This is a genomic window from Lysinibacillus sp. GbtcB16 (genome assembly GCF_019091145.1).
GTDB classification, from domain to species: domain Bacteria; phylum Bacillota; class Bacilli; order Bacillales_A; family Planococcaceae; genus Lysinibacillus; species Lysinibacillus fusiformis.
Window position 1 is genome coordinate 1,207,473 of sequence record NZ_JAGXJV010000001.1, and the last position, 57,671, is coordinate 1,265,143.

Below are 57,671 nucleotides of genomic sequence, written 5' to 3' on the forward strand. Positions count from 1 at the left end.
TTTAGGTGGTGTGATGAAAGCAATGGGCTATGATGTTTTTGAGCCTGTTGCTGACAGTACCACTGCGAGCAATAAGGTCAATTTCTACGGCAGTCATCAGTCAGGTATTGTAACACCTGTACAAACGAATATTTATTTTGCTTCTTTGGATGTATTAGTGACATCGAAGAAGGAACTGCAAGAGTTGTTCCAGCAATGGACACCTCTTGTTGTACGTTTAATGAATGGTGAATTAATGGCTGATGTTTCGTCGAATACGAGAGTGCCGACTGGTGATACAGGTGAGGCAGAGGGCTTAGATGCTGCCAATTTATCAATTACTATTGGTGTTGGAGCTTCCTTATTTGATAAGCTTGGTATGCAGCATTTAAAGCCAGCGGAATTAAAGGATTTACCACATTTCCCAAAGGATCAGCTACTGAAAGAATATACAGGTGGTGATCTATGTATTCAAGCCTGTGCAGATGATCCGCAGGTGGCATTCCATGCAGTCCGCAATTTAGTACGTGCAGCGTCAGGGAAAGTGGAGATTAAATGGTCACAGTCTGGCTTTAACTCGTTTCCAGCAGGTGGTGGTACCCCCCGAAACCTCTTTGCATTCAAGGACGGTACGGTGAATCCATCCATTACAGATGAGAAGGATTTAAAGAAGGTTGTTTGGGTGGATAAAGGCTGGCTACAAGGTGGCTCTTATTTAGTTGCGCGTAAAGTTCAAATGCATCTTGAGACATGGGATCGTACATCTTTAAAAGATCAAGAAGCTACATTTGGTCGTTACCGTGATAGTGGAGCACCGATGGGTAAGACAAAGGAATTTGATGATTTTGATGTAGAGGCGAAGGATGATAAAGGGAATTATATTATGCCTGATACATCACATGTTCACTTAGCTCGTAAATCAGGAGCTCGTATTTTGCGTAGATCCTATTCCTATGCATCAGGTGTGATGTCGAATACAGGCACTCATGATGCGGGGCTTATCTTTATTTCATTTCAAAAAGACCCAGCCCAATTTACAACGATTCAAAATAGCTTAGGGCGTATGGATAAAATGAATGAGTATATTACCCATCGAGGCAGTGCAGTGTTTGCTTGCTTCCCTGGTGTACAAAAGGGGAGTTATTTAGGTGAAGCACTTTTTAACGCGCTGTAGTATTGTGATTGCTTTAGTTCTGACTTTAGCTTTACCAGTGCAAGCTGCGCAATCGTATAGTCCTTTATATATTGCGATTAGTGATGCATTGATGAATACGAAGCAGGATAAAGAGGCAGAGGCGAAACAGGCGCTTGAACAGTTTGCCACAGACTGGGCTATGGTTTCTTCAGAACAAAAAGAGGCGAAAGCAAAGGTTGATGAGATCCTTGCGCAAGCAACAGAGGCCAAGTCAAAGGATGACCGTTTAGAGGCGTTGTCAGCATTGTCGAATGCATTACGGGCGCTAGAAAAACTGGAAAATCCAGTAGATGAGGCTGCACAGCGAGCAGAGTTTGGACAAAAGATGAAGCCAATTTTGGCAGACTTTGAAAATGCTTTAGCTAGTGGTGATGTTCAGGCTATTGATGAAGCCTACAAGGATTTTAATCTCAAGTGGAATAAAAGTGAGCGACCTGTACGTGAGCAAAGTATTGCCATGTATGGGCAAATCGAAACACAGATGGCATTTCTACGAATCTCTATTTCTGCGGAAGAACCAGATATCGCTTTAATGAAAACTCAATTTGCAGATTTACAACAAACAATTGTAGATTTTGTAGCGGGTAAAGAAACGGCTGAAGCGGTAGAAGGAGACTATTCGCTAGCTACATTAATTGCTTATATTGATGAGGCGTTGGACTATGTAGATAATGGTGATTATAAGGCAGCCTCTAATAAGGTTCGTGAATTTATCACGATTTGGCCACGAGTTGAAATAGAAATCTCAACTCGTAATGGTAGTCTATATACAAAAATTGAAAGTGATATGCCCATAATCGCCAGTGATTTATTAAAATCCTCTGTCGATCAAGGGGCTATTACGAAAAAATTAAATACATTCCGTACGGAAATCGAGTTAATTCAAGGTGATTCAGATTATACAGTTTGGGATGCCGCGTTAATATTACTTCGAGAAGGGCTAGAGGCTTTACTCATTATATTAGCTCTTGTGTCATTTCTTAATAAATCAGGGCAGAAGAAAATGCGTAAATGGATTTATATCGGAGCGTTTGTGGGCGTTCTGTTATCAGCAGTTGCCGCAGTTCTTATGTCAACGATTTTAAATTCGGCTACAATTGATACGAATCGTGAATTAATGGAAGGCTATGTAGGCTTACTGGCTGCAGCAATGATGATTGGTGTAGGTATTTGGCTGCATAGTAAATCGAGTGTGGTCAGTTGGAATCGCTATATTTCGAAGCAAATGGGCAATGCCATTTCCAGTGGCTCTATTTTTGCGATGGCAGCGATTAGCTTCTTATCCGTTTTCCGAGAAGGGGCAGAAACGCTTGTCTTTTATGCGGGTATTGCACCGAAAATGGCGACTTCTCAATTTATTCTTGGGATTGTCGTGGCACTCATTATCCTTGCCGTGCTTGCCGTTGTGTTGTTTAAGGCAAGTGGCAAAATTCCTATTCATAAATTCTTTGCCGTAGCGACCTGGCTTATTTATATATTAGCCTTTAAAATTATCGGTGTCAGTCTGCATACATTGCAGCTAACTAATAAGATTTCTACAACGATTGTTGATGGCTTACCTGTCGTAAGCATGATTGGTTTCTATCCAACCGTAGAAACGATGATTGGCCAAGCGATATTACTAGCATTGATCGGGGCAACGATCATTTATAAAAAGAAGCAAGCCTAAGCGTCTTTAGTAAAACGCTTATGGCGGAAAGGGATGTCTCTATTGGAGGCATCCTTTTTTATTGCCAATGAGCGGGACGTTTAATATACGAAGGTAGTTTCGTAGTGCTGTCACCTTGTGCGGCATTGATTTGCATTTGTGTTAAAAATAAACTTGTCGATAGATCTGCGCCGCGTAAATTGGTATCACGCATATCAGCCCCAATGAAATCTACCCCTTGTAAATTGGCTCCTTGTAAATTGGCAGCAATTAAATAGCTACCTCTTAAATCAGTAGCTCGTAAATCTTTCCCCTTGAAATTTTTCCCCATCCAATCAGCACCACGCTGATTTAATTTAGGAGAAGTTTTCCCCTTTACTAGCTGTTGCCGCATTTGTTCGCTTGTTTTTAAAAGAAGTGCGTTTACTGGCATACGAATAGCAATCATGTCCAGTGCCAATAAGCCATTAGCGTCAAGCTCTGTTGCCTGCTGTAGCTGCTCTAATTGAACGAGGAGCTGTTCATGGAGCGTATCGTCAACTGGATAGGAAAGAGCTTCAGCTACATACGCAATCATTTCATATAGCTGCTCCATAATTGGAAACACTTGAAACATCTTCTCAGCATGCTCTCGTGATTGGCGCCAATCTTGCCCTTTAAATGTCACTTGGGAAACTTGCTGACCTGCCCCTAAGCAATCAAAAACAGTACAGCCTTTATAGCCACTTTTTCTTAGCTTGCTATGAATTTGACAGCTATAATCCTCCTTTAAATTGGAGCATGGCTTGCCTGCTGGTTTATCCATGGCAAAATCACTAGAAGCTACTATATTTAATGCGGTACAACATAAGCCAAAACAGCTTTGGCAATCTGCCTGTAAGCTTTCTCGGATTGTCGTGCCAAACGATGTGTCTCTATTTGTTAGTCTAGACATTCTCTTTTTTCCTCTCTTACCTCATAAACTTAGCTATTATTTTAGCACGTACATGCGAGGTTATGAAATATGAATACACCCATATTTTGAAAGACAGGTGCGATTATGGTATTCTTCTTCACAAGACATTGTATAGAAAATTTAGAAAAAGTAGTGGTGGTTGAACATGGGGGTAACGGTGAAAGATTTACTGCATTTGCCTTCCTTTCGCGGGGCAGAGGTTTTAACAGGGCGAGATAATCTGCATCGTACGGTTTCTTCTTTATCCGTTTTAGAAGTATCGAATGTTGATTTTTATTCGAAAATTATTAATCGTGTGCAAGAGGAATGGTATGCAGAAGAGCTCGTCATTAGCTCCTTCTATTCCATTCGAGATAGTGTAGAACAGCAATGTGAAACCATACAGCATTTACACGATTTAGGAGAGCTGGGCCTTATCTTATATTATGTTGGTATCGTGTTGCCACATATACCAGAGGAAGTGCTCGCCTTAGCGGAATCTCAAGGGTTTATTATCATCTGTATGCCAAAGAATGATTATTCCCTTCGTTATAATGAGGTTATTTATGAAGTTATGGAAGCGATTGTTAGTAATCAGGGTGTCAATGACCATTTCGTCAAGGAAACATTAGAGAAGGTATCCTTATTGCCAGAGCATTTAAGAAGTGTCGAAATTACATTGAAAATGCTATCAGATCGCTTGAAAGCCAATATTCTATTAACCAATAGTCATTTAGATATTATCAATCAAGTCATGTGGCCAAGAAATTCATCATTAGATGTGGTCCACGCTATCCATGAATGCTCACAATCACAAGTTTATCGTGAAACAGGTAAAGGTGAATTCAAACGAAGTGACATCTCATGTGTGATTGAATATAAAAGAGTACATCAAAAAAATGGGGAGCCTCTTTTTTTATTCCTTATAAAAGAAAATACCAAGTTACCTGCCAAGACAATTGAAAAGGTAAGTGAGGTTGTCCAAGTGGCGATTAATTTATGGGGAGACAAGCATGATGAGGTCAGCGAGTATGCCTTAGTCAAAGCAATCATTAATGATGAAAGTGAAAAAATGAGAAGATTAGCCAATCTCCTTCATATAGATGTTTCTGCTATTCAAATGATGTGGTTAGTATATATGCATGATTTAGCGGATGAAAAAAAGATTCGAGATGAGTTAGAAGAGCAGCTGTCTAAATACTATCAAACAAGAGTTATTCAATGTATGGACCATTGTATGATTGTTCTACTTGGTAATTGCATGTACAAGCACCATGAGTTTGAAATTACTGCCGAATACAATGAAACTACCAATTATGCTGGACAAATCGCAGAAATCGTCTATGCACCAAAAATGAAAAACACGAAGGCCGTTCGTCAGATGTATCAGTTGGTCAATCAGGTAGGTGATAAAGCCCACACGATATACCCCATGCGAAAATTATTTACAGCAGCTGAGGTTCGTTCCATGAAAAGAGCTATGGATGTAAGTAAGCAGGGGGAAGAAATGATTGAGGAATACTTATCGGTCATTGACCCCATTTTACATGATCATGATACATTACAGACATTGATTACCTTTTTATTAGATGCACATGCGAGTGTGGAGCGCTGTGCAGAGCTACTTTATATTCATAAAAATACGGTGAAATACCGTATCAAAAAAATTAGTGAACTGATTGGGATAGATGTGACCATTTACGCCGAATTTTATGATGTGTATATGGCTTGCATGCTCTATCGATTAATCAATGACTAGAATAATCTGAAATTTTGTCATTTTGAACAAAATTTCAGATTATTTTTTTTATTTACGCAAAAGACTCTCTTCCATACTTTCTTTATAATTAAAAACATTCATCCATCACCCAAGTATAAGGAGGGAGTCACTTGAGAAATGACAACAATGTTCAATCGTGGTATAGCTTAGGGATTATTTGGGCGGGTGCCATGATATGTATTCCTAGTTTATTGGTAGGGAATGCACTCATTACAAGTATGAGTTTATCGAAGGCACTGGCTGTAGCATTTGTAGGCTACGCGATCGTCGTATTTATTATGATATTACAAGGAATGCAAAGCAGTGATTTAGGTAAGCCAACTGTCCATGTCGCTGGTCAAGTGTTCGGTAAAAAAGGCTCTCGAACTATTTTGTCTATTATCCTAGCTATCGCTTGCTTAGGGTGGTTTGGTATTCAGGCTAATGTTTGTGGGGTTGCCTTAGCAAATTTGCTAGCAATCTATCACTTAAATATACCAGTTCCTTTAGCTTCGTTCATAAGTGGTATGGTGATGGTTGTATCTGCTATCTATGGCATGAAAGTATTACGTACATTAAGCTATATTGCTGTCCCATTATTAGTCATTATTTGCGTATACGGTTTAGTCCAAACGTTAACAGGGGATCAGTTGGAGTTTATACGTGCTTACCAACCACAAGGAAATATGAGCTTTATGGATGGTTTAGCAGTGACAATTGGTTCATTCGCATTAGGGGCAGTTATAGCGGGGGATTATTCGCAATTTTCCAAAAAACGTTCAGATGTTTTCAAGGCTGCTACGTTAGGAATTATTCCTGCTGGAGTGCTAATGATTGGCGTAGGGGCCATTTTAACAATTGCTTATCAAACAAGCGATATTACCGCAGTCTTTTTGCATATTGCTACACCATTTATTGGCGGGGTTGGCTTGATTTTAGCTACTTGGAAAACCAATTTGGTCAATGCGATTTCAGGCGGTATTGCCTTAATTAATGTATTTGACGTAGCAAAAAACAAAGAGAGAATGGCAATTTTTGTTGCTGGGACAATTGGTACGATTTTAGCAGTCATAGGGATTTTAAATTATTTCACACCAATTATGTCGATTCTATCCGCGATGATTCCACCTGTTGCAGGTGTCATGATTGCTTCCTATTGGGTCATCCATAAAGGTCGTAAAGATAGCTGGGTTGAGGTGGAAGGCGTTAATCGCTTAGGGGTGCTTTCTTGGCTAGTTGGGGCAGTGATTGCCTGTATGCCCGTCGTATTCTCTTTATTTCCTGAATTGCCGACATTACCTAATCAACCGATGATCGGCATTATTATTTCATTTGCTATTTATTATATTGGATATCGTGTATCCGTACAAAAAACTGTCATATTGGAGGAACATAGATGAGATATTTAGATCAAGCGGCTATTGAACATATAGCTATAGGTGCAGCATTTCTAGGGACAGGTGGTGGCGGAGATCCGTATATCGGGAAATTAATGGCACTTTCTGCTATTGAAAAAAATGGCCCTGTTCGGTTGTATTCCGTGGATGAAATTGAGGATGAGGATTTTTTCATTCCCGCAGCTATGATGGGAGCACCATCGGTTTTAGTTGAAAAATTTCCTCGTGGCGACGAGTTCGTAAAAGTTTTCCAAAAGCTTGCACAATATTTAGGGAAGGATAAAATTGCTGGTACATACCCGATGGAAGCGGGTGGGGTCAATTCGATGATTCCGATTGTGGTGGCTGCTCAGCTAGGTTTACCTTTGATTGATTGCGATGGTATGGGGCGCGCATTCCCAGAGTTGCAAATGGTGACGTTTAATCTAGATGGTATTTCGGCAACACCTATGGCCATCACAGATGAAAAGGGTAATATCGGCATTTTTGAAACGATTGATAATAAATGGACAGAGCGTATCGCCCGCTCGGCAACTGTTGAGATGGGAGCTAGCTCATTAGTGAGCTTGTATCCAACAACTGGTGCTCAAATTAAAAAAAGTGGTGTGCATCATATTGTGACACTTTCTGAAAAAATCGGTGAAATTATTGCTTCTAAAGATCAAGAGGTGATCGATAAGCTAGCAAGCCTTTTAAAGCTTATTGCAGGGTACGAGCTATTTCAAGGGAAAATTGTTGATGTGATTCGTGAAACGAAGGGCGGCTTTAACTTAGGGAAAATGCTTCTTGAAGGAATTGATGGCTATAAAGAGGATCAGATGAAGGTGCATTTCCAAAATGAAAATTTACTGGCAGAGAAGAACGATCAAGTTGTGGCGATGACACCTGACCTGATTTGTTTAGTCGATTATGAGACATTATTGCCTGTGACGACAGAGAGTTTAAAATACGGTAAACGTGTGCGTGTCATTGGTTTACCATCACATGAAAAATGGCGCACAGCAAAAGGGATAGAAACAGCAGGACCAAAATACTTTGGGTATGATTATAATTTCGTGCCAATTGAAGAATTGGTGAAAAAGGGGGTAGCTGAACATGTATAAAATCGGAATTGACGTAGGCGGAACAAATACAGATGCCATACTTTTAGATCATAATAGTCAGCTTGTTTATAGTGTGAAGTCACCGACAAGTTTAGATATTAAATCAGGTATCGAACAATCGTTACAGCAATTATTACAGGGTGCAAACATTGATAAAACGAAAATTACACATGCGATGCTAGGGACTACTCAATGTACAAATGCCATCGTTGAACGTAAGAAGCTAGCAAGGGTTGGTGTGATTCGACTGGGCTATCCAGCTACAGCATCAGTGCTACCTTATACAGCTTGGCCATCCGATATGATTGAAAAATTATCAGGAAATTATGCAATCGCACATGGAGGCTATGAATACGATGGCCAGCTATTGAGTGCGCTTGATCAGGAAGAGATTACAAAGCTCTTAGAAGAATGGCGTGACCAAGTAGAATCAATTGCCATTGTAGGTGTCTTTTCATCTATTAAAAATGATCAAGAATTGCAGGTTCGTGATTGGATTCAAGCGATCTATGGTGAAGATTTCCCAGTTTCTTGCTCATCGTTAATTGGCTCTGTAGGCTTAATTGAGCGTGAAAATGCAACGATTCTAAACGCAGCTCTATGCAAGGTCATTGAGACGACAACACAGGGTTTTATTCAAGCCCTTCAAGCGGAAGGCATTTTTAATGTAGAAGTGTACCTCTGTCAAAATGACGGTACATTAATGTCCATCGACTATGCGAAGCAATTCCCAATCTTAACGATAGCTTGTGGACCTACAAATAGTATTCGAGGTGCTTCGTATTTATCACAAATTCAAAATACAATGGTATTAGATGTAGGTGGTACTACTTCGGATATTGGTGTGTTACAAGATGGATTCCCCCGAGAATCTTCAGTCGCGGTGGAGGTAGGGGATATCCGCACTAACTTTAGAATGCCTGACATTATTTCAGTCGGACTAGGTGGTGGTAGTATTGTTCGAGTGAAGGATAATAAAATTACCGTTGGACCAGATAGTGTCGGCTATAAAATTAGTGAAGAGGCATTAGTATTTGGTGGGTCGACGATGACAACAACAGATATTGCCGTCCGTTTAGGTCTTGCAGAAGTAGGAAATCCAAATTTAGTGGCACATATTGATGAAGCATTTGCTAAAGCCGTTCAAGAAGAAATTTCCTCGTTACTAGAACAGGCCATTGATAAAATGAAAACATCGTCAGAGGATGTATCGCTTGTTTTAGTAGGCGGGGGTAGTATTATTGTGCCAGAAACAATTCAAGGTGTTTCAACAATTGCCAAATCGGAATATGGCGGTGTGGCAAATGCCATTGGAGCATCCATTGCACAAATTAGTGGACAATACGAGCAAATTTATATTTATTCCAAAGAACCTCGTGATGAATCTTTAAAGGATGCACAAAATAAAGCAGTGAAACAAGCTGTATTAGCAGGTGCCCTTGCGGATACCATTGAATTGGTTGAAGTGGAAGAAACGCCATTAGCCTATCATCCAGAAAACGCAACAAGATTAAAAGTAAAAGTAGTAGGGAAAATGGTATAGAGAAGAAGAGTCCTAAAGAGGGCTCTTCTTTTTTAATGCATTAAGAGGTCTAAGTTGGACTAATCTTGTCGTTTATGTTTTTCATTAATAATTCTCTTGTTAAGAATGCTTACTTTGCCCACCATTAGTAACCTCATATCTTCTACAATATATTGAGCTAACTCTTCGTCAGAGATGTCATCTCCTTCAATATCAAGGCGAAATTTTTGCCCTTGAATGCCCCCTCCATTTGTAAATTCAATGTCAAAATCAAATAACACCCTTTTTTCCATTCCACTATCACCTTTCCTTCGTCTTTGTGTGCTCTCAATGTATTCTGATTTTACTAAATTGATGCGTGAAGTCCTTAGGCTATACAGGTTAAAGGTTTCATTCTAATCAAATGAGGCTCTATCTTCCTTTTTCTTGTATTTGGCACTTGAAAATAAGGAAGTCATAGTGTAATATCTGACTAGTACACTATGACACGAGGTGCTGAGCATGAAAAGTTTTGTAGGACTTTTAAAAAAAGAATGGGTACTTTATCGCTCATGGTTTTTGATGGGGATATTTTCAGGCATTATGCTTTCCTGGATCGTTCCCTATGTATTGCATCAATTTGTTGATCTCTTTGCTCAAGAAAATCAGCTTGCATTTGCCTTTACACTTCTCGTCCTTTTTGTAGGTGGATTTTATTCCGTCTTACAATTTTTAGCGAGTATGCGATTGGATATTAAAGCTAAGGAAAGTTGGCTCCATTCCACTAGTTCCATCACAAAGCTAATTGGAGCAAAGATAGCCTGTTCACTAATAGGGTATGTGCTTTTTAATACGCTCTTTGTAAGTTTTGCCATCTTTCATCTAAAAGAAGAGTTTATTGCAAATATTGGACAAATCATTTTTGTTTTAGTAATAATCGTTATTGCATTAACTATTTTCCAATTTATGTTATTTGTTTTGCTGTTGTTCTTTTTAGCTTTTTACTTGCAATTGAAGCATGTAATTGGGCGTTTTTCCATTGTGTTGACGATGGTTGCTTTTGGCTTTACAACATCTGCTTGGGTACGAATAACGGAGAGTCCGTTTTATGAAACGGTTTTCCAACGTGGCGCCATTTCGTTAAGCAAATTAGAACCGTTTTTACCCAAAGTAAGAGCGGCGACAACGATGGAATGGAGGCTAGGCTCTATTTATGTTGTGGAAGAAGTTGCTTCTATAGTACTCATCGTGCTGCTCTTTTTAGCGGCATCCAAGTGGCTTGAAAAGGTGGTATTACGATGACGATGGATTTTTCACGTGATAAACCGATTTATAGTCAGCTTGTCGATCGGATATGCGGAGACATTTTGAAGGGGCACATATTGCTTGGGGATCGACTGCCCTCTGTTCGAGAATATGCAGTCGAAACAGGTGTCAATGTTAATACAGTGCAACGAGTCTATAAGGAGTTAGAGGCAATGAATATAACGGAAACTAAACGAGGACAGGGCACATTTATTACGACCAATGAGGAACGCATTGAAGTATTACGGGATGATATGAAAAATAAGTTAGCCGAAAGTTTTTTAACTTCCATCGAGGCATTGGGATTTTCTAAGGAAGAAATGCTCATTGTTTTAAAAAATAAAGCGTGAGGTGAAGGAATGTTACAGCTATCGAATGTCTCTTTTCAGTATAAGAATAAGCCCATTTTACAGGATATATCCTTTTCCTTTCCTATAGGACAGATAATTGGGCTAGTTGGGGAAAATGGTAGTGGTAAATCTACACTTCTCAAAGTTTTAGCGGGCTTACTACGATCATCAGCTGGTGAAGTAGTATTGAATGGTCAACCCATTTCCCGACGTAGTGCGGACCAAATTGCTTACTTACCAGATACAGATTTGTTTTTTGATTATTATACGGGTGAACAGCTTTTTCAGCACTACGCCTCTCAATTTGAAGACTTTTCCTATGATAAGGCTTGTATAGTAGCAGAATTTTTACAGGTGGATAAAAATACGAAGCTACGTCAATTATCAAAAGGGAATCGTGGTCGTATGAAAATGGCTGCTACACTGGGCCGAGAAGTTCCTTATTATTTAATGGATGAACCATTTGCTGGGCTAGATCCGATTGTGCGAGAGCAGCTCATTAAAGGTTTAATTCAATTTACGGACATCGAAAATCAAACGATTTTGCTGTCTACACATGAATTATATGAGGTTGAACCTATTTTAGATCAAATTATTTTATTAAAAGCGGGCTCTATCACAGCTTATGAAGATGTAGAGACATTGCGTGATGTGACCAATAAAGATGCGGTTGAGTGGATGAAAGGTTTTTATCGTTCTTCTACCAATGACACAGACCGCAATAGCTTTTAACGATTAGGCCTAACAATAAAGAAAGGGTGAATAAATATGACAGAACCAATTGTTCAATTGCAAAATCTATCGAAGACCATTGGTGGAAAGCAATTAATACAACAATTAAACATTGATTTATATCCAGGACAAATTACAGGTTTTTTAGGACCCAATGGGGCAGGGAAAACAACGACGATTCGTATGATGACAGGTCTCATGCATCCAACAGAGGGCAAGGTTATCATTGATGGGCTTTCACTACAGGAGCATTATGAGGAAGCGATTAGCAAGGTTGGCGTGATTGTCGAAAATCCAGAAATGTATAAATTTATGTCGGGCTATAAAAATTTATTGCATTTTGCACGTATGCATAAAAATGTTACAAAAGAACGAATCATGGAAGTCGTTAAACAGGTGGGTCTAGAAAATCGTATCCATGAGAAGGTTGCAACGTATTCTCTTGGTATGCGTCAACGACTAGGGCTTGCTCAGGCGTTATTACATCGACCAAAATTTCTAATATTAGATGAACCAACGAATGGCTTAGACCCTGCTGGTATTCGGGAATTCCGTATGTACCTTCGCAAAATTGCGGCAGAAGATAATGTTTCTGTTTTTGTATCCAGTCACTTATTATCTGAAATTGAATTAATGTGTGATCGAGTAGCCGTCATACAAAATGGGAAACTGATCGACATTCGTGAAATTCACAATGAAAGTACGTCGTTCTACTATGTGGAAGCACAGCCAAAAGAGCAGGTTTCTGCCCATCTGGCACAACATGATTACAAGTTTGAGGCAGTGAATCAAGGCTATGTAATTGAATTGAAGAAAGAAGATGTTCCTGCATTGACGTTAGGGCTTGTGCAAGCAGGTATGCAGCTATTTGCCGTACAGCCACATCAGAAAACATTAGAAGATCAATTCTTAGAAATGACTGGAGGCGGACAAATTGCTGAAGCTAATTCAAAATGAATGGATGAAATTATGGCATAAAAAAGGGACGTGGGCGATGGTCGCTATGCTTGTCCTTGTCATTTTAGTTCCTGGTGGCATCATGAAATATTATGAGGGTAAATCATCAGATGAGGGATCATGGCAGGAGATAGAGCAGCAGTCTATCCAAAATAATAAGGCAATGCTAGCAGAGGAGGATTTATCCGAGGAAGACAAAGCATTTTTTGAAGAACGAATTGCTATTTCGGAGTACCGTTTAGCCCATGATGCGCCGAGTCAAAAAGATAACAGCCTTGCAAGCTTTATGTCCTTTACAAGCAATATGCTAACACTTGTCACATTATTTACGGTGATTACAGCCGCAAGTATTGTCTCCAGTGAATTTTCAACAGGTACCATAAAAATGCTGTTGACTCGCCCAATGTCCCGTGCGAAAGTGTTAACGTCTAAACTATTAACGACTTTCTTATTCGGCTTGTTTTTAGTGGCCGTAAACGTAGTGGTGAGTGCAATTGTAGGTTTAGTATTATTTGGTGTAGGCTCAGGTGTGGAATTAGAAGTTGTCAATGGGCAGGTGGCTGAAAAGGCAGTATGGAATGATTTAGCCTATCATTACCTACTCTCTGGCGGTGATTTTGTCATGTCGACATTATTTGCCTTTTTAGTTGGTTCAGTGTTCCGTTCTAGCTCATTAGCAATCGGCTTAACAATGTTCCTTTCATTTACAGGTGGCATGATCGTCATGTTCTTAAGTAGATACGACGTTGTAAAATACATTTGGCTAACACATTCAGATTTAACTCAATATGAAAAAGGTATTTTAATGGTTCCAGATATGACAATGCCATTCTCGCTAACTGTATTAGCTATTTACGCCGTAATTTTCCTAGTGATTAGTTATACATCCTTTATGAAACGAGACGTTACTGCATAATTTAAATAAGAACTGTGCCCTAATGCTTTATTGGGGTACGGTTTTTTTTACATCAAGAATTATTAAAAAAGTATTTATTTTTTTTCAAATTGCGCCTATAATAATAGCAACTTAATGAAAACGCTTTTTTTTCATAAAAGTGGTCTAGACAACTATACCAAAGGGGGATGAAGAATGTTTGCTTTCTTACAAAAAATCGGTAAGTCACTTATGTTTCCAATCGCGACATTACCGGCAGCAGCTTTGCTTTTGCGTTTAGGTTCTGGGGATATGCTTGGTGCAGTACCGAATGAAGCCATTCAGTACATTGCTAGTATTATGGCCGCTTCTGGGAATGCTATACTAGGCAATTTACCTATTATTTTTGCGATTGGTATTGCGATGGGGTTAGCACATGATAGCAGTGGGGGAGCCGCTCTTGCGGGTGCGATTGCTCACCTCGTATTAATAGCCGTTTTAGGGACGGTTAATGAAGAATTAAATATGGGTGTGTTTGGCGGTATTATTGCCGGTATTACGGCAGGGTTACTGTATAACAAATATTATAATGTGAAATTTCCAGAATGGTTATCATTCTTTGGTGGACGACGGTTTGTACCAATTATCACGTCCATCACCATGGCGATTTTAGCGAGTATTTTAGCGATCGTTTGGGGACCAATTCAGGGCGGTATTGATGCTGTCGGAAATTGGATGATCGGTGCAGGATCACTTGGTGTTGGGATGTATGGTTTCTTCAACCGTCTATTAATACCAGTTGGTCTTCACCATGTAATTAATACGGTTATTTGGTTCGACTTCGGTGAATTTACGAATGCCGCGGGAGAAATTGTGAAAGGGGATATTAATCGTTTCTTAGCAGGAGATCCAACAGCTGGACATTTCCAAGCTGGATTCTTCCCAATTATGATGTTTGGTTTACCAGCGGCTTGTCTTGCGATGTATTTTACAGCGAAAAAAGAAAAACGTCCGATCGTTGGTGGGATGTTCGTATCTATTGCTTTAACTGCCTTTTTAACAGGTGTTACGGAGCCGATTGAATTTTCATTCATGTTCTTATCACCAGTACTTTATGGTATCCATGCAGTATTAACAGGTATTTCGCTTGCGGTTGCCTATATTGTTGGGTTCCGTGATGGCTTTGGATTCTCAGCCGGGTTAATTGACTACTTGCTTAACTTAGGTTTGGCTGACAGTCCATTACTGCTTCTACCATTAGGTTTAGGTTTTGGGGCGATATATTTTGTGGTCTTCTACTTCTTAATTAAAAAATTGGACTTAAAAACACCAGGACGTGAAGATGATGACGAAGAAGATGGTGAATCACATTCAGCTATTTCCGATGATATCGATTTACGTGCCTACTACACAATTGAAGCATTAGGTGGTAAAGATAATATTCAGCAAGTGGATTACTGCACGACTCGCTTACGTATGTCCGTACAGGATGCCAGTGTCGTGGATGAAAAAACATTGAAACAAACTGGTGCGCGAGGTGTTATGCGTATTAGTAAAACCAATGTACAAGTAATTATTGGAACATCTGTTGAGTTTTTAGCGGAGGCTATGAAAGAACGTCTGCAAAAAGGCAACCCAGCACCTGCTAATGCCCAATTGCCGACGGAACAGCCTGTAGCGACAGTAGAAGTAAAAAGTGACGCAACAACAACTTTCCATGATTTTGAAATGCCGATGACGGGAGATTTATTACCGTTATCTGAAGTACCGGATGAAGCCTTCTCTGCTGGCCTGATGGGTCCTGGTTTTGGGATTCGTCCGACAGATGGAACTGTTTATGCACCGTTTGACGGTCAAGTGGTGATGATTTTCCCTACGAAGCATGCGATCGGTTTAAAATCTGATACAGGATTAGAATTATTAATTCATGTCGGATTGGATACTGTAACGCTTAATGGTGAAGGCTTTGACATGCTTGTGTCAGATGGTCAAACAATTAAACGTGGGGATGCATTATTAAAAGCAGACATCACAAAAATTAAGGATCAAGTGCCTTCCATTATTACGCCTGTCGTTTTCACTAGCCTAATGGGGCAAGAGATTACGCTAGGAAAATCAGGTTACCAAAGAGCAGGCTCTACCAATATTATTTCAATGAAAAAGTAACAATTCATGGGGCTGTTTGCGGAGGAATACATGGGCAATCATATTGCAAATGGATACCTTTTCAACAGCCCTTGTTCAAGAAGAGGAGATGTTTTTCTTGAGTTTAATAATTCGGAACATCACAGTGGTCAATGCGAGTGGTCGAGATGAACAGATGGATGTGTGGATGAAGGACGGTAAAATTGCTCAGGTTGCCCATCATATTGAGGCGCAGGGCTTTGAACAATTAGATGGTTCAGGCAAGTTTTTATTGCCAGGATTTATTGATATGCATATTCACGGGTCTGCCCAAATGGATACAATGGATGCATCCGATGAAGGGTTACATATCATGGCCAAATCACTATTAAAAGAAGGTACAACCAGCTTTTTAGCAACTACGATGACACAAAGCTTTGACAATATCGAACGGGCCATCGCCAATGTGGCACAATTCCAGCCAAAGTCAGATGAAGCGGAATTACTTGGTCTTCATATTGAAGGACCTTTTGTATCGAAGCAGCGGGCAGGAGCTCAGCCACTTGATTATATTGTCCAGCCAGATATAGAAGTGATGACAAAATGGCAAGCATTAAGTGGTCAAAAAATTAAACAAATTACGCTAGCACCTGAAGAACCTAATGGAATGACAGCAGTCCAAAGCCTCTCAGAAAACGGAATTATTGTATCAATTGGTCATTCCGATGCTACATTTGAGCAAATGCAAGAAGCAGTACAATTAGGTGCATCACAGGGGACTCATTTATACAATCAAATGCGTCCATTCCATCATCGTGATCCTGGTGTGGTCGGTGGTGTTTTGCTAGTGGATGCCATAAAGGCTGAACTGATTGTTGATTTTATTCATATGCATGAAGGAGCTGTGGAAATGGCTTATCGCTTGAAGGGGGCAGACGGAATTATTTTAATAACGGATGCGATGCGAGCGAAGGGTATGCCATACGGTGAATATGATTTAGGTGGTCAATTGGTGCATGTGACAGAATCAGGAGCCCATTTATCGAATGGTTCACTAGCGGGTAGTATTTTAACAATGGATCAAGCTGTACGAAATATGCGTCAGATTACCAATTGTACATTGGAGGAGCTTGTGAAAATGTCCAGCTATAATGCTGCCCAGCAATTAAAATTAACGAACAAAGGACAGCTTATAGAAGGATATGATGCGGATGCAGTGATTGTGGATGAACATTTACTGCTACATCAAACGATTAAAGCTGGGCAAATCAGTATGCATGCAAACAATTTGTAAGAAACGTTTGAAATGAAAAGGTGATAGATCATGAATACCTATTTTCAACAAGTCAATCGCTATTTAACAATGGTGGCACAACAAGAAAATGAACAAATAAACCATGTAGCTCAGTTAATCGTCAAACGACTCTTACAGGGAGGCATTATCCAGTTATTTGGTTCAGGCCATTCCATGTTATTGGCACAAGAATGTTATTTCAGGGCTGGTGGATTAGTCCCTGTCAAACCAATACACATTGAATCCTTAATGCTACATCAGGGAGCACGGCAATCTTCACAAAATGAAAAGAAGCAAGCATTTTTAGCCTCCTATAAGGATCAGCTACAGTTTGATGCCAAGGATGTTTGTATCATTATTTCAACATCTGCCAACAATCCAGTCCCTATTGATATGGCGATCTACGCCAAAGAAGCAGGTGCGCATACAATCTCACTGCAATCATTGGCCTATCAACATCAGCCATCACGCCATCCTTCAGGCAAACGTTTAGAGGATATCGTAGATGACGTTCTAAATACACATGTCCCATTAGGGGATGGGGTTTTAACAGTTGATGAGTTGCAATATGGACCTGTATCTACAGTGTTAGGTGCAGCACTATTAAATGCTCTATTCGCCCAAATCATTGAAGTTCTACATGAACAAGGCGCCAGCTTACCAGTGTTTGCTAGCAGTAACTTAGGTAACACCAATAATGATGAGCTTATTGATCAATATGGTCGGCGCATTCATTTTTAAGGCTTTAGGAAAAGGAGGATATGTGGTGAACATAGAAAGATTTGATTCAAAAGAAGATTTATATGCACGAGCAGTAGCCATCATAGCAGATGCTAAAAATAATGGGTCCACTACGTTCGGGCTAGCTACTGGTGGAACGATGGAACCGTTGTATGCTAAAATCTGTAAAACGGATATTGATTTTTCGAATTGCATCAGCTTTAATTTGGATGAATATGTAGGGCTTGAGGCCAATCATGAGCAAAGCTATGCCTATTATATGCATCAGCATTTATTTCACGAAAAACCATTCCAGGCATCCTATTTACCAAATGGCTTAGCAGCTGATCCTATAGAGGAAGCAGCTCGCTATGAAGCCCTACTACAACAACATTCCTTAGACTTTCAATTGCTTGGTATCGGACAAAATGGCCATATTGGTTTTAATGAACCCGGTACACCATTTGAATCCATGACACATCTTGTGACATTGGAGGAATCGACTCGTCAAGCCAATGCTCGCTTCTTTTCTTCGATTGATGAAGTGCCCACGCAAGCGTTCACTATGGGGATTCAATCTATTATGGGCGCAAAACGCATTTTGTTACTAGCAGTGGGAGAAACTAAGCGTGAGGTGTTAGAACGTGTGCTGGCCTCTGATTATACAGAGGAGATTCCAGCAAGTGTTTTATCCAAACATCCAAATGTCATCATCTTAACAGACTTACAAGTAGAGGAGAATAAATAATGAAAACACAACAATTTACAGTAATCGATCCTTTAGGAATTCATGCACGTCCAGCGAGCCAGCTTGTGGCAAAGGCTACGCCATTCACTTCCGCTATCGAAGTGTGTACGGAAGAAAAAGCAGCAAATTTAAAATCTATTCTTGGCGTAATGGGATTAGCATTAAAGCAAGGTTCTCAATTTACACTTTATGTAGAGGGGGAAGATGAAGAGCAAGCATTTGAGGCATTGGCAACATTAATGACAGAAATGGGGCTTGCACAATGACACATTTCACTGGTATTGCCGCTTCAGACGGCATTGCCATTGCTAAAGCGTATCGTTTTGTACAACCGGATTTAACATTTAGCCAAACAAAGGTTCAAGATGTTCAGGCGGAGCAGCAACGTTTAGCCGCTGCCCTTGCCCAAACAGAGCAAGAGTTAGTGGCGATTAAACAGCAAACATTAAAAAAATTCAGTGCCGAGGAAGCAGCCATTTTTGATGCGCATTTATTAGTGGTAAATGACCCAGAATTAATTGGGCCTATTCATCAAAAAATAGCTGACGAAGGGGTCAATGCAGAGTTTGCCTTACATGAAGTTTCATCAATGTTTGTGGCATTGTTTGAAAGTATGGATGATGAATACATGAGTGCACGTGCATCCGATATTAAAGATGTGACAAACCGCATGTTAGCACATTTACTCGGTGTACATATTCCAAACCCAAGTAATATTAGTGAACAGGTGATTATTGTAGCCAATGATTTGACTCCTTCAGAGACGGCTCAATTGGATCGTAATTTTGTTCTTGGTTTTATTACTGATATTGGGGGTCGTACCTCTCATTCAGCGATTATGGCCCGTTCGTTAGAGATTCCTGCAGTAGTCGGAACTGGAGCAGCAACGACGACTATTCAAGATGGAGATTTATTAATCGTGGATGGTTTATCAGGTCAAGTACTGATCAATCCGACGGAAGATGTGATTGCCAGCTATCAAGAAAAAGCACAAAGCTATCATACTCAACAAGCGGAATGGTCAACGTTAGTAAACGAACAAACGGTATCTCAAGACGGTGTCCATGTAGAGCTAGCCGCTAATATCGGCTCTCCAGGCGATTTGGAGGGCGTTTTGCGTCATGGGGCTGAAGGAATTGGCTTATATCGAACAGAGTTTTTATATATGGGCCGTGAAAACCTGCCATCTGAGGAAGAGCAATTTACAGCGTATAAGACGGTTTTAGAAGGAATGCAAGGTAAGCCTGTGGTCATTCGTACACTAGATATTGGTGGAGACAAACACTTACCGTATTTACCACTACAGGAAGAAATGAATCCATTCCTAGGACATCGCGCCATTCGTCTATGCTTAGAGCAACAGGAATTGTTCCGTACACAATTACGCGCTTTACTGCGAGCATCTGTTTATGGCAACCTAAAAATTATGTTCCCAATGATTGCGACTATTCAAGAGTTCCGTGAGGCTAAAGCGATTTTATTAGAAGAGCAAGAACAGCTAGTAGCAGCAGGGAAGGACGTAAGTGCTGACATTGAAATAGGCATGATGGTGGAAATTCCTGCTACAGCAGTGATGGCTGATGTTTTTGCCAAGGAAGTGGACTTTTTCTCCATTGGAACAAATGATTTAATTCAATATACAATGGCTGCAGATCGTATGAATGAAAAAGTATCTTATTTATATCAGCCGTACAATCCAGCTATTTTACGCTTGGTTCAAATGGTCATTCATGCCGCCCATCAAGAACAAAAATGGGTAGGGATGTGCGGAGAGATGGCAGGCGACGAGCTAGCAGTTCCTTTATTGCTTGGCTTAGGCTTAGATGAGTTTTCAATGAGCGCAACATCCATTTTGAAAACACGTTCTTTATTGAAGCGCCTGTCAGTAAAGGACATGCAAGCTTTAGCCGCTGAGGCATTACAGTGTGCAACAGCTGAAGAAGTAATGGAAAAAGTAAAGCAAGCAGTAAAATAACTTTATGCTCAAAACCATCTAGAGGGTGGCTCAGGCTGTAGATGAACTCAAAAATGTTGAGTTGTCTACAGCCTTTTTTGGTGTTAATGAAATAAAACGAAGAACGAAAATAGCAATAGCCAACGAGAGTCTATTGATCGTTGGTCATTGTCTACGGTTTTATTGTTTGTTGTTTAAATAGTCGATGATGGAAGGTAATTCTGACAAATCATCAAGGATGGCATCTGCCTCAACATGGTCCCATTGAGCATCCTTTTTCCAAATACCTTTCATGCCAACAGCTTGAGCACCCTTCACATCAGTTTCAGGATGGTCTCCTAAAAAAATGCTGTCATGAGGAGAAACCTGTAGCTTGTCTAAAGCTCTCAAAAATAGTTGGGGATTAGGTTTTTTCATATTTTCCCATTCAGAAACTAAAATCACATCAAAATACTTCTCTATGGCTAAAGCTTTAATATTGTCCATTTGAAAATGACCATAACCATTCGTAATGATTCCTAGAAGATATTTATCCGTTTTCAATTGTTCTAGTAGGCTAATTACATTTGGGAAGGCGACACAATAATTTTTGAATTCATTGATGTAATCTTGAAGAAGCTCCTCCCAAGTGAGAGATACAATATTAAATTCCTGCACTAATTGCTGATAGACTTTATCCTTCCAAACATATCCTCGCTTATCTAGTTGAATAAAACGAGATACATAGCTTTCTTTTGGAATATGATCCAATGTCATACCGAGTCGCTCATATTGCGACTCTATAAAAAAATTTACTGATTCATCTCTATTTAACAAAGTTCCGTCTAAATCAAATAGTACCGCTTTTATGCCCATGCATTAAAACCTCGCCTTCATAAAAGGAGCTAGGAGAAAAAGTAAAGTAGTTGAAGTGCTCTTCAACTACTTGTTAGTGAAATTATAGTTGCTTTGAAATAAGTTGTTGGAATTTGTCTGGAAGCGTCGGTAAATCGTGCAGCGTAATTGTTGTTCGAACGTAGCTTTCATCCATCTCTAGAGCTTCAGCGAAGAAGCTTCCAATGCCTTTTACTTTGCGGTCAATTTGTAAAAGAATTTCAGCTGAATGATTGGACTGGGACAGAAAGACCATTTCAAGTTCATCTAGATGGCCTCTAAAGGAACCTGTTGGTACAAATTCAAACTCCTGTACAAATGGATAATACCCACGTAAGCGGGCTGGGGCTTGCTCACATTCTGCTTCTCGTAAACGAAAACCTAATTGACCTATAGCATCAAGTATTTGCGCTGCGAGGCTTGTTGGCTCGACACGAATATAATCTTTGTCACTTGGGTCAACTGCGTTTTTAATATCGAGTCCAGTATGAATCCAGACTTGCGTTTTGCCTGCACTAATCGGTGTTTCAAATGGCAGTGTCAACGAAATGGGAATGACCTTCTCTTCACTAGCAGCTAGTGTAAAAGGCTCTGTCACTTTGACTTTTTGTAGAGTGGCTACCTCTGTATGTTTATGATCATTTGACTCTCGTACATATGTCGTATTAATGGACAGATAGATGGAATCTACTTGTTGTTCTATTTGACCGCCACGCACGATGATTTCCCCTCGCATGACTTCTCCAGCTCGATAAGTATCCTTTTCCAACCTTGTATCAACTGTTGCTGAACCTATCCCAAAACTTGCTAGTGCTTTATGAAAAAAAGACATTCTTACATTCCTCCTACGGACATTGTTAGCTATACATACGCACAGGTTGAAAAAAGGTTTCAAGACTCGTAAATTTTTCACCATACTAATTGAAAATCCAAAAGGGGATGCAGTACCCCAAACGGAATGAACTGCTCACTATGTGTAGATTCGTATAAGTGCCTTTACCAACAAAAAGACAAACTTTGATCACATCATCGTCTTCTAAAAGCAGGTGAGTCGATTTCTGCACCATTTATTCATATTTACCCTTTATACTAGTTTTGGCTAGTTTGTAAAGCTGAAATGATGAACAGATGGAAGGTGTTTAAATTGTATAGTTTTTTGTCAGCTATTAGTCAGTTTCTAAGTGAGCCGATCAATCAATTTTTAAATGCCTATGAACATTCAGCATGGGCTATGGCGCTGCTATTAGGTCTCATAGGGGCACTAGCTCCATGCCAAATAAACGGCAATATGAGTGCTATTACATTTTATGGGAATAAAACGCTGCAAATGAAAAATAATTGGCAGGAGATACTGTTTTTTATTCTTGGTAAAATAGTTGTTTTTAGTGGACTTGGGCTTTTTGCATGGTTATTTGGACAATCGTTTGAAACTAAAATGACATTGTATTTTCCCATTTTCCGTCAGGCCATTGGACCAATTATGATGATGACAGGACTCGTTTTATTAGGTTTATGGAAGCTGAAATTTTTAAATCGTCTGTCGACGCTTATTCCTCCTGTTATGAAAGGGGGCAAACTAGGCTCCTTTTTAATGGGCGCTAGCTTCTCTATTGCCTTTTGTCCGACCATGTTTGTTCTGTTTTTTGTATGGCTAATGCCTATCGTAACTGGCACATCCTATGGGTTTATCTTACCTAGTATTTTTGGGGTGGCCACTTCTCTACCATTACTCATCATGCTTCTTTTCATTTATCTGTTCGATGCGAAGCGACTCATTTTACGAACAAGCATGAAGATGGGGAGAGTTATTCAAAAAGTGGCAGGCATATTATTACTATTATTAGGGATAGTGGATACCATTACATATTGGGGAATCACTTAACATGAAAGATGTAAGGAGTGCTTAAAATGAATCCAGATATGAATCTTTTATTAGCCTTTGGTGCAGGGTTTTTAAACTTTATTTCGCCATGCACCTTACCGCTCTATCCTGCTTTTATTTCTTATATTACAGGGATGTCACTGGATGAGCTTCAGGGTGACAATAAAAAATTAAGAACAATGGGTATGTTGCATACGCTGTTCTTTTTAATTGGATTTTCGGTGATTTTTATTTTCTTAGGATATAGCTCATCTGTTGTCGGGTGGTTTTTCTTCCAGTACCAAGATGTATTGCGACAGGTTGGGGCTATTTTAATTGTGCTCTTTGGTTTAATGATTATAGGGGCCTTTTCCCCGAAGTTTTTAATGCAAGAAAAACGTCCTTCCTTTAAAAATCGTCCTACAGGCTATTTAGGCTCCTTTTTCATTGGGCTTGCCTTTGCAGCGGGGTGGACCCCTTGCACAGGTCCGATTACTGGGGCAGTTTTTATGATGGCTTCTCAACATCCAGGGATGGGCATGGTTTATATGGTAGCCTATGTTTTAGGGTTTGCCATACCGTTTTTCCTGCTATCACAATTTGTCACGAAACTCGCATGGATACGAAAATATAGTCAAACGATCACAAAAGTGGGTGGCTATTTCATGATTGTGCTAGGAATTGTATTATTTTTCGACGGTTTAACAGTAATCATCATTTGGCTAAGTCCATTGTTCGATGGTTTTTCAGGATTTTAACGATCTTCATTATTTCTCCATACTTCTTTGTTACAGTATTTTTGTCGTAACAAAAGGAGGAAAATAGATGAAATTTAAAATGCAGTTTTCATTACTGACAGTATTGATTGTACTTATAGGCGGGTGTAGTGCTAGTAAAACAGAAGACGATGTTTCGACTAAACCAATGAACAACGCTCATGAAGGAATGGATATGACAAATGGTCATATGAGTCATACAAATCCTTTACAGCTTGCTCCCTCTACAGGAGAAAATGAGTTGGCTATACCTCCATTACTAGAACCAGATGGAAAAAATCCAGCTCACTATTCCATTGTGGCACAAGAAGGGACAACAGAGTTTTATCAAGGTGTCCAAACAGAGACCTATGGCTATAATGGGGCCTTTTTAGGGCCGGTGATACGAATACAATCGGGACAAACCGTACAATTTACAACTACGAATGAAATGAGCAAAGAGACAACATTCCATTGGCATGGTTTAGAAATACCTGGTGAGGGGGATGGGGGCCCACATGAACAAATAGAGCCTGGTCAATCGAAGAAGCTGACTTTTACTATCCGTCAGCAAGCAGCTACTTTGTGGTTTCACCCTCATCCAGAAGGACAAACGGCTGAGCAGGTATATAAAGGACTAGCCGGGCTCATTTATGTGGAGGATGAAAATTCACAGCGTTTAGGATTACCTGAAGAATATGGTGTAAATGATATTCCGTTAATTTTTCAGGACCGCAAATTTGATGATCAACAACAATTAAATTATCAACAGTTCAAAAATAATGATGGGACAATTGGTGATACATTGCTTATTAATGGTACGCTTAATCCGAAGCTCCATGTACGCCGAGAGCCTGTTCGCCTTCGATTGGTGAACGGCTCCAATGCCCGGAATTTCACCTTCAAGCTAAGTACCAATGAGGAATTTCAACAAATCGCCACAGATGGAGGATTTCTAAATAGCGCTGTTCCACTAAATAAACTGACCTTAACACCAGGTGAACGTGCTGAAATCATCATCGATTTTTCCAAGCTAAGTAGTTCTACTGATTTATCATTGATAAATGAAGAAGGTGTAGTCCTGTTACCGTTTACGATCACAAATGAACGCACTACACCACAGAAGATGCAGGATGTATTTAATCAATTCTCTACAACTCGTGAAGAACAACAATTACCTGTATCTAAACGTATAGAGCTATTTGGTATGGGGAAGATGGTAACGATTAATGGCAAGCAATTTGATCGTACTAGAATTGATTTTGTACAACAACAGGGAGTGACAGAAATTTGGGAAATTTACAATAAACCCGATATGATGGGCGGCATGACTCATCCGTTTCATTTACACGGTACGCAATTTAAAATTGTATCCATTAATGGTCAGGCGCCACCGCTTAATGAACAGGGCTGGAAAGATACGGTGTCCATTGAACCAGATGAAACAGTTAAATTGGCAGTGAAGTTTCAAGATAAGGGTGTCTATATGTTCCATTGTCATTTATTAGAGCATGAAGATAATGGCATGATGGGGCAAGTGAAGGTAGAATAGAAACTTTTAGAAAAATAGAAAAGGTAGCTGATCAATCATCAGCTACCTTTTATTATTGCTCAAGCTTTGTTAATGTTTTACCGCTCCAACCAAAAAGTACGGTTAGAATTGGCCCAAGTAAACAGAAGAAGGTGAATGGTAGGTAATCCAGTGTGGATATACCAAGAACACTTGTGATGAAAATACCACAGACACTCCAAGGTACAAGTGGATTGACAACTGTTCCAGCATCCTCCATGACACGAGATAAGTTTTTAGGTGCTAGGCCAACCTTTGCAAATTGAGCTTTAAATGCTTCACCTGTTAACAGGATAGATAAATACTGCTCACCGATTAATGTATTGACTCCAATGCCGGTAAGTGCGGCGCCTGTAATAACAGCACCAGCACTTTTAAATAAGCTTTCAACCTTAGCTAAAATACTTTGTATAATACCAAGTGTGAACAAAAGCCCACCCATTGTTAAGGCCAGTAAGACAAGAGCAATTGTAAATAGCATACTATTCATGCCTCCACGTGTTAATAGGGCATCTACTTCCTTATTACCAGAGTGAGAGACATAGCCATCAAATAAAACTTTGAAGACGTCTGAAGCTGGTAGGGGATCTAGTGTATAAGATAAGCCTACACCGAGAATAGAAACAACGGCTAATGTAATAACGGCAGGAGCTTTATAAAAAGTCATCATAACGAGGACGACAATTGGTAATAATGTATACCAATGAATAAGTCCTGTAGTCAATAATCCTTCTTTAAATTGCTCCACCGTGTCAAAAGATGTTGCTTCGCCTGTTGGCGATAAAATAGCGTATAGGACGAATGAAATCAGAAAAGCAGGGATTGTTGTCCAGCCCATATTTTTAATATGTTCAAATAAATCTACACCGACTGTTCCTGAGGCAAGATTGGTTGTATCGGATAATGGTGACATTTTATCACCAAAAAAAGCACCAGAAACAATTGCACCAGCTGTTATGGTTAATGAAATGTCCATGGCACCTGCGATACCCATAAATGCCACTCCGACAGTTGCGACTGTTGTTAACGAACTACCAACAGAAATACCAACGATGCTACAAATTAAAAAAACAATGGCAAAGAAAAAGTTTGGTGAAACAGTTAAAAAACCATAATAGATGAGCGTAGGGATTGTTCCACCCATAATCCAGCTCGAAATTAAAATACCAATAAAGAAAAAGATGAAAACAGCGCCCAATCCAGCACTAGCACCTGCAATCATTCCACCCTCTAAATCGCGAAAGGGAACTTTTTTTAGTAATCCATAGGCTAGTAAAAGAGAAATAACTAAAAAAATCGGAATATGGGGTGTTGCTTTTAAATACCCAATACTAAAAGACATTGTGGCAATAATTAAAAGTATAACGAAGCTTGCCTCCATAAATCGAGGGTTGCTTTTAGCTTCTATTCGAAACATATGAAACCTCCTAATAAATACTTCTTCGCTTCAATGCGGTGAAGCCCAAAAGTATTATAGCACGCTAATATTTTTTGTCAATTGACAGAAAATTGCAGGATTCCTTCAAGTCAATGCTCTCAAGTTGTTGTCCTTACTTTTATGTATAAGCAGCAACAAGGACGAGCATAACAAATAGGAAAGGTGACATGTTTCGACATCTGTAGGTAATAAATAACAGAGGAAATACTTATTGCGAATGTAAATATCGTTTACAATTCCTTAACATTTCATGTGGTAAATAAATAAGGGGAAAAAAGATTATTTCAAGTATTTTTATAAAAATAACAGAAAAAACGGTCATATTTAAAGAAAAAATAGTGATTTTTATTATTTGATTTCCAACGTTTTCAACTTGGAAACCAGCCTGAAAATAAATGTGGCAAATTTTATATTACAGTTTTGTAAAATCAACATAGAAGTGTTTAAAATTTTGTAGAATTGTGTAAATGTTTTGTTATGATGATTCAGAAATTGATAATTTTTATTTTACAGGAGGAACAAGATGTTCAACTCAAACAAGCAAGATCCATTTTTTCAGTCATTATTGAAAATCGCTAAAAATGTGAATGAGGGAATTTATTATGCACATAATGCCCATATTCAAGATATAGATGCGTTAAAAGAAATTGCCGATACCATGAAAGATTATGAAACAAGCGGTGATAAATTAATTCATGAGCTTATCGTCATGCTGAATAAATCATTTATGACACCAATCGAGCGAGAAGATATTTTGGCTTTAGCCAATAAATTGGACGATGTAATTGATGGAATGGAAGGCTGTATTGCTCACTTCAATATGTACAATTTAACGGAAGTAACGGAGCCAATGCGTCAATTCCTAACATATATTGCGAAGAGCACTGATGAGATGGTACAAGCCATGGAGCTATTAAATAATAAAAAGCTTGTAGAGATGCGTAAACATGCGATTCAAATTAAAGATAATGAACGCGAATGTGATGAAATCTTCCGTTCCTCTATGAAACAGTTATTTATTCAAGAAAAAGATCCAATGCGCCTCATTGTTTTCAAGGATATTTATGAGCAATTCGAGGATATTGCTGATAGCTGCCAAACAGTGGCAAACACAATTGAAACAATAATTATGCGTAATGCATAAGATGGAGTGTAACAAATGGATACAATCTTACTAATTACCATATTAGTCGTTATATTCGCATTAGTGTTCGACTTTATAAACGGCTTTCATGATACAGCGAATGCTATTGCAACGTCTGTATCAACCCGTGCATTAAAACCACGTACAGCGGTTTACATGGCTGCGGTTATGAACTTCGTCGGAGCTATTACATTTGTTGGGGTAGCCAAAGCCTTAACAAAAGATATTGTGGACCCGTTTACCTTAAATGCCTATGATGGCGACATCACAGGTTCTGTTGTTATATTAGCAGCTCTATTATCTGCCATTACATGGAATTTACTTACGTGGTATTTTGGGATTCCATCAAGTTCTTCCCATACATTAATTGGGTCTGTAGCAGGTGCCGCGATTGCAGCAGCTGGATTCAGTATTCTAAACTATGCTGGATTTATAAAAATCTTACAAGCACTGATTTTCTCACCACTACTAGCGTTTGCCGCTGGTTTCCTAATGATGACCATATTAAAGGTCATCTTTAAAGATATGAATTTATACCGTACCAATAAAGGCTTCCGTACCATGCAAATCGGAACAGCGGCCTTACAATCATTTACACACGGAACGAACGATGCCCAAAAAGCGATGGGTATTATCACACTCGCTTTAATCGCAGGTGGATTACACACAGGCGACGATATTCCTTTCTGGGTACGTTTTGCAGCTGCAACCGCAATGGGTCTTGGTACCTCTGTAGGTGGTTATAAAATCATCAAAACAGTGGGTGGCAAAATCATGAAAATTCGCCCAGTGAATGGAGTAGCAGCTGACTTAGCTTCGGCTTCTATTATCTTTGGTGCGACATTAATTCACTTACCAGTATCCACAACACATGTTATTTCTTCATCTATCATGGGTGTTGGAACAGCACACCGTGTCAAAGGCGTTAAATGGGGGATGGCCCGTAAAATCGTCACAACATGGGTCATCACTATGCCAATCTCTGCCGTAATGGCCGCATTAATTTACTATTTTTTAAGTTTATTTTTCTAGCTTGATCAGAAGAATGCACAATCACTGTGCATTCTTTTTTGTTTGGGATGAAGTGGGGCTGAGTTGGAAGGCAAAAGTGAGGATAGCCCCGCGCAGAAGAAATGGAAAACCCCGATCATTTGTGCAAGATTCAGATTCGTTCTATGTTAAATATAAAGAAAGTGTAAAGTTCGGAGAAAATCGTTTTTTCCGTAGTAAGGTTAGTGCAGGAGGAGAATGAATGAAGGTAAAGTTATTACTGATTGAGGATGATGCAGCTATTGGTCGCATTGTCAAAGATACAATGGAGCAAGAGGGCTATCTTGTAACATGGGCCACTACGGGTCTTGAAGGGCTGGCAGATTTTCAGGAGCAACCATTTGATTTAGTGTTGGTGGATTGGATGCTACCAGAAATGGATGGTCTTACGGTTTGTCAAAATATACGTTGGGAAAGTGATGTGCCCATCCTTATGATGAGTGCTCGTAAGGAAGAAGCGGATAAGGTGGAGGGCTTGCAGGGAGCGGACGATTATATTGCAAAGCCGTTTAGTTTGGAGGAATTAAAGGCTCGGGTGGCATCTCATCTTAGACGCTGGAGACGCTATAACAAGCAAGACGATGTAGAAAAGCAGACTGCCTATGCCAATGGATTAATCATTGATTGGCAACGAGAAATAGTGAGCGTTAATCAGCAAGAAATAGCGTTAACTCAAAAGGAATTTGCTCTTGTCAATCTATTAGCAAAAAATCCGAATCAAACCTTTACGAAAGAGGAACTATATCAGCATATTTGGCAGCAAACGACTTTAGAGGACACACATACTGTCACAGTACATATTAAGGCACTGCGAGAAAAGCTTAAGGATTCGGTTAAACATCCATATTTTATTCAAACTGTGTGGGGCAAGGGTTACCGTTTTATTGGTGAACCATTATGAAAATTAAATCTTGGTTACTTATCACTTTTTTTATTGTCATGGTGTTGCCCATATCTGGTGCTTATAGTCTATATGTGTGGATAAATGCTTATTATCAAGATAAAAATGTTGCCGAATACTTTGATAAATGGACAGAGCTAAATCAGGTAAAAGCAGTCGTTGACAATCCAGCACTATATCAAAAAAATGCAAATTTAGAAGAGATAGAAGAGCTGACCAATGGGCAGCTAGCGATTACACTTTACACGAAATCAGGTTTTGTCTTATATTCCTCTAACCCTTTACAATCGGGCTATGTATGGAAAGAGCGGATGTTTAAAGGTTTATATGATTTACAACAATCGTACAACGCCTTTACCTACAAGGAGCCTGTATATCACAATGGGGACTTGTTGGGCATCTATGAAATTCAATTAATAAGAACGGATTGGGTAAAAGGTGTAGAGAAGCGTTCGTGGCTTGTTATTATAGGCACTATCTTGCTGTTTCTAGTAATTTATATAGGGGTCATTTTGTTGCTTAATGGGAAACTTAATCGACCATTAAGCGAACTGATGCATCAAATGCGAAGTTTTGCCAAAGGGGAGCATATAGAATCCAATTTAAGTTCAAGAAAAGATGAGATTGGTTCACTTTCCCAAACATTTATGGCGATGCAACATGAAATTGAAATGGCCCGGGCTTCCTTAAAAGTAGAACAACAGCAAAAAGAGATGATGATTGCAAGTATCTCCCACGATTTAAAAACGCCTCTTACCGCTATTCAAGCCTATGCGGAATCCTTACTAAACAATGGTTTATCACAACAGCAGCAAGAAGAATATCAGCAGGTCATCATCACGAAGGCTGATCGTATGAAGCATATGCTAGAAGATTTATTGATGTTTACATTACTCCAATCAACAAGCTATGAATTAGAGCTGGTAGCAGTTGATGGGGAAGAATTTTTTGAGATGGCTTTGTCAGACTATGAACCGTTATGTGAGGAACAAGGTTTTACATTAGAAGTGTTCTGTGATGTAGCTGGGCTGTATGCTGTGCACCCTAAACAACTTCAGCGCGTGATTGATAATTTATTGAGCAATGCATGGCGTTATGGTGAGATCGGTACATCTATTGGTTTAGCGGCAATTAAAGCTGGAAGTTTTCCGGAATGGGGGTTTGATTTCCTTAAGCCAGCTTTAACGAAGCAAGAGGGTATGTATATGATTGTGCAGAATGTTGGGCAGGGCTTGCCACAAAAGGACATTGTAAAGTTATTCGAGCCCATGTATCAAGCGGATCATGCAAGATCAAAGGCTGGAGAACGAGGAACAGGTCTTGGCTTAAATATTACGAAACAAATAATTGAAAAACATGGTGGCACTGTAGAGCTGCTTTCTAGGGAGAATATTGGAACAGCTGTTGTCTGCTGGCTACCACCTATAAAGGAGTAGATGAACTATGAATTGGAAAAAATCTTGCCGAGCAGCGGGCTTAATCGCTGCCATGACATTTAGTTTAGTAGGCTGTAATACAGAGGCATCGTATTCACCGCAAGAAATTATTGAGCAAGCACTTCAGGAATCGAGGGAACCACTTACCTATTATGGCGAATATACGCTAGATATGGGGGAGCTAGGTGGCAAAGCTCAAGTGAAAGAATGGGTCAAGAATAGCAATAGACGTATAGAGATGAAAGGGGACAATGATGAACATGTCATCACAGTCAAAACTGATTCTGAACTGATAAGTTATGATGTCACTCAACATACAGCCTATAAAATGGCTTATCCACAAGGTGAATTAGACGGACTGCAATCGCCTAGGGAAGAGGTACAGCTTGTTTTTAATTTGGTTAAAGATACACATGATATTAAAATATCCGGTGAAGAGAAGGTTGCTGGGAGAGACACATATAAAATTGTAGCAAAAGCTAAAAAAACTGATTCATTATTTGGGGATATAGAAGCATGGATTGACAAAAAAACTTGGCTGACGTTAAAAATGAAATCAGATAATGCAGGTAATCAAATGATCACTGAATACTCAAAAATAAATGTTGGTGAAAAAATTGATGATCAACAATTTATGCTTGATCTACCAAAAGATGTAACAATCCAAGAAATTAGCGGTGAAGATACTTCAGAATTAATTTCATTGGACGAAGCGAAACAACAACTAGAAAAGTTTTTAATGGTTCCGCAAACAAATGGTCTTACTATAGATAAAATTTCAATGGTTAAAGGATTAGAGGATCGACTAGAATATTCTTTTGACATTGGGTTAGATGGAGAGCTTGCTTTTTTCGTTACTATTTTTAAAGCAGATGATAGTATCGCTGAAATTGGCCCCATCTTAAATGAAAAAGAGATAGATATTCGAGGACAAAAAGGAACGGTTATGGATGATAAAAATTTCCGTTCGATTGCTTGGCAAGAAAACGGCTACCAATATAGTATGGTTGGCGAAAATCCTGAATTAACGATAGAGGATCTTGTAAGCTATGCAAAACAAATGGAACTTGTTCAATGAGGTGATGCTATGAAGCGAGCACAAGGGTTGAAATGCCTTGCACTGTTTTTATTTACTACTATTTTTTTATACGGGGTAGGCGATACCTATCAAGTGTCTTGGCTACAATTTCATTTAACAGGCCAATATGATGAAGTAGGCTTTTATTTCAGCTTTACGTCACTTATTCCGATATTTATTGGATTATTGATGGTAGGGCTTTATGAATCACTGTTAAAACGATTAATATAAAAAGTTAGAAGCAGGATCTCGGATGAGAATCCTGCTTCTTCTAGTAAAAATTTGCTATTTTACGTTAACGTATTTACATCATTTAAAAGAGGAGACATTCAAGTAAATGATCGTTCATTGATCCCTTAAGGAGCATGGATACCCAAGCTCCTATTTTTAATGCTTCATCTTGCTCATTATGCAATCTGCTGTAAATGTGTTTTTGTAAAGGCTTCATCATATTTTAAGCCATAACCGAGTGCTCGATCTAAGAAAATATGTGACAGCCAAATCAAGGCAACCATCAGTAGTGTTGGGATGGAAAGCGTAAAGCCAATTACGAGTAGGATAGTCGGTATGACGAAGCTATGCCCCGTATTATAGCAAAGGGCACCCATTTTTGAATTAATCATATAACCGGCCATAGTGATATCAGGCAGCAATAAAAATAAAATAAATGATAGCCATGAAAAATCTAAGTGCCCATAGAAAAAGACCGTCAAGATAAAGGCAATGACATATTCTAGCGAGATAATTTTACGTAGTTTCATTGTAACCACGACCTTCCTGTAAATTTTGGTACATATCTTCAATAAGTGAATTAATTTTTTCTTGATTGTTTTTAAATTGTCCATCAGCCATTAATGTTTTAGTTAGCTGTAGTGATTGTCGTGCATGCTGATAAAAGTGCATGAGCTGTTCAATATGGGCAATCTTTGCAGTAAATAACTGTACCGTTTCTTCATTACACTCTGTGGATATAGGTTTTTTTTCGAGTGTCAGTAAATAGTTGATTTCTTGTAAGGTAAAGCCAAGCTGGCGTAGGACGAGAATAAATTTCATGGTCTGTTCACATGTGCCATCATACACACGGTAGCCATTGTTTAACTTCTGTGGATGTAGTAGTCCTTCTTTTTCGTAATAACGGACTGTATCGGTGGATAATTGAAACTTCTCGGCAAATTGTTTAATTTTCATATGAGCACCTCCTACAATTATCCTAACATTGGAGTATGCTCCAAGGTCAATACGCGTTTAGAAAAAATTTGAAACGGTGATACATTGGGAATCGTTTATTGTGTAAGAGGGGGAGGTGGGTGGCATACTTGAACAAATCATTGATGAACATGGAGAGCATTTATTGCGTCTCGCTTATTTTTACGTAAAGAACCGACAAACAGCGGAGGATATTGTACAGGAGGTTTTTATTAAATTTTCTCAGTGTAATTATGAGGAACGTGGGCAGCTACGCGCTTTTTTATCCGCTTTAACGATTAATCGTAGCAAGGATTATTTAAAAAGCTGGCATTATAAAAAACTACTTGTACAAGAAAAAGTGTTTCCTATGAAGTGGAATAAACAGCGTGATGAGCTAGTCGTGGCGGAGGAACGTTCCTCTGTGGGAGCGGCAATATTAAAGTTATCACTTCTGTATCGAGAGCCGATTGTTCTTTATTATTTTGAAGAAATGAAAATACATGACATTGCCCGATTATTAAGGATTTCAGAAAATACGGTGAAAACAAGGCTGAAACGGGCAAGGGAGGCATTAAAGTCCTATCTAAAGCAGGAGGAATGGGAGGTGCTAAAGGATGAATAAAGTACACAAAGAATTGGTGAAAGTAACGGGGGATATGACGAGTAGCAAAGAACGTGTTAAACAACATGTGCTACATCCTAGGAATTCTAACAAGAAGCCTTATCGATTCACACTTTTATCGGTCGTGCTCACCCTATGTGTGGCAGGGTTTATACTGGTACAGCTGTTAGAGAAGGAAAAGACACAGACGACTACATGGTTTCATGAAACACAGCTCGATCATTTTGAGCGTATAACCCAAATGATGTGGCCCAATCAAAACAAGGAATTTTATAAAGAAGAGGCTTATCGTTCGTATGAGAGGCTTGTTGCCGCATACTATTTTGCAGAGTCATTAGGAATTACCTATACGAAGGATGAACTCGAGACGGAGAGGAAAAACTTCGTTGAGCAAATGGAAATGCTACAGCAATCACCTAAAAATAAAACGTTTTTTCGAGGAGTAGAACCGAGTAAATATGTGGATGTTTATATGGAACCTCTCCTGCCGATGTATCTAGCTAGAACGAAGCTCTACGCGATGTATAAGGAAAAATATCCAACTTTTTATGCCTATAAAGGCGTAGCAGATATTGAGGCTATTCGGTATTTCCAAATGAATTTTGCTGAACAGGCGATGGCCTTTCAAAAGGAAAATAACATCGTAGATCGTTCTAGTACATCTGGCACCTCTTTAGTGGGAACCGTTGCAAAGGTTGAGTCAAATATCTTTTTATTTATCGAAGGCATTATTCCAAAAGATCTCGATCATATGACAGAAAAACAGTTGGAGGAAAAGTATGAGCAAGCTGATTGGTACCCTGTATTAGCTGATTTTCCTGTAGAACAAGGGGACTATATTACCCTCCATTCGACTGAAACGGGTAGCATCGAGGAAAATGGGATTGTCCGAAAATATGGCTTATTAAACGATGTGGAGGTATTAGAGCCTGATGTCACTGTGGAGCTAAATTTGCAAAATGAACAAGAAGTAGCTGAATTCTTGCAGGATATGCCCTGGCAGACGGCAGACTATATGAGAAGGCCCCCTGATTACTCCCTTCAGGTGGAAGGGGTGCGTATTGAAATATGGAAAGGCTATGGAGGTTCGCTTTATCTACAAAAGATAGGGAGTGGAGAAATTAAATTAAGCTCCGAAAAGGCCAAGAAATTAAAAGAATTACTAAGTATAGAAGAATCTTAACAAGTCTCCGTGAAAGAGGCTTGTTTTTTGTTAGCGAGAAAATTATAGTGAAAGTACTATGTTAAATTTACCATAAAAATATAAAATTAGTAACGTAGGATAATATACACAATAATTTATTTGTCTAGTATTAATTGCTTAATTTTGTAAAAATAAATGAGTCCAAAGAATTGTAATATTTTATTCGTGCAGGTAGTATTAAAGAAGTAAGGTTGAAGATAAGGGGGAGCGGTATGAACGTACAAGAATTTGAAGAATTATGGATTACGCTCAATGAATTATATAACGCGGATCGTTTTTTAGAATATATAGAAATAAGTAGTGCCGCAATCGAAAGTGCCATTAAGCTTGGAATGTATGATAAGGCAATCCTTTTATTACGCTATAGCTGTGCCAGTTATTTTCAAACAGGTGATTTACAGCTATCAATTAGTGTACTTGAACAATATCGTGAGCTAACTTTTCAACATGGCAATGATATTGACCTCATTCAGTATTATAATATAGCCGCGATTTATTGGGGGACATTTGGTCACTTAAAGAAATCTGAAGAGCTGATGCTAAAGGGCTTAAAAATTGCTGAATCTATTCAACATGTGGAGAGCTTGGGGAAAATTTATAATAATCTAAGCGATTTGGAAATATCGATGGGCAATTATCGTACAGCCAAGGAATTCGCCTTAAAAAGTCTTTATTACTCGAATGCGTTTGAAGTGCAGCATAAAGAGCCTTATACAGGAATTATGTATCCGAAAACAAACCTAGCCGTATCACTTATATGGCTGGATGAGTTTGATGAGGCCAATGTACTATTACAAGAACTACTAGCCACGATTCATAACCCGCCCTATTCAAAAGTACAATTAGAGGTTTTCAATGCCTATGCCATTCTCTGTGAACGACAGGGACGCGTAAGTGAAGCTATTGATTTATATCAAAAGACTAAACATTATGCTTTGCAAAACAATGATCTGTCTTTGCTTCAAATCATCTATAATTCATTAGTGAAGCTTATAGAGGATCAGGGCAATAAAATTGTTTTATGTGCAGTTCAGAAAGAATATATTAATATTTTGTTAGAAATTCAACGTGAAAATTACTCTCATGTATTATTTGAAATGGAGTATAACGATCATAAGAAGCAATTTGAAAAAAATGCTTATTTCGATCCGCTGACGAATATTTACAATCGACGTTATTTTGATGAAAATGCAAAGAGGATGCTCGAAAAAGCAGCTGAAGATAATCAGCAATTAGCGTTAATGATGGTGGATTTAGACCATTTTAAAGAAATTAATGATATGAATGGTCATCTATTTGGAGACGATGCATTAACGAATACCGCTAAAACATTGCAAGATTATTTTCAACCCTTTGAATCGATTGTCGCACGTTTTGGTGGAGATGAGTTTATAATCCTCAGTCAAGTAAAAGAGGGGGAAACGGTGCAAACATTGGCCGACAACCTTTATCAAACCTTAACGGCTTTGTCACTTACGGTGAATGGTGAAACAGTACAATTGGAATTTAGTATTGGTGTTAGTACTAATGATTTTGGCAAGATAAAGATAGTGGAAGAGCTTATCCAACATGCGGATGAAGCGCTTTACAAGTCGAAGCGTAATGGACGCAACCAAATTACACACTATAACCATTATTGTGATGTGGGAAATGGTATTTAAAGAGAAAGAGGCATGACTTTATCCGAGGTGCCTCTTTCATGTACGTTTACAAGCTACAGTAAGGGTTAATAATGCCGTAAAATACGATATCTTCAAAAGTACCGTTTTTAAAAACATGATCCTTTAACGTTCCCTCATACTGCATGCCACACTTCTCCATGATTTTGCCAGAGGCGGGATTGGAAAGAAAATACTGCGCATAAACACGATGATACTGTTTTTCCTTAAAAGCAAATTCAATGATGGCACTGGCAGCTTCTGTTCCATAGCCATTTCCCCAATATGGCTCACCAATCCAATAAGCTATTTCTCCATTTTTGTGTTGCTGACGATTTGACAGTCCAATGGCCCCATATAATTGCCCACTTTGTTTGTCCGTTATGGCAAATTCATAGAGCTGCTCTTGCTCAAAATTTTGTTGGTGAGTGGAAATCCATGACAATGCACAGTCTAACGTATAGGGATAAGGTAAATTTAACGTGCTTTTATATAGGGCAAAATTATTACACAATGCACTTACTTCAGGTGCATCCGCTTCTGTAAATAGCCGGAGCATGAGACGCTCTGTTTCTATTGTTTTTTCTGCAGCTTGGTCATTCATTGAAATACCCCCTTCAACCATGGTAAAAATGATTATAGCACAATAAAAAGAAAAATAAACCAAATAATGGATATTATTAATATCATGAAATTAGATAAAAATTTATTGAAAAACGATAAATTGTATGGTAAATTGAACAGGATATTAAATAAAAGAGGTGCGTAATATGAAACGGGAAACGCTCTTTTTAAAGATCGCTGTTTTTCTAATGGGGTTGCCGGTTTTTGCCTTATGTATATGGGTGGTGCCACGTGTTGCTTTAGACACAGCTCAGCATTCACCGGTCTTAACCATTGCTGCATTACTTGGCGTCTATGCAACGGCAATCGCTTATTTTGTTGCTCTATATACGACGATTAAGCTGCTAAGCTATATTGATCAAAACATTGCATTTTCAGAGCTATCAGTGAAGGCTTTAATTAAAATTAAATATTGTGCAATTGTCATTAGTAGTGTTTACGTGGTTGGCATGCCACTGATATACTATGCTGCGGAAGTAGACGATGCCCCAGGTCTTATACTTATTGGAATGGTCATTATTGGTGCTTCTTTTGTAGTTGCAGTTTTTGCTGCTGTTCTTCAAAAGCTTCTAAAAAATGCCATCGATATCAAATCAGAAAATGATTTAACGGTTTGAGGTGAATACTATGGCGATGATTATCAATATTGATGTCATGTTGGCAAAACGGAAAATGAGTGTAACAGAACTTTCAGAGAAGGTTGGCATAACGATGGCGAATCTTTCTATATTGAAAAATGGTAAGGCGAAAGCGATTCGCTTTTCAACGTTAGAGGCGATTTGTGAGGCATTAGAATGTCAGCCAGGGGATATTTTAGAATATAAAAGGAACGAAGAATAAAGACTGTAGGTAAAAGCCGTCGAGCTCTCTCGATGGCTTTTGTCGTTTTTTCTTGGTGGGTATGGGAACGAGGTAGCTTTTTTATTGAAAAAAGGCTGTAGAAAATATTGCCAAATGGAATATAGTTGTGCTACGATAAAGCTAAAATAATTCGACAGTCAGTCGGTCTATTGTGGGGGTTGTTAAGATGAGGGAAATGAAAAAGGCAGAAGAACGTAGAAATGAAATTTTAGATGCAGCAGATGAACTGTTTACGCAGAAGGGATTTGATGGCACTAGCACAAATAATATTCTTGAAAAAGTAGGGATTGCACGCGGTACTCTTTATTATCATTTTAAATCCAAGGAAGATATTATGGATGCCCTCATCGAACGTTATACGGAAACGATGTTAACGAAGGCAAGGGCAGTGGCAGGGGATAGTAGCATTGCGGTGAATGAGCGCATATTGAGGGTTGTGATGGCATTAAATATGCAGAATGAAAATGGTCAGGAAATTATGGACCATATTCATAAGCCACAAAATGCATTAATGCATCGAAAAATACAGCAGGTGGTTATGAATCAAGTACCGCCATTATTGACGAGTATTATCCGTGAGGGTATTGAACAAGGAATTTATCATACACCGTACCCATACGAATGCATGGAGATGATTGTTGCCTATACAAATACCGTTTTCGATGATGATTTGGTGTTGTTGTCAGATGAAGAACGGGCTGCTCGTGTCCCAGCATTTATCTTCAATGTGGAGAGAATGCTTGGCGTGGAAAGTGGTAGTTTGTTGTACATGATGAAAATGTTTGGTCATGAAGGGGAAGACGGGACGAAATAATTGTACTTAGGGTCTTAAAACTGACAAAGGGGTGACCTATGTATTTCAAAATTGTGCGGAATGATATAGCGAATAGTAAGCTAATTACATGTTTGATAACACTGTTTGTCGCAGGAGCTGCTATGCTTGTTACGCTTTCGGCCGTTCTGATTGTTCATTTATCAACTTCTATTGATACATTATTAAAGCAAGCGGAAACATCCCATTTTCTACAGATGCATTCGGGTACTATCGATCAAGCGCGTCTCATTGACTTTGCCGAGCGAAATGAGCTGGTGGATAAATATCAGATCAACGAATTTCTCAATGTAGATGGTGCCAAGATCAACATTGCAGGCAACACACTTGCACAAAATGTTCAGGACAATGGGTTGACTACGCAAAGTGAGAAATTTGATTTTTTACTAGACCTTGATGGCCATGTGATTGAAGCGGATAACGGAGACATTTATGTACCTGTAGGCTATATGAAGGACGGCACAGCCAAGCTAGGTGATACAGTGATGGTCCATAATAAGCCATTTACGGTTGCAGGTTTTTTACGGGATTCGCAAATGAATTCCATGTTAGCATCGTCCAAGCGATTCCTCGTGAGTGAAGAGGATTATGCAGCGATTCAGGCAGCCGGCACTATTGAATATTTAATAGAGTTTCGTTTGAAAGATTTGGCTGATTTAAGAAGCTTTGAAGAGGACTATCATCGAGCACAATTAGAAGCGAACGGACCAACGATTACATGGCCGCTTTTCAAAATGCTAAATGCCATATCGGATGGTTTGATGATCGCTGTTATTTTATTAATCAGCGTCCTCGTGGTGGTCATTGCATTTATGTGTATCCGTTTTACATTGCTAACTAAAATGGAAGAGGATTATCGTGAAATTGGTGTAATGAAGGCTATTGGTATACGTGTTTCAGATATTCAGAAAATGTATTTTGCTAAATATGGTGTAATAGCGGCATTTGGCTGTATGCTTGGCTTTATTCTTTCCTTTATGGTGAGGGATATTCTTTTAGCCAATATCCGTCTATATATGGGAGATACAGCGAATACATCATTGGTCTGGCTATTCACTATTATCGGTCTGGCGCTAGTATTTGCTTCTATACTAATTTACGTACAATTTTTATTGAAACAGTTTCGTAAGCTTTCGGCTGTTCAGGCTATCCGATTTAGCGCGATACAAAGTAAAGGAAAACATGCGAAGTGGCTAAATATTAGCTCCAATAAAAGGCTCCCAATCAATCTCTTTTTAGGCGTGAAGGATGTACTTTCCCGTAAAGGTTTATATGCCACAATGCTCACTGTCTTCATAGTAGCAACTTTTATTATTATTGTGCCTCAAAATTTATACCATACCATTTCATCCAAAAATTTTATTACGTATATGGGGATTGGCAATAGCGATATCCGCATAGATATCCCGCAAGGCAACCTACATGCTCAGCATGTAACAGCTGTGGTCAAAACACTAGAGCGTGATGAAGATATTACGGATTATACGGCTCTGACGACGAAAAAGTTTACAACCATTACAAATGATGGCGTGGAAGAAAGTCTAAAAATTGAGTTGGGCGACCATACCGTTTTCCCAGTAGAATATGCGCAAGGGAGTGCGCCGGTAGCTCAGGATGAAATAGCACTTTCTGTTCTTAATGCGGAGGAGCTTCAAAAAAAAGTGGGCGATACGATTTTACTGATCATCCAAGGTGAAACGAAAAGCTTAACTGTGAGTGGCATCTATTCGGATATTACAAATGGTGGGAAAACAGCGAAGGCAGCATTCTCTGATGAATCCTCAGAAAGTATGTGGGATGTCTTCTATGGTTCGCTATCAAAACAATCGGAAGTCGAAAAAAAGGTTGTGGAGTATGCAGATAGCTTCCTTTTTGCCAAGGTTTCAGGCATTGATGAATATATTTATCAAACATTTGGAACGACCATCAGCTCCATGAAGCAAGTAGCGAGTGCAGCACTTATAGTAGCTCTCTTTATGTGTGTGCTGGTGACACTGTTATTTATGAAAATGCTGATTGCAAAGGATCGATCTCCCATCGCTATCTTGAAAACGATTGGCTTTACAAACGTCGATATTTCCATACAATATGCAGCACGATCAGTTGTTGTCTTAATGCTGGCTATTTTTGCGGGGACATTTCTCGCCAACACATTAGGGGAATTTCTGACGACCACGGTCATTGCATCCTTTGGTGCAGCTTCATTTAATTTTATCATTAATCCACTAGCTGCCTATGTTTTTTGCCCATTAGCCCTCCTATGCGTCGTACTTCTAGCAACGCTTATTGGGACTGTTAAGGCGGGACAATTAAAAATAATGGATTATATAAAGGAGTAGAACATGAAAAAACTTGTGACTGGTGAACAAATAGTCAAGTCATTTCAGGTCGGAACAGAAAGATATGAGGTTTTAAAGGCTGTATCCATCGATTTATATGAAGGCGAGTTCGTTTCTATTATGGGTCCCTCGGGTTGCGGCAAATCAACCTTACTGTATGCTCTTAGTGGTATGGATAGCATTGATCAGGGTCGGGTTTCTTTTGATGGAGTGGATGTAGCAACACTTCATGACAAGGAGCTAGCTGAGCTCCGCCGAACGCGGATGGGCTTTGTGTTTCAACAGCCAACCTTTCTTAAAAGCTTAAATATCCTTGATAATATAGTATTACCCGCAGTACGTGATCAGCGAAAAAATGTGGAGGCATTAACGGAAAAAGCACAGAGCATCATGAAAAAAGTAGGGATTGCAGACTTAGCAAAGCGTAATATTACGCAGGTTTCAGGTGGCCAGCTTCAGCGGGCAGGCATTTGCCGTGCTTTAATTAGTAGTCCATCGATGATTTTTGGTGATGAACCAACAGGCGCTTTGAATTCAATGTCTGCCCAGGAAATTATGGATATTCTAGCCTCTATCAATCAAGAAGGTACAACGGTAATGCTTGTGACACATGATCCGAAAATAGCTGCACGAACGGAGCGTATTCTCTTTATGAGTGATGGTTCTATAATCAGTGAATTGCGTTTACCACCATTCAACGGTAAAGATTTGGATGATCGAATGGCAAAAGTTGCAACAACGATGCGAGAAATTGGTATTTAATAGATGAATTCAAAAAATCCGCAATGACTTGGCAGTAGCCGTTGCGGATTTTTTATTTTTTTTAGAAAAAATGAATCGCATTGGCAATGGCGTCCGTCAGTAGTATAAGAAAGTAGGTGAGAGCCATGATGGATATTGAACAAGTGATCGAGGAGCATGGGGATTACTTACTAAAGGTCGCCTATTTATATGTGAAGAATAAAGCGACAGCGGAAGATATTGTGCAGGATGTGTTCATAGCTTTTTATCAAAAGCAGGAGCAGTTTCGCCAGCAAGCATCATTGCGTACATATTTAGTAAAAATGACAGTCAATCGGAGCCATGATTATTTACGGAGCTGGAAAAGTAAACGCCTGACATTATTTGAAAAGATTGCGGGCCGCACAACGGCGATTACACCAGAGAAGAAAGTGCTCGAGAAGTCGGTCAAACAAGAGCTGACAGAGGCGTTATTTACATTATCGGTAGCTTATCGTGAGGTTCTAATTTTGTATTATTTTGAGGAGATGACAACTGTAGAGATTGCACAGCTTGTCCGATGCCCAGAAGCGACAATTCGTACAAGGCTACAACGAGCGCGTAAACAGCTGGCAACAGCCATTGGTGACTTTGATTGGGAGGTGCTACGTCATGAATCAATTTAAAGAAGAGCTATTAAAGGAACTACAAGATATAAAATTTTCGGGGGAGCGTAAACAACTAATCGCAGAAAAGGCTAGACGGAAAGAAAAGCATAAAGTAGGTAAACAATGGACGTACCGCGTCGTACTCGCGACCTTTACTGTATTGGTCATTAGTTTTAGTTATCTTTTAACAGAGCAGAAGGGACAGCGCACCACAGGTCACCAAGCAGCAACTATACAGTCCGATGCCTGGAGCTGGTGGACAATTTTCAATTCTGATTATGTTCGAGGAATTTTGTTGTTGGGCTTTTTTATCGGTGCTGCTTTTATTGTCAAGCGTGTATTACTAAAAAAAGGATATGGTCTTCCTATTTGTATAGAATGCGGGGAGAGCTGGTCTGAAAAGGAAGCACGCAAATTGTATCGCAAAAATGGAGAAATTGTGTGCCCTCATTGTGGCCAAAAACAGTATCGTACGAAAAAATCCATGCAATTAGGGGGCATGCTTTCAATGCCGATACCACTATTCATTATGTTGCAACATGTATTTCATAATTACTTCATCGGTTTTATTTTCTTTCTAGTAGGGGTGCTGATTTTTCTTTATCAAGTCGTGCCATATGTCTTTAAGCTACAAAACAAGGATTCTATGAATGAACCTTTATGGTAATAATAATACCGAAGAGAAATTGCGATAGTTATCTAGCAATTTCTTTTTTTTACACCAAAATACATTGACAAGCGTTTTCATTTGCTTTATCTTTGTGTTAACTTATTTTTATTATTAGTTAACGTATAGCAAAGGGAGGCTTTTTACATTGAAAAAAGGAAGTACATATCAATATGTGTTAGCAGCATTTGGGGCAGCGATTATTGCTGTTCTGGCACAGGTGACTATTCCACTACCTCTAATTCCAATTACAGGACAAACTTTAGCAGTCGGCATTGTCGTGACTATTTTAGGGACAAGACTAGGAACATTATCTGTTCTATTATATATTTTACTAGGAGCAGCTGGTTTACCAGTGTTTAGTGGAATGTCTGGAGGTCTAGGAATTTTAGTCGGTCCAACAGGGGGATATATTGTAGGATTCCTTGCCACAGCGATTATTATGGGCTTATACTTAGATAAATTTGGTATTACATTTACCCAAGCAATTATTGCGAATATCATCGGTATGATTATTACGTTATCATTTGGGACGGTATGGTTAAAAATCGTAGCAGATTATACATGGACAGCAGCCTTCTTGGGTGGTACTGCACCATTTATAGTAGTAGGGATTGTCAAAGCGGTAATGGCAGCATGGATTGGTGTGATTGTCCGTCGCCGCTTAGAAAGAGCACATTTAATTGAAGCAATAGCATAGGACATAGGGGGAATTGTTTTGGCAACATTATGGACAGGTGGAAAGATTTACACGATGGCTCAGGTTGGTGAAACAGTAGAAGCAGTCCTTGAAGAAGATGGGGAAATTGTGGCGACAGGCTCAGTGGAGAGCTTGTCGCCATTAGCTACTTCTACTCGACATTTACAAGGCAATGTCATGTATCCAGGTTTTGTAGATAGTCATTTACATATTATTGGTTACGGGGAAAAATTAAAGCATATTGATGTATCAGCTATTATGAGTAAAGAGGCGTTACTAGAAAAGCTTCAAGAGCGTATGTCCAAGGCATCGCCCAAAGAATGGGTGATAGCGATTGGATTAAATGAAAACCAATTTGAAAAGCCCATTTTCCCAACTTTAGCAGAGCTGGATGCGCTTGGTGAAGCCTATTTAATCATAAAGCGTAGCTGTCACCATTTAATATTAGCTAATTCTAAGGCACTTGCTTTTGCAGGGATTACCAATGATACGCCTTCACCAGAGGGGGGAATCATTGAAAAAATGGATGGTCAGCTCACAGGCGTATTAAAGGATGCGGCGTTATATTTAGTGGTCAATCAGATGCCCCATATTACACCTGCGTATATAGAGGATGCTTTAGTGAAAGCGGTGGCCTCCTTACAAGCATATGGTTTAGTGGGAGGTCATTCGGAAGATTTAAGTTATTACGGACCGCCAAGTCAACCCATTCAAGCCTACCGTAAAATAGTGGAATCTCAGCAATCTTTCAAAGTTCATTTATTGCAGCATCATACCGTATTTGAAGAGGTAGAAAAGTTGGATACTACTTCCTCGCCTTTCTTGGAGTTCGGTGCCATGAAAATCTTTATAGATGGAGCCTTTGGCGGAAGTACGGCAGCACTACGTCAACCATACAATGATGATCCAGACAATACAGGAATGCTTATTCATACGACAGAGCAATTAACGAAGTATGTGCAGCTAGCTCGTCAATATGGACAAACTGTTGCCGTCCATGCAATCGGAGATTTAGCTATCGAACTGATTTTAGATGTTTTTGCGGCATATCCACCACAGGCTGATCAGCTTGATCGGGTGATCCATTGTAGCTTGGTCGATGAGGGCATATTAACTAAACTAGCTGAATTGCCTGTTGCTATCGATATGCAACCGCAATTTGTTCAGGGGGAGTATGACGCTGAGCTATTGAAGCTTGGAGAAGAGCGCGCTCTAGGCTTACATCCTTTAAAGTCACTTCTTGACCGTGGACTTGTGGTTGCTGGTGGTAGTGACGCGCCGATTGAAGTACCGAATCCATTAATCGGAATCTATGCTGCTGTCACAAGATGCAATGTGGGAGAAAAACATGATGGCTATAATCCTAAGGAGAAAGTTTCTCGTTTCGAAGCGGTCCATTTGTATACAGGAGGAGCGGCTGAAATCATTGGTCAGCAGCACAGTCGTGGTAAAATTGCAGAAGGCTATACAGCCGATTTTACGATTTTAAAAGAGGATATTTTCACTGTGGCTATAGAGCAACTACCTCATATTGAAGTGTTTTGTACTGTGGTAGATGGAAAGATTGTATATGAAAATCGCTGAAGGGAAACCTTGCAGCGATTTTTTTAGTTATTTCTTATTCGCAAAATTATTTACTTCGTGTTCTAAGCTTGTTACTCGTTTGGTTAAGTCCTCTACTTGCTGTTGCATGGTTGGTGGAGGAGGCACAGGAATCGTTGCTTTCATTTTTTTAATCATACGTATCATGCCGAAAAAGATAGCTAAAAACAGGCATAGAAGAACCGTTGTACTAAGCATATCGCCAATGTCGAATTTCATGTTTGCGCTCCTTTCGCTACGGGGTATCTAGTTATATACAGGATAGCTTCGAGAAAAGTTTCAAGAAAATGGAGAACGTCACGATAAATACACAAATCTTTTCTCTCCAAGCTGCATAGGATACTTGAACAAATTGCTATTTTATTGCTTTGAGTACTGTGCCGTGGCGGTCAAAACATACGTTAGAAGAGAGCGATTTTAACTGTAACAGGGGTGATTATGTGCACAAGGCAGGACAAGTAATGCGACAGGCTGTTTATAATATTTATATATATCGATTTGACTATGTACAGGTTTTCGCATTAATTAGAATCTTTCAGTTTTTATTAATGATCCCTGTAAGCTCTACGATGTTAAAGCTCATGCTCAGAGTAACAGGATATACACATATTACCGAGCAAAATTGGCAAAGCTTTGTGGCCCATCCCTTTGTCATTATGATGACTTGTCTATTAATCTTGTTGTTCTTATTATTTGTTTATTATGAAATGGGCTTCTTATTTTTAATGGCCTTTCATCAACAAAGAGGAATGCGCTATCGATTTTTTTCTATATGGCAGCAACTGAATCGTAAGGTTGTTTATTTTTTTAGTGTCCAAGTCCTATTTTTAATCGTCTATCTTGCTCTATTAATGCCACTCGCTTCTTTCATGCTACCACTCACCTTAACCCAATCCATCTCACTTCCACATTTTTTAACAGAAGAAATCATGAGTAGTCGAACAGGTAGGTTAGCCTATGCCGCAGTGGCAAGTATTTTAGTAATGATCGGTATTCGGAGTATTTTAACGTTACCTATTTTTACGATCCAGCCAAACATTTCTATTTTACGTTCTTTCAAGCAAAGCTGGCGATTTTCCAAAAGAGGTTTATTGGAGCTTTTAGCCTTATTGGTCATGCTTTTAACAGGGCATCTATTCGTCATGCTCAGTATAACGGTAATTGGCACGATTCCACTTTATTTAATGGAACGCTTGCTACCAAATGCCGCATTGGTGACAGCGGGGTTAACGCTCGCCTTTTTAGAAATGGTTTTTGTGGTGCTCTTTAGTTTATTACAGGCCATGTTTTCACAAGTCATGGTTGCCATTACTTACAATACACCGGTTATAGGGAAAATCAACAAATCGGGTAAGCATAGGAAACGACGTTATAAACCTTTACTGCTCATTTGCTTTGTTGTGTTTGTAGTATTAAGTATGATCAATATCAATTCTTTAGAGAAAAGTGTCTATGCACCCGATACAAAAATTATTGCTCATCGAGGCTATGTGGCTGGCAATGTTGAAAATACGATTAGCGGGCTAGTGAGCGCGGCTAATGCAGGTGCAGACCTCATTGAAATTGATATTCAGCAAACGGTGGATGGTGAATTTGTCGTATTCCATGACCGTACATTGCGGCGATTGGCAGGTAAAAACGGGGTCATTGCTAATATGACCTTAAGTGAATTAAAAACGTTAACGATTCATCAAAATGGCTATAGTGATAAAATTGCCTCTTTAGAGGATTGTATCGAAATTGCTAAAGCTTTAGATGTTGCGTTACTCATTGAGTTAAAGGTACACGGCAAGGAAACGGAAGATGTGTTACCCAAATTAGTGGAAAAGCTACGAAAATACAAGGTGCTAGATTCGTATTATGTGCAATCTGCAGATGGGCAGAAAATGACACAATTAAAAAAATTAGTGCCTAATCTAAGAGTGGGTATTGTCTACGCGCTTAATATCGGTCCGATGGAAGAAAGTGTGGATTTCATTGCCTTAGAGGAGTCATGGGTAACAGAGCAGCTGATTGAGGAGCTGAAGCAAAACCCGATGGATTTATTTGTATGGACGCTGAATGATGACCGTTCTTTACAAACGTTTATCGAGAAAAATGTGAGCGGAGTCATTACCGATCATCCTGATGTTGCTCGGGATTTAAGGACCAAGCAAAGTGAGCATCAATACTTCTTGCAACGCATCCTAAACCGATTGAAATTTATATTTTAACTAAGGAATGTGATACCTGTATAATGATTGTTTCAAAAAAATTTAGCCTTCGTGTAACCTTTTTCATATGAGGACGACTACTTCTATGAATTCGTGAAATGAAGGAGATGCTTTTTGTATGAAAATGACGAAGGTCGTACCATTTGCTATGACAGCATTATTAGTAGGGAGCGCAATGGGCGTTCCAACTGCATCAGCGAGCGAGGTTGAGGCTGTTGTGAATACTTCAGAAACTAACGAGCAACAAGCTCAGCCAGTTTTTGTTAAAGTAACTGGAAAAGTTGAAAATGTTGATGTCCGTGACAACGCAACCTACTATACGGTGGTAGAAGGCGAACAGACGAATATTGTGGTTGCCGATAAAGATTCATTAGTATTCGACAATATGGGGAAAGAAGTGAAGCTTCAAAAAGGGGATAAGGTGTCAGCTTACTCTTATGCGAAAAAGCCTATGCTTGCTATTTATCCGCCACAATATAACCCAGAAGTAATTATTGTAGAAAAAGATAATATGGGCAGTGTGGAAGTCGATTACTTCGATAAAAACTTAATCGATACGGACAATTATTTGAAATTAAATGTGGGGGAAGACACAAAAATTGAAAGTGTTTCTGGCAAAGAGCTAAAAGCTAGTGATTTAGAAGAGCAGCACTTAGTAGTGTTCTACACAATCGCAACAATGAGTATTCCTGCCCAAACACCACCTTCAAAGGTTATCGTGTTAGATAATATTGAGAAGGAAGAGCCAGTTGAAGTGGACCCAGTGCCAACGCCTGAACCAACACCAGATCATGGTGCCATTGAAGAGATTATTCAAAAAGATTTTTATGAAGTAGAAGGGACAAAAATGGTTCCTTTACGATTAATCGTAGAAAAGCTTGGCTTTGAAGTTGAAGTAACGCCTAAAGGTGCAATTATTTCTAAAGGTGCTGTTTCCTACACAATTACTCGTGGTCAAAAAGAATATGGCTATAATAAAGCGATTCGCCAATTTGACGTAGCACCTGCTTTATTAGAGAATGGTAAAACATATGTGTCGGTTGAATTTGTTGAAGAATTAATGAAATAAAGACGTTGAAGTATCTAGCAAATCGCTAGGTACTTCTTTTTTATATTTTCTTCCAATACAAAATTCAGTACAATAATGAAGAAAAAGTCGCAAATAAAGGAGAATCCTATGAAACAAGCTCTAATCATTATCGATATACAAGAGGCCTTCTTTTTAGACAGCCAACAAAATCTATGGAATGACGAAATGGTTATCAATACTATTAATTCGTTAATTGCATGGGCGCGCTACAATGAAGTACCTATTATTTTTATTCAGCATACGGATGCCGAGGATGTAGACTTCGCTTACGGTCAGCCTGGATGGGAGCTATATCATGGTCTTCAACGACAAACGGAGGATAAGGTGATTCAAAAACCAACATGGGACGCCTTTTATCAAACTGAGCTTGCCCAATACTTGCAGGAGCAACATATTGAGCAATTAATATTTGCTGGTGCACAAACGGAGTTTTGCCTTGATACAACGATTCGTAGTGCTTTCAGTCATGGCTATCATCACAATATTTTAGTGGAGGAGGCTCATAGTACATTATCTAATGATGTTCTCGCAGCGCCACAAATCATTCAGCACCATGAATGTATTTGGCGCAATCGATTTGTACGAATTCAGCCAGTTGCGGAGTTCCAGCATGCTGAATAATAGGAGAGACTATCAATATAAAGAATTGTCCTATACGGTCCGCTGTGCCGAACGGAATGATGCACAAGCCTTGTCAGATCTACGTTTACAATTAGATGGTGAAACGGAAAACTTTGACCGAGCACAAGGGGAGGGCTTCATTGATCGAGCAGGATTCGAGCAGCTCATTTCCAATGACCTAGCAAGCCCTAAAAATCTATGTTTAGTAGCAGTCGTTGATGATCAACTTGTAGGATACTCAAGGTGTGAAGGCTCTACATTGATAAGGCTTGCCCATAAGGTTATTTTTGGTGTGGGTGTCAGGAAGGATTTTTGGGGGTACGGCATTGGTAAAGCCCTGATGCAAGTATCGATCGACTGGGCAGATGCTAATGGTATTCAGAAAATGGCGCTGGAAGTGTTAGAATCCAATGACAAAGCCGTTCAGCTTTATCAAAAATGTGGCTTTGAAGTGGAAGGTATTTTGAAAAATGATAAGCGCCTTTCAGATGGACAATACTATCACACTATCTTGATGGGCAGATGGAAGGCATAGGGAAGTTAGAGGAATTTACAGTATGACGAATTTTATGTATATATTTTGTTTAATCGTTTGGGGTCTTAATTTTATTGCCGTAAAAATACAAGGGACCCCCGTTAGTTTAGAATTATCGTTAACCTATCGTTTAGTCATAACAGCTCTGTTATTTTTAATCCTTGCTTGGTTGATGAAACCACAGGGTAAACCACAAAAGCAGGATATCCCCTTTATCATTGTTTTTGGAGTGTGTAATTTTGCATTCAGTTATTTATGTTTGTATTACGCGACGATGCTAAGCTCAGCAGCGATGGTCACGTTAATTTTTTCATTAAAAGTGATATTAACGCCTATTGCTTTACGAATTTTTCTGAAAGAGCCGTTACATCGCCGTGTTCTTCTTGGGGGTATTTTAGGCATTATAGGAGTGGGTGTATTAATCTATCCAACTTTACATAGTTTTTCAGGATTCGCTGATTTCAAAGGGATTCTCATTGCGTTTTTAGGAACGCTACTGACAGCAATCGGTGATGCTAGTTCTGCCAGAAATGCGAAGCGCCAAATTGACCCGATTTATGCCAATGCGATTGGTTTTGCTGTAGGTAGTGTAGTCATGTGTGGAATTGTTTGGATGGAAGGACAAAAAATGATGATTCCGACATCCATTACATATCTATCGGCATTGCTGTATTTAACAGTTATTGCCTCGTTTCTTGCCTGGCTATTTTATTTAAAGCTAGTCGAAACGATTGGCGGAGCAAAAAGTGGCTATATGGTCGCATTATTTCCTGTTATTGGCGGCATTGCCTCTGTTCTGATTGGTGAATCTACAGTAAGCATTTACTTGATCGTGGGCTGTCTATCCAGTTGTATCGGAGCGGCGATTGCCTTAGGGTTTAAAATTAAGCCTATTTTACGATGAACGAAAACCCGTATCTTTTCATAAACTAGATAAGAACGTTTGAAAAGGGTGAGGGAGTTGGCATTCGTTCCGAGAAGCAGAGAAAAAGATCAGGATCATTGGGATATCGATCGTTGGGAAAATGATGGTGGTAGTAGTTTAGGGGGGAAAGGGAGGCAAATTTGTCTCCCTAAAAATAGTTGAAACCTTTTTCTACGCTGTTCGTATGAATTAGTAGGAACAGATTAGATTCGAAAAGGGAGAACTGAAATTTTTGAGCCATTGAACAAAACGATTACTGTTAATTATTTACTTGATTGTTATTGCGGATGCGTATTACACAACATTGTATATGGAACCCAAAACACCACCGCAACATCAAACGATCAAAGCAACGGCTATTACCGTGAACATATTACGGTAGCAAGCCAAATGAAAAGAAACGGACAAACCGTCGTTTAAAACCGATGAACATTCAGCCAATTCAAAAGAAAATGTTGAACGGAATGGTCATGTTCATCAATAGTTTAGACGTTGGTCCATCAATACTTATATTTTTACGATATCAACAGCTTCGTTGCTGACGCCCTGTCCACTGACAGGGTTTTTTTATGATTAGCATCAGTATGGCATGAACTAAGGGGGAGATGGGCATGACGAAAATTTATTTGATGACCATTACTAAAGGGAATGATGAGCAGGATTACGAGCAACAGATCAACGAAAAAATATTTGAGAGAAAGTCAGACCTAAAAGAGTATTTAAACAAAGAAGGCTATTTGAAGGAATCTACCTATCAATATGTGAAAATAGCGGAAGAATCAATATTTGTTGCTGAAATTCAAAAAATAAAACTTAAATAACCATAGTGTTTACTAAAAAATAAATCAAGCAATCTTCGCTCTTTTCATATAAAATATGGAAGATATAACATACTTGAAAGAGGTGGCCACATGTTTCCGACTTTAAATACGGATCGTTTAGTATTACGAGAGATTACAGAAATTGACGCGCAAGCTATTTTAAATTGCTTTTCTAACCCCGACGTCTTACGTCATTACGGTCAAAATCCATTAACGAGTTTAGACCAAGTAAAACAAATCATTCATCGTTTTTCAAAAAACTATGAGGAACAACAAGGCATTAAATGGGGGATAGAACTAAAGGGGCGAGAAGGTCTAATAGGTACTATTGGATTTCAAGAATGGTCAACAGAGCATAAGAAAGCTGAAATCAGTTATGCCCTTTTCCCTGACAGTTGGGGAAAAGGCTACGCACGAGAGGCACTGGATCAAGTAATTTCGTTTGGCTTTCAAGAGATGGGGTTATTGCGGATAGGAGCCATCGTTTTCACAGAAAATGATGCTTCTAACAAGCTATTAACAAAAGTAGGCTTCGAAAAAGAAGGCTTATTAAAGAAATATGTGCATCAAAATAATGTGCCTTATGATACATATATTTATTCTCTAATCAATATAGAAAAATCATAACCAACGTTCGTGACAAATAAAAGGATTGGGGACATACCCCAATCCTTTTACCTATTTAGCCCAAAACGATAGCTATAAATACTATTATAGTGTGTTCCCCCATTTCTTGAAGAACATAATCTGTATGAATCAATACGTTTTTTTCTTTCAATTTGTAATTTATTTTGTATTCATATATTTGAATCAGATTTGATTTCTTCCATGATTATCCAGTCAAAATTGAATTTTATGATTAATTAATAATAAAAATCTAGTTTTACACAGAAGGCTAGACCATTTTAATGGGAGGTATTTTCAAATTAATTAATTTACGAACAAATTCTTGAAAAGGTAGTAAGAACCATTTTTGGCTGGTATAATGTACATGTTCAAAAATTTTCAAATGGGAGATATGGTATGATGAAAAGAATAATATTCGGGATATCAGTAGCGTTGTTTCTAACAGCGTGTGGAAGTAAAGAAGACATAAGTAACATTTCGGAGAAAGAGATTGAGAAAATTGTAGATGAAGTAGAAGTAAATAAACCAATGGAAGAGGAATCTCAAAGTTCAAATCAAGGTGAATTAGTGATAGATTCCAAGACTGAACAGCTTGGTTCAGATACATTGTCAGATATTGCCTTGCATTCAGACTACACACATATAGCAGTCAAAGATGACCTTACATATATATTAACTTTTTATCCTTATAAAGAACCTAGCATAGAATCTAAAGCATTGTACGTTTCTATTTTAAAGGATGATAAATTTATAGTTAAAGAAAAACTCATTAATCTTGCTTCGATTATTGGTGATGAATATCGTATTAGAGATGAAGGATTTGGATTTAACGAAAATTCGCTACTTCTTATAGCAGAAGATGATTTTATGAATAGAGATGCAAATCAAAAGCTATTAAGCATCATAGTAGATGAAAAGGGTGAAATTGAATCAAAAATAATAAGTGAAAGTAAAATAACTAATGTAAAAATAATTCCAGGATTAGATAATGGATTTTACTTTTTAGATTGCAAATCATCATCATGTTCTATTATTGATGGAGAAGGAAAGGTACCATTCACATTTGAAGTAACAAACGCTATGCCTGAGTTCGAGGTTGTTTTCCTTGATGAAGAAGCATCAAGATTGTACATTGAAACGTGGGGATATATTAGTTCAAAGAGAAATGAAGAAGCACTTGCTGTTGATCTAGTTGCAAATGATATGATTTGGGAAGAAAGTGGGGCAATGAAACCTTACTATTTTGAAAAAGGCACGAATACAAAGTATGCACGTGCCAAAGATGGGTTTTATACTGTTTATTTGAATGTATATGGTAAGTCCGGATACGAATTAGAAGTTAAATATTATATAGTTAAAAATGATGAAATTACGCTGGAAGCAGAAACAATTATTCCTTTAAGTTTAGAATTGATATCTTATGGTAATTTTTACATTTCAACAAACAATGATATCCTAAACATCTATACAGGAGTTTTGTATAAAGGGCGGCCAACCGTACAAAAATATGTAATGAAAGATTAGTATTTACTCGATGATAAACTATCGTTTGTACTAATGATTTACTTCATCACAAAAATATTATAAGTAACTATTCATAATAATTTATCACTTATGAACTGAAACCTGGATAGGAGATACTTTGTCGCTCCAGTTTTCAGTTCATTTTCATATTGTACACCTATACTTTGTACAACTAATTTGTTGTGTTAGTATAAAAAAAGAAAGATTGAAGCAATTTGCTCCAATCTTTCTTACTTACATATTTCTGTACACACGCTCGCCTTATTTTTATTAGCCCCAATCTAGCCCACTTGAACCCAGAAACAAGCTTTAATATACATAAACTTGCTAGGTGAGCAGGGGAACTCATTAACAAAAACGATGACGATGATATATCAATATTTTAAAGGCATTGAGTAGTCAACGTGCATTGCTTTTATTTTACATTCGGATAAATCATCGTAGCTGGATCTACATATTCATCAAATTGTTCTTCTGTAAGCAGACCACTTGCGATAGCTGCTGCTTTTAATGTAGTACCTTCTTTATGAGCTTTTTTCGCAATTTTTGCTGCGTTTTCATAGCCGATATATGGATTTAATGCTGTTACAAGCATTAATGAGTTTTGTAAGTTATGATCAAGCACTTCTTTATTTGGCTCAATGCCAATTGCACAATGGTCATTAAATGATTTCATTGTATCTGCTAATAGGCGAGTTGATTGTAAGAAGTTATAAATGATTACGGGCTTAAAGACGTTTAGTTCAAAATTCCCTTGAGATGCTGCGAAAGCAATCGTTGCGTCATTACCTACTACTTGAGTAACTACCATTGTCATCGCTTCACTTTGGGTAGGGTTTACTTTACCAGGCATAATAGAAGAACCTGGTTCATTTTCTGGAATCGTGATTTCACCAATCCCTGAGCGTGGCCCACTTGCAAGCCAACGAACGTCATTCGCAATTTTCATTAAATCAGCCGCTAAAGCTTTAAGAGCACCATGCGCAACAACGGCTTCATCATGGCTTGTTAAGGCATGGAATTTATTCGCTGCAGAGGTGAATGGTTTACCTGTTAGCTCACTAATTTCCGCTGCAACACGATCCCCAAATTCTGGATGAGCATTGATGCCAGTACCAACCGCTGTTCCACCAATTGCAAGCTCTTTCATATAGTCGATATTTTGAAGAATCATGTGCTCCGATTTTGCCAGCATAGCTGCCCAGCCGCTAATTTCCTGACCTAATGTAAGAGGTGTTGCATCCTGTAAATGCGTACGGCCAATTTTAATAATATCTTTAAATTGAGCTGCTTTGTCTTCCAAAGTAGATTTTAATAAACGAAGTCGTGGTAATAAGTAATCTTCCACTTTTAAAACTGCGGCAATATGCAATGCAGTAGGGAATGTATCATTCGAGCTTTGTGATTTATTAACATCATCATTTGGATGAATGCGGTCTGCCTCGCCAGCGTCTTGTAATAGTTGGTTCGCACGGTGTGCAATGACCTCATTAACATTCATGTTTGATTGTGTACCACTACCAGTTTGCCAAACAACTAATGGGAATTGATCGTCCCATTGTCCATTTAAAACTTCATCTGCAGCCTGTACGATTGCATTCGCTTTAATAGCTGAAAGTTTGCCTAGTTTGTTGTTAGCGATTGCTGCACTTTTCTTTAAAATAGCCATGGCCTGCACAAGCTCAATTGGCATATGTTCCGTACCAATTTGGAAATTTTCTTTACTGCGCTGTGTTTGCGCACCCCAAATTTTATCAGCAGGTACTTTAATTTCACCCATAGTGTCTTTTTCAATACGATAATCCATGTCAAACAGCTCCTTTAGTATGTAAAAATCCTCCATATATACAGATAAAAACGGATACTCTTAGTCTGATGTAAGAATATCCGTTTGATACATGCTTATTCAAAAAAGAGGGGGATTCTGAAATAAGCAATTTGGAGAAAAGAAATAATCTATTGATAATGATAATTGTTATCAATTAAAATGTCAACAAATTTGTTTGAAGAAATAATAGGCTGAGAATAATTCGCAATAGTAGTATGGATATTCCCGAATTTGTTGGAAATAAACGTATGGATTATCTCTTTTTCTTTCCTAAATCTTTAAGAGGTTGTTTTTTAGGAATTTTTTCAAAAATAATCTTCACATGATATTGGTTGACGTCAATTTGAAGTACTTCAGTTACTTTGGCTTTACGCCCTTTAATTCGAATATCCTCTTCGATGGCAGGGAGCTTGACGAGCAATTGGCTTAAGACGGACGTTTTATTTTCATAATAATGAGTAACAAACATCGTTCTTCTCCTTCTAACATTTGATTGTTACTCAATTTATGAGGGGAGCCTAGTATCTAGAACTTTTATGGATGGAAATAGGTGTACGGAGAAAAATTGTTACTCAAACAGCATGTAAGGGACCTTGCCTGTAAGAATGCTAATTATTTAGGGAATAATCATAGAACTCCGTTGAATATTGCTGGGAAATTACACTCTTCATAATTGGAAAATATCATTCATAGGAAAAACTTGCTGCCACTTAATTTTATGAAAATCAAAAATATGACATAATTTTACGAAATGAAATTGCGATTTTCGACATGTTTTTTATTTATTTCTCGGGAAATACCTCTTACATAATGGCGGTGTTGAGTGGGACTGAGAACGCTCAATTTTTCACTATTTCAGCTGTGAACTTTCATTGAAAAAATAGTGACTATATGATTTGTTTGACTATTCTTGATTCTTTTTCATAAAAGAGGTAGTGTGATGACGTTTCAGCAGAGGCATTGTTCGTTATAATAAAAGAAAGGAGGAAATAAAATGTATTTAAAATCATGTAAGATGCTACAGGATACGATTCCCAATAATCAAATGTATCCTTTTAATATCCCAAGCTTGCAGGATTTGCAGGAGTTGGAGTTTCCGACAAATGTGACATTCTTCGTAGG

At 38.8% G+C, this 57,671-nt stretch carries 58 protein-coding genes (2 of these 58 cut by a window edge); 47 read left to right on the forward strand and 11 right to left on the reverse strand.

Annotated elements, in window-relative coordinates; translation table 11 throughout:
• Both efeB and KVT27_RS05835 read left to right on the forward strand, forming a co-directional pair.
• On the forward strand, positions 1-1,153 hold the 3' portion of the coding sequence (gene efeB / locus KVT27_RS05830) for an iron uptake transporter deferrochelatase/peroxidase subunit (RefSeq protein ID WP_036125154.1). 107 nt of this gene lie to the left of the window's left edge; the window shows 1,153 of its 1,260 coding nt (coding positions 108-1,260); the start codon falls outside the window, past its left edge; the stop codon is at positions 1,151-1,153.
• Complete coding sequence (locus tag KVT27_RS05835) at positions 1,128-2,843, forward strand: FTR1 family iron permease (RefSeq protein WP_036125157.1); 1,716 nt, start codon at positions 1,128-1,130, stop codon at positions 2,841-2,843. Before efeB ends, KVT27_RS05835 begins: the two co-directional genes overlap by 26 nt.
• Before the next feature lie 58 nt (positions 2,844-2,901).
• Here the strand turns inward: KVT27_RS05835 and KVT27_RS05840 are convergent, their stop codons facing one another.
• Positions 2,902-3,756, reverse strand: a complete 855-nt coding sequence (locus KVT27_RS05840) for a pentapeptide repeat-containing protein (protein WP_036125160.1) — start codon at positions 3,754-3,756, stop codon at positions 2,902-2,904.
• Between the two features lie 178 nt (positions 3,757-3,934).
• Between KVT27_RS05840 and KVT27_RS05845 the strand changes: the two genes are divergently transcribed.
• The 4 genes from KVT27_RS05845 to KVT27_RS05860 all read left to right on the forward strand — a co-directional run bounded on the left by KVT27_RS05845 (position 3,935) and on the right by KVT27_RS05860 (position 9,558).
• Complete coding sequence (locus KVT27_RS05845; protein WP_309140218.1) at positions 3,935-5,515, forward strand: PucR family transcriptional regulator; 1,581 nt, start codon at positions 3,935-3,937, stop codon at positions 5,513-5,515.
• A 131-nt stretch (positions 5,516-5,646) separates the two neighbouring features.
• Positions 5,647-6,915 carry a cytosine permease gene (locus tag KVT27_RS05850; RefSeq protein WP_036125163.1) on the forward strand — a complete coding sequence of 423 codons (1,269 nt, stop codon included), beginning with the start codon at positions 5,647-5,649 and terminating at the stop codon, positions 6,913-6,915.
• Complete coding sequence (locus KVT27_RS05855) at positions 6,912-8,015, forward strand: S-methyl thiohydantoin desulfurase family protein (RefSeq protein ID WP_036125164.1); 1,104 nt, start codon at positions 6,912-6,914, stop codon at positions 8,013-8,015. Before KVT27_RS05850 ends, KVT27_RS05855 begins: the two co-directional genes overlap by 4 nt.
• Entirely contained in the window at positions 8,008-9,558 is a 1,551-nt protein-coding gene (locus KVT27_RS05860) for a hydantoinase/oxoprolinase N-terminal domain-containing protein (RefSeq protein WP_036125165.1), read from the forward strand. The genes KVT27_RS05855 and KVT27_RS05860 overlap by 8 nt, the downstream gene beginning before the upstream one ends.
• A 59-nt stretch (positions 9,559-9,617) precedes the next feature.
• Here KVT27_RS05860 and KVT27_RS05865 read toward each other — a convergent pair whose 3' ends face one another.
• A complete protein-coding gene (locus KVT27_RS05865) occupies positions 9,618-9,830 on the reverse strand; it encodes a cyclase (RefSeq protein ID WP_036125167.1) in 213 nt (70 codons plus the stop codon).
• A 208-nt stretch (positions 9,831-10,038) separates the two neighbouring features.
• Between KVT27_RS05865 and KVT27_RS05870 the strand changes: the two genes are divergently transcribed.
• The 11 genes from KVT27_RS05870 (at position 10,039) to ptsP (ending at position 20,595) form a co-directional block, all read left to right on the forward strand.
• Positions 10,039-10,818 (forward strand): hypothetical protein, encoded by a 780-nt coding sequence (locus KVT27_RS05870; protein WP_036146292.1) that lies wholly within the window; start codon positions 10,039-10,041, stop codon positions 10,816-10,818.
• The gene (locus tag KVT27_RS05875; protein WP_008175786.1) at positions 10,815-11,171 is read left to right on the forward strand and encodes a GntR family transcriptional regulator; all 357 of its coding nucleotides are present in this window, start codon (positions 10,815-10,817) and stop codon (positions 11,169-11,171) included. Before KVT27_RS05870 ends, KVT27_RS05875 begins: the two co-directional genes overlap by 4 nt.
• A 9-nt stretch (positions 11,172-11,180) precedes the next feature.
• Entirely contained in the window at positions 11,181-11,903 is a 723-nt protein-coding gene (locus tag KVT27_RS05880) for an ABC transporter ATP-binding protein (RefSeq protein ID WP_036146289.1), read from the forward strand.
• Positions 11,904-11,939: 36 nt separating this feature from the next.
• Entirely contained in the window at positions 11,940-12,860 is a 921-nt protein-coding gene (locus KVT27_RS05885; protein WP_036146288.1) for an ABC transporter ATP-binding protein, read from the forward strand.
• Complete coding sequence (locus KVT27_RS05890; protein WP_036146285.1) at positions 12,838-13,776, forward strand: ABC transporter permease; 939 nt, start codon at positions 12,838-12,840, stop codon at positions 13,774-13,776. Before KVT27_RS05885 ends, KVT27_RS05890 begins: the two co-directional genes overlap by 23 nt.
• Before the next feature lie 174 nt (positions 13,777-13,950).
• Positions 13,951-15,900, forward strand: a complete 1,950-nt coding sequence (gene nagE / locus KVT27_RS05895; protein WP_036125183.1) for an N-acetylglucosamine-specific PTS transporter subunit IIBC — start codon at positions 13,951-13,953, stop codon at positions 15,898-15,900.
• 97 nt (positions 15,901-15,997) lie between these two features.
• A complete protein-coding gene (gene nagA, locus KVT27_RS05900; protein WP_036146616.1) occupies positions 15,998-17,152 on the forward strand; it encodes an N-acetylglucosamine-6-phosphate deacetylase in 1,155 nt (384 codons plus the stop codon).
• 30 nt (positions 17,153-17,182) lie between these two features.
• Positions 17,183-17,893, forward strand: a complete 711-nt coding sequence (locus tag KVT27_RS05905; protein WP_036225130.1) for a sugar isomerase domain-containing protein — start codon at positions 17,183-17,185, stop codon at positions 17,891-17,893.
• A complete protein-coding gene (locus KVT27_RS05910) occupies positions 17,871-18,620 on the forward strand; it encodes a glucosamine-6-phosphate deaminase (protein WP_217581359.1) in 750 nt (249 codons plus the stop codon). Before KVT27_RS05905 ends, KVT27_RS05910 begins: the two co-directional genes overlap by 23 nt.
• Entirely contained in the window at positions 18,620-18,886 is a 267-nt protein-coding gene (locus KVT27_RS05915; RefSeq protein ID WP_217580923.1) for an HPr family phosphocarrier protein, read from the forward strand. The genes KVT27_RS05910 and KVT27_RS05915 overlap by 1 nt, the downstream gene beginning before the upstream one ends.
• Positions 18,883-20,595 carry a phosphoenolpyruvate--protein phosphotransferase gene (ptsP, locus tag KVT27_RS05920; protein WP_036125189.1) on the forward strand — a complete coding sequence of 571 codons (1,713 nt, stop codon included), beginning with the start codon at positions 18,883-18,885 and terminating at the stop codon, positions 20,593-20,595. Before KVT27_RS05915 ends, ptsP begins: the two co-directional genes overlap by 4 nt.
• Before the next feature lie 159 nt (positions 20,596-20,754).
• Here ptsP and KVT27_RS05925 read toward each other — a convergent pair whose 3' ends face one another.
• Positions 20,755-21,429 carry an HAD family hydrolase gene (locus KVT27_RS05925; protein WP_208704397.1) on the reverse strand — a complete coding sequence of 225 codons (675 nt, stop codon included), beginning with the start codon at positions 21,427-21,429 and terminating at the stop codon, positions 20,755-20,757.
• 82 nt (positions 21,430-21,511) lie between these two features.
• Positions 21,512-22,279, reverse strand: coding sequence for a sporulation protein (locus KVT27_RS05930; protein ID WP_217580924.1), 768 nt, complete (start codon positions 22,277-22,279; stop codon positions 21,512-21,514).
• A 312-nt stretch (positions 22,280-22,591) separates the two neighbouring features.
• Between KVT27_RS05930 and KVT27_RS05935 the strand changes: the two genes are divergently transcribed.
• The 3 genes from KVT27_RS05935 (at position 22,592) to KVT27_RS05945 (ending at position 25,615) form a co-directional block, all read left to right on the forward strand.
• Entirely contained in the window at positions 22,592-23,329 is a 738-nt protein-coding gene (locus tag KVT27_RS05935; protein ID WP_217580925.1) for an urease accessory protein UreH domain-containing protein, read from the forward strand.
• A 26-nt stretch (positions 23,330-23,355) separates the two neighbouring features.
• Complete coding sequence (locus KVT27_RS05940; protein ID WP_217580926.1) at positions 23,356-24,066, forward strand: cytochrome c biogenesis CcdA family protein; 711 nt, start codon at positions 23,356-23,358, stop codon at positions 24,064-24,066.
• Positions 24,067-24,133: 67 nt separating this feature from the next.
• Positions 24,134-25,615 (forward strand): multicopper oxidase family protein, encoded by a 1,482-nt coding sequence (locus KVT27_RS05945; protein ID WP_217580927.1) that lies wholly within the window; start codon positions 24,134-24,136, stop codon positions 25,613-25,615.
• A 52-nt stretch (positions 25,616-25,667) separates the two neighbouring features.
• On the opposite strand, the gene nhaC is transcribed toward KVT27_RS05945, so the two are convergent.
• A complete protein-coding gene (gene nhaC / locus KVT27_RS05950) occupies positions 25,668-27,050 on the reverse strand; it encodes a Na+/H+ antiporter NhaC (RefSeq protein ID WP_150907759.1) in 1,383 nt (460 codons plus the stop codon).
• 544 nt (positions 27,051-27,594) lie between these two features.
• Here nhaC and KVT27_RS05955 point away from each other — a divergent pair.
• The 6 genes from KVT27_RS05955 to KVT27_RS05980 all read left to right on the forward strand — a co-directional run bounded on the left by KVT27_RS05955 (position 27,595) and on the right by KVT27_RS05980 (position 32,911).
• Positions 27,595-28,215: a DUF47 domain-containing protein gene (locus KVT27_RS05955; RefSeq protein ID WP_008175806.1), complete on the forward strand. Its 621-nt coding sequence runs from the start codon at positions 27,595-27,597 to the stop codon at positions 28,213-28,215.
• Positions 28,216-28,230: 15 nt separating this feature from the next.
• Positions 28,231-29,247: an inorganic phosphate transporter gene (locus KVT27_RS05960; protein WP_008175807.1), complete on the forward strand. Its 1,017-nt coding sequence runs from the start codon at positions 28,231-28,233 to the stop codon at positions 29,245-29,247.
• Positions 29,248-29,467: 220 nt separating this feature from the next.
• Positions 29,468-30,166 carry a response regulator transcription factor gene (locus KVT27_RS05965; protein ID WP_036125206.1) on the forward strand — a complete coding sequence of 233 codons (699 nt, stop codon included), beginning with the start codon at positions 29,468-29,470 and terminating at the stop codon, positions 30,164-30,166.
• On the forward strand, positions 30,163-31,602 hold the full coding sequence (locus KVT27_RS05970) for a HAMP domain-containing sensor histidine kinase (RefSeq protein WP_217580928.1): 1,440 nt from the start codon (positions 30,163-30,165) through the stop codon (positions 31,600-31,602). Before KVT27_RS05965 ends, KVT27_RS05970 begins: the two co-directional genes overlap by 4 nt.
• A gap of 7 nt (positions 31,603-31,609) precedes the next feature.
• Complete coding sequence (locus KVT27_RS05975) at positions 31,610-32,680, forward strand: LolA family protein (protein ID WP_036146263.1); 1,071 nt, start codon at positions 31,610-31,612, stop codon at positions 32,678-32,680.
• Between the two features lie 9 nt (positions 32,681-32,689).
• A complete protein-coding gene (locus KVT27_RS05980) occupies positions 32,690-32,911 on the forward strand; it encodes a hypothetical protein (RefSeq protein ID WP_036125212.1) in 222 nt (73 codons plus the stop codon).
• A gap of 176 nt (positions 32,912-33,087) precedes the next feature.
• Here KVT27_RS05980 and KVT27_RS05985 read toward each other — a convergent pair whose 3' ends face one another.
• The gene (locus tag KVT27_RS05985) at positions 33,088-33,441 is read right to left on the reverse strand and encodes a DUF4260 domain-containing protein (protein WP_217580929.1); all 354 of its coding nucleotides are present in this window, start codon (positions 33,439-33,441) and stop codon (positions 33,088-33,090) included.
• Positions 33,428-33,868 (reverse strand): MerR family transcriptional regulator, encoded by a 441-nt coding sequence (locus tag KVT27_RS05990; protein WP_025114892.1) that lies wholly within the window; start codon positions 33,866-33,868, stop codon positions 33,428-33,430. Before KVT27_RS05990 ends, KVT27_RS05985 begins: the two co-directional genes overlap by 14 nt.
• Positions 33,869-33,983: 115 nt before the next feature.
• Between KVT27_RS05990 and KVT27_RS05995 the strand changes: the two genes are divergently transcribed.
• From KVT27_RS05995 to KVT27_RS06005, 3 genes are all read left to right on the forward strand, one after another.
• Positions 33,984-34,490, forward strand: coding sequence for a sigma-70 family RNA polymerase sigma factor (locus tag KVT27_RS05995; RefSeq protein ID WP_217580930.1), 507 nt, complete (start codon positions 33,984-33,986; stop codon positions 34,488-34,490).
• Positions 34,483-35,673, forward strand: a complete 1,191-nt coding sequence (locus KVT27_RS06000) for a hypothetical protein (protein ID WP_217580931.1) — start codon at positions 34,483-34,485, stop codon at positions 35,671-35,673. Before KVT27_RS05995 ends, KVT27_RS06000 begins: the two co-directional genes overlap by 8 nt.
• Positions 35,674-35,906: 233 nt before the next feature.
• Complete coding sequence (locus KVT27_RS06005; RefSeq protein WP_036125219.1) at positions 35,907-37,355, forward strand: tetratricopeptide repeat-containing diguanylate cyclase; 1,449 nt, start codon at positions 35,907-35,909, stop codon at positions 37,353-37,355.
• Positions 37,356-37,401: 46 nt separating this feature from the next.
• Here KVT27_RS06005 and KVT27_RS06010 read toward each other — a convergent pair whose 3' ends face one another.
• The gene (locus KVT27_RS06010) at positions 37,402-37,956 is read right to left on the reverse strand and encodes a GNAT family N-acetyltransferase (protein WP_217580932.1); all 555 of its coding nucleotides are present in this window, start codon (positions 37,954-37,956) and stop codon (positions 37,402-37,404) included.
• A gap of 166 nt (positions 37,957-38,122) precedes the next feature.
• Here KVT27_RS06010 and KVT27_RS06015 point away from each other — a divergent pair, with 166 nt between their 5' ends.
• The 9 genes from KVT27_RS06015 (at position 38,123) to KVT27_RS06055 (ending at position 46,347) form a co-directional block, all read left to right on the forward strand.
• The gene (locus KVT27_RS06015; protein WP_036125221.1) at positions 38,123-38,593 is read left to right on the forward strand and encodes a DUF2975 domain-containing protein; all 471 of its coding nucleotides are present in this window, start codon (positions 38,123-38,125) and stop codon (positions 38,591-38,593) included.
• 10 nt (positions 38,594-38,603) lie between these two features.
• Entirely contained in the window at positions 38,604-38,816 is a 213-nt protein-coding gene (locus KVT27_RS06020; RefSeq protein ID WP_008175824.1) for a helix-turn-helix domain-containing protein, read from the forward strand.
• Positions 38,817-39,003: 187 nt separating this feature from the next.
• On the forward strand, positions 39,004-39,651 hold the full coding sequence (locus KVT27_RS06025) for a TetR/AcrR family transcriptional regulator (RefSeq protein ID WP_036146244.1): 648 nt from the start codon (positions 39,004-39,006) through the stop codon (positions 39,649-39,651).
• A gap of 38 nt (positions 39,652-39,689) precedes the next feature.
• Entirely contained in the window at positions 39,690-42,008 is a 2,319-nt protein-coding gene (locus KVT27_RS06030) for an ABC transporter permease (RefSeq protein ID WP_217580933.1), read from the forward strand.
• A gap of 3 nt (positions 42,009-42,011) precedes the next feature.
• Positions 42,012-42,770, forward strand: a complete 759-nt coding sequence (locus KVT27_RS06035) for an ABC transporter ATP-binding protein (protein WP_208704391.1) — start codon at positions 42,012-42,014, stop codon at positions 42,768-42,770.
• Positions 42,771-42,895: 125 nt separating this feature from the next.
• Positions 42,896-43,414, forward strand: coding sequence for a sigma-70 family RNA polymerase sigma factor (locus KVT27_RS06040; RefSeq protein ID WP_036125225.1), 519 nt, complete (start codon positions 42,896-42,898; stop codon positions 43,412-43,414).
• On the forward strand, positions 43,401-44,063 hold the full coding sequence (locus tag KVT27_RS06045) for a TIGR04104 family putative zinc finger protein (protein WP_217580934.1): 663 nt from the start codon (positions 43,401-43,403) through the stop codon (positions 44,061-44,063). The genes KVT27_RS06040 and KVT27_RS06045 overlap by 14 nt, the downstream gene beginning before the upstream one ends.
• A gap of 148 nt (positions 44,064-44,211) precedes the next feature.
• Positions 44,212-44,763, forward strand: a complete 552-nt coding sequence (locus tag KVT27_RS06050; protein ID WP_008175833.1) for a biotin transporter BioY — start codon at positions 44,212-44,214, stop codon at positions 44,761-44,763.
• A gap of 18 nt (positions 44,764-44,781) precedes the next feature.
• On the forward strand, positions 44,782-46,347 hold the full coding sequence (locus KVT27_RS06055) for an amidohydrolase (protein ID WP_217580935.1): 1,566 nt from the start codon (positions 44,782-44,784) through the stop codon (positions 46,345-46,347).
• Between the two features lie 27 nt (positions 46,348-46,374).
• Here the strand turns inward: KVT27_RS06055 and KVT27_RS06060 are convergent, their stop codons facing one another.
• The gene (locus KVT27_RS06060; RefSeq protein WP_036125234.1) at positions 46,375-46,584 is read right to left on the reverse strand and encodes a hypothetical protein; all 210 of its coding nucleotides are present in this window, start codon (positions 46,582-46,584) and stop codon (positions 46,375-46,377) included.
• Between the two features lie 221 nt (positions 46,585-46,805).
• Here KVT27_RS06060 and KVT27_RS06065 point away from each other — a divergent pair, with 221 nt between their 5' ends.
• The 8 genes from KVT27_RS06065 (at position 46,806) to KVT27_RS06100 (ending at position 54,721) form a co-directional block, all read left to right on the forward strand.
• Positions 46,806-48,578, forward strand: coding sequence for a glycerophosphoryl diester phosphodiesterase membrane domain-containing protein (locus KVT27_RS06065; RefSeq protein WP_208704388.1), 1,773 nt, complete (start codon positions 46,806-46,808; stop codon positions 48,576-48,578).
• 118 nt (positions 48,579-48,696) lie between these two features.
• Positions 48,697-49,647 carry a stalk domain-containing protein gene (locus tag KVT27_RS06070; RefSeq protein WP_217580936.1) on the forward strand — a complete coding sequence of 317 codons (951 nt, stop codon included), beginning with the start codon at positions 48,697-48,699 and terminating at the stop codon, positions 49,645-49,647.
• Between the two features lie 108 nt (positions 49,648-49,755).
• Positions 49,756-50,289, forward strand: coding sequence for a cysteine hydrolase family protein (locus tag KVT27_RS06075; RefSeq protein ID WP_217580937.1), 534 nt, complete (start codon positions 49,756-49,758; stop codon positions 50,287-50,289).
• Positions 50,279-50,824 carry a GNAT family N-acetyltransferase gene (locus KVT27_RS06080; RefSeq protein ID WP_217580938.1) on the forward strand — a complete coding sequence of 182 codons (546 nt, stop codon included), beginning with the start codon at positions 50,279-50,281 and terminating at the stop codon, positions 50,822-50,824. The genes KVT27_RS06075 and KVT27_RS06080 overlap by 11 nt, the downstream gene beginning before the upstream one ends.
• Before the next feature lie 22 nt (positions 50,825-50,846).
• Complete coding sequence (locus KVT27_RS06085) at positions 50,847-51,728, forward strand: DMT family transporter (protein WP_036125240.1); 882 nt, start codon at positions 50,847-50,849, stop codon at positions 51,726-51,728.
• Between the two features lie 632 nt (positions 51,729-52,360).
• A complete protein-coding gene (locus KVT27_RS06090; protein ID WP_036125242.1) occupies positions 52,361-52,570 on the forward strand; it encodes a hypothetical protein in 210 nt (69 codons plus the stop codon).
• 90 nt (positions 52,571-52,660) lie between these two features.
• A complete protein-coding gene (locus KVT27_RS06095; RefSeq protein ID WP_217580939.1) occupies positions 52,661-53,197 on the forward strand; it encodes a GNAT family N-acetyltransferase in 537 nt (178 codons plus the stop codon).
• A gap of 399 nt (positions 53,198-53,596) precedes the next feature.
• Positions 53,597-54,721, forward strand: coding sequence for a hypothetical protein (locus KVT27_RS06100; protein WP_161785545.1), 1,125 nt, complete (start codon positions 53,597-53,599; stop codon positions 54,719-54,721).
• Positions 54,722-55,136: 415 nt separating this feature from the next.
• On the opposite strand, the gene fumC is transcribed toward KVT27_RS06100, so the two are convergent.
• Positions 55,137-56,528 carry a class II fumarate hydratase gene (gene fumC, locus KVT27_RS06105; RefSeq protein ID WP_036146224.1) on the reverse strand — a complete coding sequence of 464 codons (1,392 nt, stop codon included), beginning with the start codon at positions 56,526-56,528 and terminating at the stop codon, positions 55,137-55,139.
• A gap of 274 nt (positions 56,529-56,802) precedes the next feature.
• A complete protein-coding gene (locus tag KVT27_RS06110; RefSeq protein ID WP_036125249.1) occupies positions 56,803-57,018 on the reverse strand; it encodes a hypothetical protein in 216 nt (71 codons plus the stop codon).
• A 525-nt stretch (positions 57,019-57,543) separates the two neighbouring features.
• Between KVT27_RS06110 and KVT27_RS06115 the strand changes: the two genes are divergently transcribed.
• Positions 57,544-57,671, forward strand: partial view of an AAA family ATPase gene (locus KVT27_RS06115; RefSeq protein WP_036146223.1) — the beginning only. 601 nt of this gene lie beyond the right edge of the window; 128 of the gene's 729 nt are visible here — the first part of the coding sequence; the start codon lies at positions 57,544-57,546; the stop codon falls past the right edge of the window.

Coding starts and splice junctions, on each gene's coding strand:
- KVT27_RS05840 (WP_036125160.1), bottom strand. CDS start 3,756: ATGTCTAGACTAACAAATAGAGACACATCGTTTGGCACGACAATCCGA.
- KVT27_RS05855 (WP_036125164.1), top strand. CDS start 6,912: ATGAGATATTTAGATCAAGCGGCTATTGAACATATAGCTATAGGTGCA.
- KVT27_RS05860 (WP_036125165.1), top strand. CDS start 8,008: ATGTATAAAATCGGAATTGACGTAGGCGGAACAAATACAGATGCCATA.
- KVT27_RS05865 (WP_036125167.1), bottom strand. CDS start 9,830: ATGGAAAAAAGGGTGTTATTTGATTTTGACATTGAATTTACAAATGGA.
- KVT27_RS05870 (WP_036146292.1), top strand. CDS start 10,039: ATGAAAAGTTTTGTAGGACTTTTAAAAAAAGAATGGGTACTTTATCGC.
- KVT27_RS05875 (WP_008175786.1), top strand. CDS start 10,815: ATGACGATGGATTTTTCACGTGATAAACCGATTTATAGTCAGCTTGTC.
- KVT27_RS05880 (WP_036146289.1), top strand. CDS start 11,181: ATGTTACAGCTATCGAATGTCTCTTTTCAGTATAAGAATAAGCCCATT.
- KVT27_RS05885 (WP_036146288.1), top strand. CDS start 11,940: ATGACAGAACCAATTGTTCAATTGCAAAATCTATCGAAGACCATTGGT.
- nagE (WP_036125183.1), top strand. CDS start 13,951: ATGTTTGCTTTCTTACAAAAAATCGGTAAGTCACTTATGTTTCCAATC.
- KVT27_RS05905 (WP_036225130.1), top strand. CDS start 17,183: ATGAATACCTATTTTCAACAAGTCAATCGCTATTTAACAATGGTGGCA.
- KVT27_RS05910 (WP_217581359.1), top strand. CDS start 17,871: ATGGTCGGCGCATTCATTTTTAAGGCTTTAGGAAAAGGAGGATATGTG.
- KVT27_RS05915 (WP_217580923.1), top strand. CDS start 18,620: ATGAAAACACAACAATTTACAGTAATCGATCCTTTAGGAATTCATGCA.
- ptsP (WP_036125189.1), top strand. CDS start 18,883: ATGACACATTTCACTGGTATTGCCGCTTCAGACGGCATTGCCATTGCT.
- KVT27_RS05925 (WP_208704397.1), bottom strand. CDS start 21,429: ATGGGCATAAAAGCGGTACTATTTGATTTAGACGGAACTTTGTTAAAT.
- KVT27_RS05930 (WP_217580924.1), bottom strand. CDS start 22,279: ATGTCTTTTTTTCATAAAGCACTAGCAAGTTTTGGGATAGGTTCAGCA.
- KVT27_RS05940 (WP_217580926.1), top strand. CDS start 23,356: ATGAATCCAGATATGAATCTTTTATTAGCCTTTGGTGCAGGGTTTTTA.
- KVT27_RS05945 (WP_217580927.1), top strand. CDS start 24,134: ATGAAATTTAAAATGCAGTTTTCATTACTGACAGTATTGATTGTACTT.
- nhaC (WP_150907759.1), bottom strand. CDS start 27,050: ATGTTTCGAATAGAAGCTAAAAGCAACCCTCGATTTATGGAGGCAAGC.
- KVT27_RS05955 (WP_008175806.1), top strand. CDS start 27,595: ATGTTCAACTCAAACAAGCAAGATCCATTTTTTCAGTCATTATTGAAA.
- KVT27_RS05960 (WP_008175807.1), top strand. CDS start 28,231: ATGGATACAATCTTACTAATTACCATATTAGTCGTTATATTCGCATTA.
- KVT27_RS05965 (WP_036125206.1), top strand. CDS start 29,468: ATGAAGGTAAAGTTATTACTGATTGAGGATGATGCAGCTATTGGTCGC.
- KVT27_RS05970 (WP_217580928.1), top strand. CDS start 30,163: ATGAAAATTAAATCTTGGTTACTTATCACTTTTTTTATTGTCATGGTG.
- KVT27_RS05975 (WP_036146263.1), top strand. CDS start 31,610: ATGAATTGGAAAAAATCTTGCCGAGCAGCGGGCTTAATCGCTGCCATG.
- KVT27_RS05980 (WP_036125212.1), top strand. CDS start 32,690: ATGAAGCGAGCACAAGGGTTGAAATGCCTTGCACTGTTTTTATTTACT.
- KVT27_RS05985 (WP_217580929.1), bottom strand. CDS start 33,441: ATGAAACTACGTAAAATTATCTCGCTAGAATATGTCATTGCCTTTATC.
- KVT27_RS05990 (WP_025114892.1), bottom strand. CDS start 33,868: ATGAAAATTAAACAATTTGCCGAGAAGTTTCAATTATCCACCGATACA.
- KVT27_RS06000 (WP_217580931.1), top strand. CDS start 34,483: ATGAATAAAGTACACAAAGAATTGGTGAAAGTAACGGGGGATATGACG.
- KVT27_RS06005 (WP_036125219.1), top strand. CDS start 35,907: ATGAACGTACAAGAATTTGAAGAATTATGGATTACGCTCAATGAATTA.
- KVT27_RS06010 (WP_217580932.1), bottom strand. CDS start 37,956: ATGAATGACCAAGCTGCAGAAAAAACAATAGAAACAGAGCGTCTCATG.
- KVT27_RS06015 (WP_036125221.1), top strand. CDS start 38,123: ATGAAACGGGAAACGCTCTTTTTAAAGATCGCTGTTTTTCTAATGGGG.
- KVT27_RS06020 (WP_008175824.1), top strand. CDS start 38,604: ATGGCGATGATTATCAATATTGATGTCATGTTGGCAAAACGGAAAATG.
- KVT27_RS06025 (WP_036146244.1), top strand. CDS start 39,004: ATGAGGGAAATGAAAAAGGCAGAAGAACGTAGAAATGAAATTTTAGAT.
- KVT27_RS06030 (WP_217580933.1), top strand. CDS start 39,690: ATGTATTTCAAAATTGTGCGGAATGATATAGCGAATAGTAAGCTAATT.
- KVT27_RS06035 (WP_208704391.1), top strand. CDS start 42,012: ATGAAAAAACTTGTGACTGGTGAACAAATAGTCAAGTCATTTCAGGTC.
- KVT27_RS06040 (WP_036125225.1), top strand. CDS start 42,896: ATGATGGATATTGAACAAGTGATCGAGGAGCATGGGGATTACTTACTA.
- KVT27_RS06045 (WP_217580934.1), top strand. CDS start 43,401: ATGAATCAATTTAAAGAAGAGCTATTAAAGGAACTACAAGATATAAAA.
- KVT27_RS06060 (WP_036125234.1), bottom strand. CDS start 46,584: ATGAAATTCGACATTGGCGATATGCTTAGTACAACGGTTCTTCTATGC.
- KVT27_RS06070 (WP_217580936.1), top strand. CDS start 48,697: ATGAAAATGACGAAGGTCGTACCATTTGCTATGACAGCATTATTAGTA.
- KVT27_RS06075 (WP_217580937.1), top strand. CDS start 49,756: ATGAAACAAGCTCTAATCATTATCGATATACAAGAGGCCTTCTTTTTA.
- KVT27_RS06080 (WP_217580938.1), top strand. CDS start 50,279: ATGCTGAATAATAGGAGAGACTATCAATATAAAGAATTGTCCTATACG.
- KVT27_RS06085 (WP_036125240.1), top strand. CDS start 50,847: ATGACGAATTTTATGTATATATTTTGTTTAATCGTTTGGGGTCTTAAT.
- KVT27_RS06090 (WP_036125242.1), top strand. CDS start 52,361: ATGACGAAAATTTATTTGATGACCATTACTAAAGGGAATGATGAGCAG.
- KVT27_RS06095 (WP_217580939.1), top strand. CDS start 52,661: ATGTTTCCGACTTTAAATACGGATCGTTTAGTATTACGAGAGATTACA.
- KVT27_RS06100 (WP_161785545.1), top strand. CDS start 53,597: ATGAAAAGAATAATATTCGGGATATCAGTAGCGTTGTTTCTAACAGCG.
- fumC (WP_036146224.1), bottom strand. CDS start 56,528: ATGGATTATCGTATTGAAAAAGACACTATGGGTGAAATTAAAGTACCT.
- KVT27_RS06110 (WP_036125249.1), bottom strand. CDS start 57,018: ATGTTTGTTACTCATTATTATGAAAATAAAACGTCCGTCTTAAGCCAA.